This is a genomic window from Paenibacillus sp. HJGM_3 (assembly GCF_045062745.1).
Classification (GTDB): Bacteria; Bacillota; Bacilli; order Paenibacillales; family NBRC-103111; genus Paenibacillus_AA.
Map to the genome: position 1 here is coordinate 1 of NZ_JBJGED010000033.1, position 57,671 is coordinate 57,671.

At 56.4% G+C, this 57,671-nt stretch carries 56 protein-coding genes and 1 other RNA gene (1 of these 57 running past the window's edge); 19 read left to right on the forward strand and 38 right to left on the reverse strand.

Annotated elements, in window-relative coordinates:
- The 8 genes from ACI5FR_RS28000 to ACI5FR_RS28035 all read right to left on the reverse strand — a co-directional run.
- A partial coding sequence (locus tag ACI5FR_RS28000; protein WP_405460665.1) for a FecR domain-containing protein occupies positions 1–2,489 on the reverse strand: 2,489 nt, incomplete at its 3' end.
- 115 nt (positions 2,490–2,604) lie between these two features.
- Positions 2,605–4,215, reverse strand: a complete 1,611-nt coding sequence (locus ACI5FR_RS28005; RefSeq protein WP_405460668.1) for a stalk domain-containing protein — start codon at positions 4,213–4,215, stop codon at positions 2,605–2,607.
- 10 nt (positions 4,216–4,225) lie between these two features.
- On the reverse strand, positions 4,226–6,292 hold the full coding sequence (locus tag ACI5FR_RS28010) for a hypothetical protein (protein ID WP_405460670.1): 2,067 nt from the start codon (positions 6,290–6,292) through the stop codon (positions 4,226–4,228).
- Positions 6,292–8,760: a FecR domain-containing protein gene (locus ACI5FR_RS28015; protein ID WP_405460672.1), complete on the reverse strand. Its 2,469-nt coding sequence runs from the start codon at positions 8,758–8,760 to the stop codon at positions 6,292–6,294. Before ACI5FR_RS28015 ends, ACI5FR_RS28010 begins: the two co-directional genes overlap by 1 nt.
- 113 nt (positions 8,761–8,873) lie before the next feature.
- Positions 8,874–10,757, reverse strand: a complete 1,884-nt coding sequence (locus tag ACI5FR_RS28020; RefSeq protein WP_405460673.1) for a CHASE2 domain-containing protein — start codon at positions 10,755–10,757, stop codon at positions 8,874–8,876.
- A gap of 137 nt (positions 10,758–10,894) precedes the next feature.
- Complete coding sequence (locus ACI5FR_RS28025) at positions 10,895–11,131, reverse strand: ferredoxin (protein WP_405460675.1); 237 nt, start codon at positions 11,129–11,131, stop codon at positions 10,895–10,897.
- 120 nt (positions 11,132–11,251) lie between these two features.
- A complete protein-coding gene (mobB, locus tag ACI5FR_RS28030; RefSeq protein WP_405460677.1) occupies positions 11,252–11,830 on the reverse strand; it encodes a molybdopterin-guanine dinucleotide biosynthesis protein B in 579 nt (192 codons plus the stop codon).
- The gene (locus ACI5FR_RS28035) at positions 11,823–13,124 is read right to left on the reverse strand and encodes a DNA polymerase IV (RefSeq protein ID WP_405460679.1); all 1,302 of its coding nucleotides are present in this window, start codon (positions 13,122–13,124) and stop codon (positions 11,823–11,825) included. Before ACI5FR_RS28035 ends, mobB begins: the two co-directional genes overlap by 8 nt.
- Before the next feature lie 151 nt (positions 13,125–13,275).
- Here ACI5FR_RS28035 and cimA point away from each other — a divergent pair, with 151 nt between their 5' ends.
- Positions 13,276–14,892, forward strand: coding sequence for a citramalate synthase (gene cimA / locus ACI5FR_RS28040; protein ID WP_405460681.1), 1,617 nt, complete (start codon positions 13,276–13,278; stop codon positions 14,890–14,892).
- A gap of 69 nt (positions 14,893–14,961) precedes the next feature.
- Here cimA and ACI5FR_RS28045 read toward each other — a convergent pair whose 3' ends face one another.
- Positions 14,962–15,516 (reverse strand): TlpA family protein disulfide reductase, encoded by a 555-nt coding sequence (locus ACI5FR_RS28045; protein WP_405460683.1) that lies wholly within the window; start codon positions 15,514–15,516, stop codon positions 14,962–14,964.
- 194 nt (positions 15,517–15,710) lie between these two features.
- On the opposite strand from ACI5FR_RS28045, the gene ACI5FR_RS28050 reads away from it, so the two are divergent.
- Positions 15,711–17,021 carry an MFS transporter gene (locus ACI5FR_RS28050; RefSeq protein ID WP_405460685.1) on the forward strand — a complete coding sequence of 437 codons (1,311 nt, stop codon included), beginning with the start codon at positions 15,711–15,713 and terminating at the stop codon, positions 17,019–17,021.
- A 58-nt stretch (positions 17,022–17,079) separates the two neighbouring features.
- The gene (locus ACI5FR_RS28055) at positions 17,080–17,553 is read left to right on the forward strand and encodes a M67 family metallopeptidase (protein ID WP_405460686.1); all 474 of its coding nucleotides are present in this window, start codon (positions 17,080–17,082) and stop codon (positions 17,551–17,553) included.
- Here ACI5FR_RS28055 and ACI5FR_RS28060 read toward each other — a convergent pair.
- From ACI5FR_RS28060 to ACI5FR_RS28070, 3 genes are read right to left on the reverse strand one after another with little or no spacing between them, the layout of a single operon-like run.
- Entirely contained in the window at positions 17,516–18,244 is a 729-nt protein-coding gene (locus tag ACI5FR_RS28060) for an exonuclease domain-containing protein (protein ID WP_405460688.1), read from the reverse strand. The genes ACI5FR_RS28055 and ACI5FR_RS28060 overlap by 38 nt on opposite strands.
- A complete protein-coding gene (locus tag ACI5FR_RS28065; RefSeq protein ID WP_405460690.1) occupies positions 18,241–19,341 on the reverse strand; it encodes a DUF294 nucleotidyltransferase-like domain-containing protein in 1,101 nt (366 codons plus the stop codon). Before ACI5FR_RS28065 ends, ACI5FR_RS28060 begins: the two co-directional genes overlap by 4 nt.
- Positions 19,342–19,362: 21 nt before the next feature.
- Positions 19,363–20,748, reverse strand: coding sequence for an ammonium transporter (locus tag ACI5FR_RS28070; protein WP_405460691.1), 1,386 nt, complete (start codon positions 20,746–20,748; stop codon positions 19,363–19,365).
- A gap of 195 nt (positions 20,749–20,943) precedes the next feature.
- Here ACI5FR_RS28070 and ACI5FR_RS28075 point away from each other — a divergent pair, with 195 nt between their 5' ends.
- On the forward strand, positions 20,944–21,489 hold the full coding sequence (locus tag ACI5FR_RS28075) for a MerR family transcriptional regulator (protein WP_405460693.1): 546 nt from the start codon (positions 20,944–20,946) through the stop codon (positions 21,487–21,489).
- A gap of 26 nt (positions 21,490–21,515) precedes the next feature.
- Positions 21,516–22,202: a zinc metallopeptidase gene (locus ACI5FR_RS28080; protein ID WP_405460695.1), complete on the forward strand. Its 687-nt coding sequence runs from the start codon at positions 21,516–21,518 to the stop codon at positions 22,200–22,202.
- Positions 22,203–22,362: 160 nt separating this feature from the next.
- Here the strand turns inward: ACI5FR_RS28080 and gltC are convergent, their stop codons facing one another.
- A complete protein-coding gene (gene gltC / locus ACI5FR_RS28085; protein ID WP_405460697.1) occupies positions 22,363–23,256 on the reverse strand; it encodes a glutamate biosynthesis transcriptional regulator GltC in 894 nt (297 codons plus the stop codon).
- Positions 23,257–23,275: 19 nt separating this feature from the next.
- Complete coding sequence (locus ACI5FR_RS28090; protein WP_405460698.1) at positions 23,276–23,875, reverse strand: rhomboid family intramembrane serine protease; 600 nt, start codon at positions 23,873–23,875, stop codon at positions 23,276–23,278.
- A 175-nt stretch (positions 23,876–24,050) separates the two neighbouring features.
- Here ACI5FR_RS28090 and ACI5FR_RS28095 point away from each other — a divergent pair, with 175 nt between their 5' ends.
- Together ACI5FR_RS28095 and tpx are read left to right on the forward strand one after the other, a co-directional pair.
- Positions 24,051–24,530, forward strand: coding sequence for a WGxxGxxG family protein (locus ACI5FR_RS28095; protein WP_405460699.1), 480 nt, complete (start codon positions 24,051–24,053; stop codon positions 24,528–24,530).
- A 144-nt stretch (positions 24,531–24,674) separates the two neighbouring features.
- Positions 24,675–25,193, forward strand: coding sequence for a thiol peroxidase (gene tpx / locus ACI5FR_RS28100; RefSeq protein WP_405460700.1), 519 nt, complete (start codon positions 24,675–24,677; stop codon positions 25,191–25,193).
- A 66-nt stretch (positions 25,194–25,259) separates the two neighbouring features.
- On the opposite strand, the gene ACI5FR_RS28105 is transcribed toward tpx, so the two are convergent.
- The 10 genes from ACI5FR_RS28105 to cshA all read right to left on the reverse strand — a co-directional run bounded on the left by ACI5FR_RS28105 (position 25,260) and on the right by cshA (position 34,288).
- Positions 25,260–25,652: a DUF1499 domain-containing protein gene (locus ACI5FR_RS28105; protein WP_405460701.1), complete on the reverse strand. Its 393-nt coding sequence runs from the start codon at positions 25,650–25,652 to the stop codon at positions 25,260–25,262.
- Between the two features lie 112 nt (positions 25,653–25,764).
- Positions 25,765–26,694 (reverse strand): 1-phosphofructokinase, encoded by a 930-nt coding sequence (gene pfkB, locus ACI5FR_RS28110; protein ID WP_405460702.1) that lies wholly within the window; start codon positions 26,692–26,694, stop codon positions 25,765–25,767.
- A complete protein-coding gene (fba, locus tag ACI5FR_RS28115) occupies positions 26,691–27,560 on the reverse strand; it encodes a class II fructose-1,6-bisphosphate aldolase (protein WP_405460704.1) in 870 nt (289 codons plus the stop codon). The genes pfkB and fba overlap by 4 nt, the downstream gene beginning before the upstream one ends.
- Positions 27,561–27,675: 115 nt before the next feature.
- Positions 27,676–28,449, reverse strand: a complete 774-nt coding sequence (locus tag ACI5FR_RS28120; protein WP_405460705.1) for a DeoR/GlpR family DNA-binding transcription regulator — start codon at positions 28,447–28,449, stop codon at positions 27,676–27,678.
- A 289-nt stretch (positions 28,450–28,738) separates the two neighbouring features.
- A complete protein-coding gene (glpX, locus tag ACI5FR_RS28125; RefSeq protein ID WP_405460707.1) occupies positions 28,739–29,704 on the reverse strand; it encodes a class II fructose-bisphosphatase in 966 nt (321 codons plus the stop codon).
- 68 nt (positions 29,705–29,772) lie between these two features.
- Positions 29,773–30,543 (reverse strand): spore cortex-lytic enzyme, encoded by a 771-nt coding sequence (gene sleB / locus ACI5FR_RS28130; protein ID WP_405460709.1) that lies wholly within the window; start codon positions 30,541–30,543, stop codon positions 29,773–29,775.
- 131 nt (positions 30,544–30,674) lie between these two features.
- Positions 30,675–31,334 carry a fructose-6-phosphate aldolase gene (fsa, locus tag ACI5FR_RS28135; protein WP_405460711.1) on the reverse strand — a complete coding sequence of 220 codons (660 nt, stop codon included), beginning with the start codon at positions 31,332–31,334 and terminating at the stop codon, positions 30,675–30,677.
- 53 nt (positions 31,335–31,387) lie between these two features.
- Positions 31,388–31,572: non-coding RNA, 6S RNA (ssrS, locus tag ACI5FR_RS28140), on the reverse strand.
- 90 nt (positions 31,573–31,662) lie between these two features.
- Positions 31,663–32,532, reverse strand: coding sequence for a YesL family protein (locus ACI5FR_RS28145; protein ID WP_405460712.1), 870 nt, complete (start codon positions 32,530–32,532; stop codon positions 31,663–31,665).
- A 154-nt stretch (positions 32,533–32,686) separates the two neighbouring features.
- Positions 32,687–34,288, reverse strand: coding sequence for a degradosome RNA helicase CshA (cshA, locus tag ACI5FR_RS28150; protein WP_405460714.1), 1,602 nt, complete (start codon positions 34,286–34,288; stop codon positions 32,687–32,689).
- A gap of 417 nt (positions 34,289–34,705) precedes the next feature.
- On the opposite strand from cshA, the gene ACI5FR_RS28155 reads away from it, so the two are divergent.
- The 3 genes from ACI5FR_RS28155 (at position 34,706) to ACI5FR_RS28165 (ending at position 37,111) form a co-directional block, all read left to right on the forward strand.
- Positions 34,706–35,266, forward strand: a complete 561-nt coding sequence (locus ACI5FR_RS28155) for a DUF4178 domain-containing protein (protein WP_405460717.1) — start codon at positions 34,706–34,708, stop codon at positions 35,264–35,266.
- 52 nt (positions 35,267–35,318) lie between these two features.
- The gene (locus ACI5FR_RS28160; protein ID WP_405460719.1) at positions 35,319–36,158 is read left to right on the forward strand and encodes a DUF4247 domain-containing protein; all 840 of its coding nucleotides are present in this window, start codon (positions 35,319–35,321) and stop codon (positions 36,156–36,158) included.
- A gap of 113 nt (positions 36,159–36,271) precedes the next feature.
- Complete coding sequence (locus ACI5FR_RS28165; RefSeq protein ID WP_405460721.1) at positions 36,272–37,111, forward strand: YitT family protein; 840 nt, start codon at positions 36,272–36,274, stop codon at positions 37,109–37,111.
- Positions 37,112–37,494: 383 nt separating this feature from the next.
- Here ACI5FR_RS28165 and ACI5FR_RS28170 read toward each other — a convergent pair whose 3' ends face one another.
- The gene (locus tag ACI5FR_RS28170) at positions 37,495–38,664 is read right to left on the reverse strand and encodes an MFS transporter (protein WP_405460723.1); all 1,170 of its coding nucleotides are present in this window, start codon (positions 38,662–38,664) and stop codon (positions 37,495–37,497) included.
- A 200-nt stretch (positions 38,665–38,864) separates the two neighbouring features.
- Between ACI5FR_RS28170 and ACI5FR_RS28175 the strand changes: the two genes are divergently transcribed.
- Complete coding sequence (locus tag ACI5FR_RS28175) at positions 38,865–40,055, forward strand: putative glycoside hydrolase (protein WP_405460725.1); 1,191 nt, start codon at positions 38,865–38,867, stop codon at positions 40,053–40,055.
- A gap of 168 nt (positions 40,056–40,223) precedes the next feature.
- On the opposite strand, the gene ACI5FR_RS28180 is transcribed toward ACI5FR_RS28175, so the two are convergent.
- From ACI5FR_RS28180 to ACI5FR_RS28200, 5 genes are all read right to left on the reverse strand, one after another.
- Positions 40,224–40,769 carry an NADPH-dependent FMN reductase gene (locus tag ACI5FR_RS28180; protein WP_405460791.1) on the reverse strand — a complete coding sequence of 182 codons (546 nt, stop codon included), beginning with the start codon at positions 40,767–40,769 and terminating at the stop codon, positions 40,224–40,226.
- A 145-nt stretch (positions 40,770–40,914) separates the two neighbouring features.
- A complete protein-coding gene (locus tag ACI5FR_RS28185; protein ID WP_405460727.1) occupies positions 40,915–41,337 on the reverse strand; it encodes a hypothetical protein in 423 nt (140 codons plus the stop codon).
- 23 nt (positions 41,338–41,360) lie between these two features.
- A complete protein-coding gene (locus tag ACI5FR_RS28190; protein WP_405460730.1) occupies positions 41,361–42,389 on the reverse strand; it encodes an ABC transporter permease in 1,029 nt (342 codons plus the stop codon).
- Entirely contained in the window at positions 42,379–43,263 is an 885-nt protein-coding gene (locus ACI5FR_RS28195) for an ABC transporter ATP-binding protein (RefSeq protein ID WP_405460732.1), read from the reverse strand. Before ACI5FR_RS28195 ends, ACI5FR_RS28190 begins: the two co-directional genes overlap by 11 nt.
- Before the next feature lies 1 nt (position 43,264).
- A complete protein-coding gene (locus ACI5FR_RS28200) occupies positions 43,265–43,648 on the reverse strand; it encodes a GntR family transcriptional regulator (RefSeq protein ID WP_405460733.1) in 384 nt (127 codons plus the stop codon).
- 186 nt (positions 43,649–43,834) lie between these two features.
- On the opposite strand from ACI5FR_RS28200, the gene ACI5FR_RS28205 reads away from it, so the two are divergent.
- Positions 43,835–44,269 (forward strand): peroxiredoxin, encoded by a 435-nt coding sequence (locus tag ACI5FR_RS28205; RefSeq protein ID WP_405460735.1) that lies wholly within the window; start codon positions 43,835–43,837, stop codon positions 44,267–44,269.
- A gap of 104 nt (positions 44,270–44,373) precedes the next feature.
- Here the strand turns inward: ACI5FR_RS28205 and pfkA are convergent, their stop codons facing one another.
- The 3 genes from pfkA to ACI5FR_RS28220 all read right to left on the reverse strand — a co-directional run bounded on the left by pfkA (position 44,374) and on the right by ACI5FR_RS28220 (position 46,841).
- Positions 44,374–45,342, reverse strand: coding sequence for a 6-phosphofructokinase (gene pfkA / locus ACI5FR_RS28210; RefSeq protein ID WP_405460738.1), 969 nt, complete (start codon positions 45,340–45,342; stop codon positions 44,374–44,376).
- A 1-nt stretch (position 45,343) separates the two neighbouring features.
- Complete coding sequence (locus tag ACI5FR_RS28215) at positions 45,344–46,435, reverse strand: tetraprenyl-beta-curcumene synthase family protein (RefSeq protein WP_405460739.1); 1,092 nt, start codon at positions 46,433–46,435, stop codon at positions 45,344–45,346.
- Between the two features lie 91 nt (positions 46,436–46,526).
- Entirely contained in the window at positions 46,527–46,841 is a 315-nt protein-coding gene (locus tag ACI5FR_RS28220; protein WP_405460742.1) for a hypothetical protein, read from the reverse strand.
- A gap of 187 nt (positions 46,842–47,028) precedes the next feature.
- On the opposite strand from ACI5FR_RS28220, the gene ACI5FR_RS28225 reads away from it, so the two are divergent.
- The 4 genes from ACI5FR_RS28225 (at position 47,029) to ACI5FR_RS28240 (ending at position 51,432) form a co-directional block, all read left to right on the forward strand.
- Positions 47,029–48,369: an MATE family efflux transporter gene (locus ACI5FR_RS28225; RefSeq protein ID WP_405460745.1), complete on the forward strand. Its 1,341-nt coding sequence runs from the start codon at positions 47,029–47,031 to the stop codon at positions 48,367–48,369.
- 6 nt (positions 48,370–48,375) lie between these two features.
- Positions 48,376–49,590, forward strand: coding sequence for an MFS transporter (locus ACI5FR_RS28230; RefSeq protein WP_405460747.1), 1,215 nt, complete (start codon positions 48,376–48,378; stop codon positions 49,588–49,590).
- Between the two features lie 54 nt (positions 49,591–49,644).
- Entirely contained in the window at positions 49,645–50,142 is a 498-nt protein-coding gene (locus tag ACI5FR_RS28235) for a phage tail protein (protein ID WP_405460749.1), read from the forward strand.
- A gap of 117 nt (positions 50,143–50,259) precedes the next feature.
- The gene (locus ACI5FR_RS28240) at positions 50,260–51,432 is read left to right on the forward strand and encodes a hypothetical protein (RefSeq protein ID WP_405460751.1); all 1,173 of its coding nucleotides are present in this window, start codon (positions 50,260–50,262) and stop codon (positions 51,430–51,432) included.
- A 58-nt stretch (positions 51,433–51,490) separates the two neighbouring features.
- On the opposite strand, the gene ACI5FR_RS28245 is transcribed toward ACI5FR_RS28240, so the two are convergent.
- The gene (locus ACI5FR_RS28245; RefSeq protein ID WP_405460754.1) at positions 51,491–51,982 is read right to left on the reverse strand and encodes a hypothetical protein; all 492 of its coding nucleotides are present in this window, start codon (positions 51,980–51,982) and stop codon (positions 51,491–51,493) included.
- Between the two features lie 178 nt (positions 51,983–52,160).
- Between ACI5FR_RS28245 and ACI5FR_RS28250 the strand changes: the two genes are divergently transcribed.
- The 3 genes from ACI5FR_RS28250 to ACI5FR_RS28260 all read left to right on the forward strand — a co-directional run bounded on the left by ACI5FR_RS28250 (position 52,161) and on the right by ACI5FR_RS28260 (position 54,604).
- Positions 52,161–53,093 (forward strand): ABC transporter ATP-binding protein, encoded by a 933-nt coding sequence (locus ACI5FR_RS28250; RefSeq protein ID WP_405460756.1) that lies wholly within the window; start codon positions 52,161–52,163, stop codon positions 53,091–53,093.
- Positions 53,086–53,847, forward strand: coding sequence for an ABC transporter permease (locus ACI5FR_RS28255; RefSeq protein WP_405460758.1), 762 nt, complete (start codon positions 53,086–53,088; stop codon positions 53,845–53,847). The genes ACI5FR_RS28250 and ACI5FR_RS28255 overlap by 8 nt, the downstream gene beginning before the upstream one ends.
- 109 nt (positions 53,848–53,956) lie before the next feature.
- Positions 53,957–54,604, forward strand: coding sequence for a nitroreductase family protein (locus ACI5FR_RS28260; protein WP_405460760.1), 648 nt, complete (start codon positions 53,957–53,959; stop codon positions 54,602–54,604).
- An 83-nt stretch (positions 54,605–54,687) separates the two neighbouring features.
- Here ACI5FR_RS28260 and ACI5FR_RS28265 read toward each other — a convergent pair whose 3' ends face one another.
- From ACI5FR_RS28265 to ACI5FR_RS28280, 4 genes are all read right to left on the reverse strand, one after another.
- The gene (locus ACI5FR_RS28265; protein WP_405460762.1) at positions 54,688–55,188 is read right to left on the reverse strand and encodes a hypothetical protein; all 501 of its coding nucleotides are present in this window, start codon (positions 55,186–55,188) and stop codon (positions 54,688–54,690) included.
- 163 nt (positions 55,189–55,351) lie between these two features.
- Positions 55,352–55,528: a hypothetical protein gene (locus ACI5FR_RS28270; protein WP_405460763.1), complete on the reverse strand. Its 177-nt coding sequence runs from the start codon at positions 55,526–55,528 to the stop codon at positions 55,352–55,354.
- A gap of 2 nt (positions 55,529–55,530) precedes the next feature.
- Complete coding sequence (locus ACI5FR_RS28275) at positions 55,531–57,204, reverse strand: ribonuclease J (protein ID WP_405460765.1); 1,674 nt, start codon at positions 57,202–57,204, stop codon at positions 55,531–55,533.
- Between the two features lie 146 nt (positions 57,205–57,350).
- Positions 57,351–57,671: the final stretch of a class I SAM-dependent methyltransferase gene (locus tag ACI5FR_RS28280; RefSeq protein WP_405460767.1), read on the reverse strand. The gene runs 429 nt beyond the window's last position; only the last 321 of its 750 coding nucleotides appear in the window; the start codon falls outside the window, past its right edge; it ends in the stop codon at positions 57,351–57,353.

Consider the following 57,671-nt stretch of genomic DNA (forward strand, 5'->3'; position numbering starts at 1 on the left):
GGCGCACTCGTGTCCAGCTTCACTGTCACTTCCGCTGCTTCACTCACGTTCAACGCTGCGTCCGTCGCCGTCACGCGGTACACGTTGTCTCCCGCCACCGCATCGTCGATCGTCACCACCGACGGGATTGTGCCGATCGTTTCGCTATAGAACGGCGTGGCTTCGCTTCCCTTGTACACCTTCACCGTCGAGCCTGCTTCTGCGGTTATCGTCAGTTCCCGCTTCGTGCTCAATGCGTTCCAGTACGCCGGCGCCGTTACTTCCGGAGCGTTAGGGGCAGTCGTGTCCAGCTTCACTGTCACACTAGTCGCTTCACTCACGTTCAACGCTGCGTCCGTCGCCGTCACGCGATACACGTTGTCTCCCGCCACCGCATCGTCGATCGTCACCACCAACGGGATCGTGCCGATCGTTTCGCTATAGAACGGTATGGCTTCGCTTCCCTTGTACACCTTCACCGTCGAGCCTGCTTCTGCGGTTATCGTCAGTTCCCTCTTCGTGCTCAGCGCGTTCCAATACGCCGGTGCGTTTACACTTGGAGCCGCCGGCCCCACCGTATCCACCACCACACTAGCGCTAGCCGCCCCACTGACATTCCCAGCTGCATCCGTAGCAGTAGCACGGAACGTGTATGCCCCATCTCCACCCACAGTTACCGGCACTACCTCATAAGTAGCACTCGTCACCGTACTCGTGAAGAACGGCACAGACTGTTCATTCAAGAAAACCTGCAACTGCGAACCTAACTCCGCGGTCACCTGCAACTGTCTCAGGCTGCCCGCATTCCAATATGTCGGCAATGGCGCAATCGAAGGTGGCTGCGGTGCAGTCCGGTCTACCCGAATGGCCGGCACCGAAATGCGACTGCTGAGCGTTCCAGCAGTATTGATCGCATCGACCTGCAAGCTATATGGCCCTTCCGCCAAGGCAACCTCAAAAACAACTTCCCCACTTGATCCAACAACTTGCTCACCCAACTTCTGTGAAGAGTTCCAAAGTCGAATCGTATTCCCGACTATACCTCCGACACGAATTGTAACATTCGCCGCATTCGTAGTTAACGATGCAACCGGACTCTTCACCACCGGCGTACCTGGAGGCGGAACTTCCGGCTCCTCCGAACCCGATCCAGGCTGCTGCGTGCCAGTTCCGGGCTGTTGCGTTCCCGGTTGTTGGGTTCCGGGTTGCTGAGTTCCCGGCTGCTGCCCACCCTGCTGCTGTTGTTGCTGATCAGTCCTCTGCTTATCCGCTTCAAACCGGGCTTTCTCCGCCTCCCCAAGTCCCTGCTTATACGTTTCCTCCGTCTGTTGCTTTTGCTGCTGCTGGGCTTGACGGTTTGCCTCTTCCTGCTTCGCCTTCTCCGCCTCCAGTTGCGCCAGCAGAGCCGCATTCTGACGAGCGCGCTCTTCTTCCTGCAGCCGTGCTTCATCCTGCTTTTGTTTCCGCTCCGCCTCGAGCCGCGCCAGTTCGGCCTCCTTCGCCTTCAACACTTCCGGATCAGTCGCGATCGTTTTATCGAAAGGCTTCACATTAGCCAAATCAATCTTTTCACCAGTAAGGCTTTCATTGACTTTGGCGATCAACGTATCCATCTCTTTGGCGTCTACTTTGTTCGTATCCTTGGCCACTTTAGCGATATTCGCGACGAGGTTGGTCAGGTTTCCCCCGAATTGGGAAAGGGTGCCCGCATCCGACAAAGTCAACCCGGATTTAGGATCGACTTGCTTCGTTCCGGTTCCAACCTGCTCGATAAACGTTTGGTTCTCCTCCGCGATTTGTTGAATCGTCTCAATGAGCTGTACGATCATCGCCGGGTTTGCCCTACTCACGAATTCTTCAATGTTCAAAGGCGCAACCCCTACAGAGGGGTCAACACCGGCACCCGAATCAGGCAATGTGAACTGCTGCCCCGGATAAATGTTCGCTGATGCGGAGGCATCCTCGTTCTCATTTCCCGTCGAGGAAGCATTCAGAACCCCCGATGCCATAATGGCAAAAATTTGCCCCAGCTTGGTCTCGATGTATCCGTTGGAGCCCCGCACCCCCATGACGGCGGTCGGTGTTTCTACCTCGAATTCGTCTTCGGCATTAACGAGCTTCTTGACCTTGAACCACAGCGATCCGGCCCACACCTTCAACTTGGACTTCTTCCCACCGGCCGCTTCGACCAGACTGGAGATGTAGAGCTCCGTATTTTCGCCGATCGTCACTTCATCTTCCTGATCCACGATTTGTAGGGTGATACTGGAGCCCGCTTCGGTCTTGATATGATCCCCCTGGTTCAAGCTCATTTCCTCGAAAGCCCGATAGCTGTTCGATCCTCCGGCCTTCGTCACCATAACCGTCCCTTGGAGGGACACTACGATCGCAGCGCGACTGTCTTTGGCCTGAGCCGGATGCGTCCCCCAGAACGTCGTTCCGCCAAGACTGAAGCTCACGGCCAAAATTAGGGTTATGACGTAATACTTCCATCGTTCCGCTTTCCCCACTCGCCACCGGACCTCCTTTTGCCCAATTTTAGAAACCTCATTCTTGCCTGTCCTGCCCTCAAAAAAAGATGCCAGCACTTGTGCCGGCATCATCGAGTCGAATCGTGGGTGTAAATTATCGTAAAATTACGGTTTCGGTTGCTGCGTCCCATTGGACGTCCAAGCCGAGTTCTTCCGAGAAGAACCGAATCGGGACGTACGTGAGGTCCGCTTGAATATAAGGCGCCACATCGATCTCCTTGATCACAGCGGCTGTGTTCGGAACAATGCGTTTGATCTGCTGCTTGCCGATCGTTAATTCTACGCTGGTACTGCCTTTGGACAAAAGTACGGTGCGTTCGCCTGTTGTAGCATTTTCGTTAAACTTCACTTCAAAGCCCAACGCTTCCGTAATGGCGCGAACCGGAACCAGCACCCGCCCATTCACATTCTCAGGCTGGGACTCGAAGGTGACGCGCTTATCTCCATTGACGACCTTGATGACACCATCATCCGTTATGCCGTCCGGCAAGGAGTAGAACGACAGCTTCCGGATTTTATTGTTGTAAGCATCGGCGATCCAAACGCTGCCATCAGCCCCAACAGCGACGTCGGTCGGGTTTTGCAGACCCGCTTTGCGATCCGGTCCGTCCGCGAAACCGCTAAGCCCCTCGCGCTCACCGGCCAACGTGGACACGACCCCATCCTTCAGATAGCGAATCGAATGATTCAGACTATCCGCGATAAGTAAACCGCCCTCAGCGGTAAGCGCCAAGCCTTTCGGGTACTTGAAAGCCGCCTCACTGGCCTTGCCATCGATCAAATCTCCAGCTGCATACAACTCATTTTTTTCATACAACGCTGCGTTGCCGGCTGGAATGAGCCCGGCTACCGTGGAGACTTGCCCCGTCTTGAAATCGATATAGCGAATCAATTGGTTGCCGGTATCGCTCACGTACAAGTTGCCTTGCGCATCCAACACCAGACCGCCTGGCTCATTGAACTTAGCCGATTTCAAGGCACCGTCCGCGTAGTCCCCTGCGGGAACCACTTGACCCGGCACGATCTCCACCGCTCGCGTGGATAGAGCATTCAACGTGGACACCGTTCCATCGGCGGTAATTTTACGGATTGCATGGTTAAGCGTGTCCGCCACGTACAAGGTTCCGTCGGCCGCGACAGCCACATCTTGCGGTGAGTGGAAGGAAGCCTCCTTCCCTTTTCCATCCTTGCTCCCGAGTACACCGCTTCCTGCAAGCGTAGTGACATTGCCTGTAGTGTCAATTTTACGGATCGCATGGTTCTCGGAATCCGCGACATATACGGTACCTTGCGCATCCGCAGCCAAACCTTTCGGTTGCTGGAAAACGGAAGCCGCAACTTTGCCATCGACCAAGCCACCGATCGGATTATCGTAATTGTCTCTCTTGAAAGTAATTCCGGCATACGCGGACATCTGGTTGCCCGACAACTTACGGATCAGATGACTCTTCGAGTCTGCAACGAGCCAAGAACCGTCAGTCATAGGTAGCAGGCTCCATGGGCTCCTAAACGTAGCCGACGTTGCGTCGCCGTTCGCTTCTCCGTTGTCGCCCTTGCCCGCCACCGTAGAGACGCTGCCGAGAATTTGGTTGTTGCCTCCGATAACCGCTTGCTCGATCGGGACCGCCGCCCATGCTGCGGTCGCGCTGCCGAGGAGCAAGACGCTCGTTAGCAAAGCCGTGCTTAACATTCTTAAAGGTTTCATTGCGTTCTCCTTATCTAGGAATGATCATAAAGGGTTTGATCAGGGTCATTAAATAGTTGTAGTCGTTAGCGTCGCTAGTTCCATCTTGATTGAAGTCAAATTGGTTCGGCACAATCTTCTGCGAAAAACGCACCACATCGCCGATATTCAATGGAGTAAGATCCGATGGATTAGATCGGTTAAGCGTAGGGACAACATTCAGAATTACATTCTCATAATTTTCCTTCCGGAAATTTAATCCATCAATTTCCACGTTGTTGGTTTGAATGAATGGTACTGTATAATCTAATTCAAAAGTATTAGCAATTGTTTTGACCTTCCACTTCCCGTGACCGAAACCTCGGATGACAACATCCCCAGCTTCATTCGTCTGTAAATCATAATAATTGAATGGATTGTAATCATCTACCAAGACCACTGGTTGATTAGCATAAATAGAGGTTGTGGGTTGCCCTGTACTGTCATTTAAGATCGATACATGCAATTTGACCAATGGAATATCGGCTGTTGTTGAAAGCAATTTAACTATGCTCGAATCCAACAGATTAGCATTTACAATCTGCACGAAGTACGGTTTCTCATCATCCGAGGCAACATAGAATTTAGAACCAAAATCCATTTCTGAACCTATCGGGGTCGAGCCTTGATATAGTTGGAACTTCACCCCAGATGTTCCAATATTCTGTGCAATATCTCCTTGGCTAGTTCGTAGAGAAAGGTAGTACTCCGAATCGTACTCTTCGTCTGGCAAAGCCTCCAACACCTGTACATCTGCTCCCAAGATGAGCGTTGCATTATGCTGAAGGACTACCTGACTTCTGAGAAATTCAGAATCACGCACGAACCAGTAGTCACCAATGTTATAACTTAAAGAGTACGGATTAAAGGCATAGGAAAACGCAAAAGTTTTATTGCGGTCCAAGTTAAAATCAAGAGCATCTTCTTCGAACGAAACGGGTCCCGCTTTTATCGGAATTAACTTAAACTTCAAATCGGATACTTGAGAATTGACGGCCGAAAAATTAACTTGTGACATAGGCACACTGTTGTCAATCCGATTGGGGATCGGGTAAAACTCGGATGAAAATATCGTTGTCGGATTACCAAGTATATACTGATGCGTTGCCGTCTGTATCTCCACATATTCATAAAACGAGCCCATATCCCATTCTAGTTGCGGATCAATATAGTAGCTTATGTTTTGGTTGTATTCAATTATAGGATGTTTGATGTCATATTGATCATCTGACCAAAGAGCGCCAAAATGATGCCGAATCGACATGCTCTCTGGCGTTTCACCACTTAATCCAAAGCTTGAGGTGTAAAATGGCCACAAGTCAGAAATATTGATTTTCTCCCGAATCACTTGATCAAAAGGAAATTCAGACCAGTAACTACCGACCTTGGCAAGATAGTATTGCTTCACGTTAGTTATGGTTTTCTCTAGAACAGCCAAGAGATTCGAGCCAAAAAGTGAACTTACATCTTTCAAGATGAAATAATGTCCAGCTGTCGGACTAGCCCAAGTTTGGACTTCTCCATTAAGCTTTAAGGAGTTAAATGTCGCATTGGGATCATTTACATCAATTCGCACAAGCTTAATACTATCGGAAAAGAACCCGATAGGAATAATCTTCTGACTATCCCCATAATCCCCGATTACCAGAAATAATAAGTCTGTCGAGTTGACTGAAATATTCGTTAACCGCCCTAAACTTGTATTGGAATCAATGACTCCACTAGTCCTCAGGGTACCATTTCCATCGACAATTTTAATAGATTGACCATTAAAATTTGTGTCCTTTACTACAAACTCATACGCATCACCAGCACCGAGATTCGACAAATTAAGAGTTTGCTCGCGCTCGTACTCGTAATCGCTCAATTGGGTGCATACAGCATCTGGGGCGATAACGCTGTATACGGCAGCATATACAGAACTGGATACGGTCTGGCAGGAAGCGGGGGCAATAGAAGCCTCCGCTTTATTGTATGGAAGAGAGCCTACAAGATGAAACACGTTCAGTAGCAACGCTGCAATTAGAATACGTGATAGTAAGCTGATTTTATTAAGCATCAGGAGATCCCTCCGTTCTGGATGCTAAAATTAATGGAGGAATCCTCATAAATTGAGCCGGGATTCACAATCCTGCCATTCTTGTCGACTATCCTTAGGTTCAGGGTAATGGTTCCATTCTGTTCTTCTGGTACGTATGGAATGCTGGAGAATGTAAAGCGAACTAGCCTCTTTGTTCCCGAAATATCAATATTGTCTACAGCTGTCCGACCGTCTGAATAGTTGGAAATCAGATACAATAAAACATTCTTATGAATCTCAACATCATAAGCCTGTTCGAGCCTTGCTACACTTGAACTGGTATTAAAAATTTCATTACCCTGGTAGCCTGGATTTCCATAGATTCCAGAGGTTCCAGAGGTTTCATGGGTTCCATAGGTTCCATAGGTTCCATAGGTTCCAGACGAGTACCACGAATATATAGGAAGATCGTAATTAAGTCGTGCCTCGACCGCATAGAGGGAAGACTCACCTGTAAATTGACTCAGCTCAACATCAATATAAAATTGTTGGCCTGGTACAATGCTGAATTCGTTCGTTGATTTCGAAATCGTGCTTGGTGTAACGGTGAATGTAGCTTTAGCGGGACCACCGGTATCTGGGTTTACAACGGTAACCGTCACACTTATTTCTTGAGTGGATACATTGCCTGCTCCGTCCTGCAACTTCACATAGATCGTCTTCGGTCCGGTTCCACTAGTCAGCTGGTAATTGGTTACGGTTGGTGAGAAGTTTACAAATTCATCAAAGGAGCCGGAAACTTGGGACAAACTCATTTTCGTCGTATCACTGGACGCATCAATATTCAGTGTAACGACATTGGAGGTAACGGTATTACCGCCGCTAACAGAGATGGAACCGGTCGGCGCACTCGTATCCAACATTATCCCAGGCAAAATCGCTCGCTCGCTCTCAAGCCCATTCAACCTAGCAGTAAGCGACAACTGATTAATGCCTTCGCGCAGCTGGATTTGCAGCGAGCTCGAACCACTGCTTCCAATCGTTACACTTTCTCTAGCTTCCGATCCCGCCCATACTTGGACCGTTGCACCTACTTGTGCGCTAACGGTTAAGCTCAGCGTAGGTTTATTCGTGAGAGTCTGAATATTAGCCGTACTAAAAGTAGGTTTCGTCGGAGCTACCGGATCCGGCTCATTCCCGCTCCCCGTATCCCCGCCCGTATTCCCGTTGTTCCCCGTATTGCCCGGGTTGGTATTCGGATTCGGCGTAGGCGTCGAAGACGTGTTGTTCTGCTGCTGCTGTTCCTGCTTTTTCTTCTCGTCCTCCGCCTTCTGCTTGTTCTGCTCGAACTGCTGCTTCTGTGCGTCGCTCAGACTATTCTTGAATGCATCCTCAGCATTTTTCGCAGCTTCCTCTTTAGCCTTACGATTCGCCTGTTCAAATGCCTTTTGAGCGGCTTCCAGTAGCCTCAACAGTGCGACATTTTCCTTTTGTTTGTCTTCCAGCTCTTTAGCCGCCCGATCCCGTTCTTGCTGAGATTGGGACTGCTGCTGCTTAGCGGTTTCTTCCCGTTTCTTAGCCACTTCCGGGTCCATCCCGGCCGTCTTGTCGAACTTGGGCACGTTGTTCAGATCGATCTTTTGGCCGGTCGTAGACTGGTTGGCTTTATCGATCAAGGATTGCACCGTAGTCTTATCGAGTTTGTTCGTATCCGCGGCGGTCTTGGCGACGTTGGCCAAAAGGGCGGTCAGGTTGTTCCCGAACTTGCTGAGATCGGCAGGATTGCCTAGCTGCAAGCCCGATTTCGAATCGACTTGCTTCGACCCCGTGTTCACATCTTGTACGAACTGCTCGTTCTCTTCCCGAATCTCCTGAAGGGTCGTGAGGAACTTCTCAATCACGCCCGGAGAGGCATTTTGCACGAAGGACTCAATGTCCAAGCCCGACACGGCCTCGGAAGGATCGATATCCGAGCTGCCCGACAGGTTGATCTGCTGCCCCGGATAGATCGAGGCGGTGGAAGAAGTGCTGTCTTCGGACCCCGATTTTTTCTCGGTCGCCAAGACGCCGGAAGCCATCATCGCGAACAATTCGCCCAGCTTCGCTTGAATATACCCGTTGGAGCCGCGGACGCCCATGACGGCGGTCGAGGTTTCCAGCTCGAATTCGTCATCCGCGTTGACCAGTTTCTTCACCTTGAACCACACGGAGCCGGCCCACATCTTGAACTTCGACTTCTTGGCCCCGTCCGTCTCCATAAGGCTCGAGATATACAATTCCGTATCCGGCCCGACCGTAACTTCATCCTCTTGATCTACCACTCTCAATACGATGCTAGATCCGGATTCCGTCCGAATGTGGTCGCCCTGATTCAAGCTCATGTCGGCATAGGCCCGATATTCGTTCGAGCCGCCGGCCTTGGTGACCATGACGGTCCCCTCGACGCTGACGGCGATAGCCGCCCGGGTATCTTTGGCCGCGACGGTCCCGGCGAAGCCGCCGGTCATCAGGCTAAGCAGCATGGCCCAACAGACGACTTGCGCCAACCACTTGCGTGTCTTCCCAGTATTCATTCTCATTCCAGTTCTCTTTCTCCTCTCTGTCTAGCACTTCCTAATCTTTATTGCTTCGAGGCGGCGGCTTGCGCCATAGCCAACTCGCTGTGCACTTGATAGATTTTGACCGGCAATTCCTTGCCCTTCACCTTGATCTCGCCCATATCTTCAATCTCGAACAAGTGATGGATCCGCTCGTAGATGTTCTCGCTGATCAAGATTTGGCCCGGCTTCGCATTCGACTCCAAGCGTGCGGTGAGATTGACCGTATCGCCGATCGCGGTGTAGTCGAGACGCAGTCCCTCCGAACCGATATTGCCCACGACCGCAGGCCCGCAGTTGATGCCAACGCCGAAGCGGACGGTGAAGCCCAGCTTATCCATCAGCTTCTGCTCCAGCACGGCCGATTGCTTCTTCATCTCCAACGCGGCGCGTACGGCCATCTCGGCGTGGTTGTCGAACTTGATCGGAGCGCCGAAAATCGCCATGACCCCGTCGCCGATGAATTTGTCGAGCGTCCCGTTGAACTTGAACACCGCCCGCGTACACACGTCGAGGTATTCGTTCAGGAACGTGATCACTTGCTCCGGCTCCAGCTTCTCCGACAGCGTAGTAAAGCCGCGAATATCTACGAAGATGAGCGAGATGTCCATCCGCTCTCCGCCAAGCTTGACCTCTTCGCCGGATTGCAGCATTTGATCGACGACCGTCTTCGGCACGAACCGTCCGAAGATCCCGGTCACCCGGCTCCGTTCCTGCCGTTCGGCCAAGTAATGACTGATGATGGACCACACATACATGAGAATGATGGTCAAGAGCGGATAGAAGATGGGGATGAAAATGTGAAATCCCTCGTTGCATATGATGAACGCCGCGATATAGGCGACGAGGGTACCTGCGAATACGAAGATCGCGGGCCGGCCCTTGAAGCGTTGGAACAAATAGAGCGTCAGGAGCACGAGACCCAGCATAATCGCAATGCCGGCTGGCTCGCTTAATTCATTCCAGAATTTGTCCTCTAGGACGGACTGCAGCATGTTCGCGTGAATCTCGACCCCGAACATCTTGATAGAGGCGCTCATCGGAGTCAAATATTCGTCCTGCAGCCCTGTCGTGAACGGACCGATCAGGATAATATCGTTCTCGAACATTCGAACGTCGATCTTGTCATTCAGCACATCGCTGAACGAATATGTATCATAGCCGGTCTTCAAATCCTTCTCTTGCCGGGGTTTCGTGAAGTATTGCGTAAGTACTTGATTGCGCTCGTTGGTCGGGATCACCTTGTCGCCCCGGAGCCATTGCTGCTTGGCCGGGTCCCACTTGACTTGCTCGTTCGGGGGCAGCGTCAGATTGGCGAGCTTCACGCTGAATGCTTCGACCATGCCGCCGTTCTTCTCTGGGATGCCTACGATCAGGCGTCTCACACGGTCATCTCTGTCTTGGAATACATTGATGTGGGCGGTTTGACTCTTCGGAGCATTAATTGCGCTGGTGGGGAATTCGATCCGTTCGTATTCCAGCAGTCCGGCCGCCTTCTGTTGAGGGGGGAACATGAAGTTGACGGGCAGGATCACATTCTTGTACTTCGCCATAATCTCGGCGAGCGCTTGATCGTTCTTCGGGTCCTTGCTCGGCTCCGGGAACAACACGTCGACGCCGATCGCGGCGACCTTGCCGGTGGTCTCCAGCTTCTCGATCAGCTTGGCATAAATCGAGCGATCCCACGGATATTGGCCGATCGCCTCGAGCGATTTGGAATCGATCTTGATGATTTTGATCTGGGTATCCGGCTCCCGCTGCTCGGCTACCTTCCCGCTAAGGGCGTCCCTTAACGGATTTTCGACAAAATAAAACGAACCACCAGTCCCAGTGGTATATGAAAATACGGACAAAATGGCAATGACAATAGCCGCTATGACCGAAGATTTCCAGTTCTTCTTGCCCATTTTTCGCCTCCCTGTCGCATCCTAAACTTTATTTTATAGGGCTTGCCGGAATATGGCAATCATAGATTGTGTGATTTTTGACACAAAAAAACCCGACTCCGGTTTCCAGAGTCAGGTGTTCTTCCCTAGCGGGTGTATTATTTATTGAAAGGCGCGTCGCCAACCTTGATGGAGTCGGTAGGGCAACCGTCCGAAGCGTCTTGAAGGTCGTCGTACAGGTCTTCAGGAATTTCCGTGTTCCCGTGGTTGTCGTCTCCGTCAAAAATCACCTCAGCCAAACCTTCATCATCATAGTCATAAATGTCGGGGGCAGTTGCACCGCATGCGCCGCAGGCAATGCATGTATCTTTTTCTACCCAGGTGTATTTTGCCATTGTGGTTTTCCTCCTCAAATTTAGCCTCAGTATAGAATATAATACAAAACTATAGAAAGTTCAAACACTTTAGCAACTCGCGCCGCCTGTCCCCACTAGCTTATGAGAATTTCAGCCAGGTTATTCCAGCCTCCCGTCTAAGGGCGGTACAACGGCGGCGAGAACGAATCGAGCAACCTCGTCCGGATCGTTCACGTTCAAGGCCCGAATATGCGCAGGGATCCTGTACCTCACCGCTTCACTGCAAGCGACGGCGAGCAGTCCCGGCCCGAGCTCATCTAGCACGGCCAAGTCTTCCTCAAGGCGGGCTACGGCGATCTTGGGATGATCGCTCCCCTTGAACCCCTCCACAACCAGCAAATCGTATGGCTCGTCCTCCGCCTCCATCCGCTTCACCCAATCTTCCAGGGTGGGGGCGGATTTCCGATAGTAGATTACGAGGCCTCCTGCCGTGATCACGGTCACGGACGCTGCACCCGCTGCACGGTAGGCACACGAATCGGTTCCTTCCGCTTCCTTATAATGACCGTGTCCGTCGTGCTTGGCCACCGCCACCCGGAGCCCCTTCCGCTCCAACCGGGCGACCACCTCCGTCGCCAGTGTCGTCTTGCCGCTTCCCGAATAGCCGGCGAAGCCTATGATCGGCGGGTTCCTCCGTGATCCTCGTGATCCTCTTGATCCGCGGTTCTGCTCACTCATCGCCATCCTCCTCCCGCGGCAGCCGCAAATGATCCATCTGCAGCGAGGTTCCCCGCACTTTGTGGTTGCGAATTAATGTAGAAGGATCATCCCCGAGCATACCGGCCGTCAGAATGGCGCTCTCCCCATACTTGTCGCGGATCCGGTCCATCGCTTGATTGAGCTGCTCCTTGCGGGGCTGGGACTCGTAGTCGAACAGATCCAGCTGGATGACCGCCGTTTCCTTCGGCTGCAGGCTCTGAAGCGTTATGCCGAGCAGCCGTACCGGGCTGCCGGGCTTCCAATGCTTCCGGAATAACGCGCAGGCTGTCTTATGAATGTCGTCCGCGTTCTCCGTCGGATTGGACAGCGTCAGCGAGCGGGTAATCGTCTTCATGGACGGGTCGCGGATCGTGATCTGGACCGTACTCGACACCATATGCTGCCGCCTGAGCCGCCGGGCCACTTGATCGGCCACGTTCAGGAACACCCGCGACACGTCCGGGAACTCCGTTACGTTATGCGGCAGCGTCGTCGTGTGGCCGATCGATTTGCTCGGCTCGCGGTCCTCGAGCACCGGCGAATCGTCATTACCGTTCGCCGCCTGCTTCAGCCAAGCTCCCTGAACGCCGAACTCGCGGACGAGGAATGCTTCCTCCGCCGCGGCCAGCTCCCCGATCGTGCGGATATTCAGCTTGGCCAGCTTCTCCCCGGTCCGGCTCCCGATGCCGTACATGTACGCGCACGGCTTGTCCCACAGCAGCCGGGGCACATCCCGCTTGCGCAGCACGGTCAAGCCGTTCGGCTTCTTCATGTCGGACGCCATCTTGGCGAGCAGTTTATTGGGCGCGATGCCGATCGAGCAGGGCAGATGCAGCTCATCGCGAATGCGCGTCTGGATCTGGGACGCAATCTCGAGCGGCGAGCCGAATTGACCCGATCCGGTAATGTCCACGAAGCATTCGTCGATCGACATCGCCTGCATGAGCGGCGAATACGAATAAGCGATCTGCATGAACCGTCTCGAGAATTGTCGGTACAAGTCGAAATTCGGCTGCAGCAAGATGAGCTCCGGGATGAGCTGAAGCGCCTGTCGCACCTGCATCCCAGTCCTAACCCCTCGCCCCCTGGCGGCATAAGAACACGTGACGATGATCCCCTTGCGCAGCTCGACGCTGCCGGCTACGGCAATCGGCTTATCCTTATACAGCTCCGGCTCGACCGCCTCATGGACGGAGCAATAGAACGCGTTCATATCGATATGGAGAATGACGCGGCCATTCTTCGGATAATGTTCGCTTCGTGAATTGTTCATACTCTCAGCTTACCGCTCCGTTTCTGACAGGTCAAGGACGCTAGCGCCCAGCGTGGAAGCAGGCCGGAAGCCTCATGCGGCGATGAAAATCATGTCAACAAATCGAGTAAAAAATGTTATAATCAATGGATGAACAGAAGGAGGAAGTCCCATGTCCAGTCAAGTTAGCATATTCGACACCACCCTGCGGGACGGAACGCAAGGGGAAGGCATCAGTCTATCCGTGGAAGACAAGCTCAAAATCGCCCAGAAGCTCGACCAGTTGGGCGTTCATTATATTGAAGGCGGATGGCCGGGCAGCAACAGCAAGGACATCGAGTTTTTCCGGCGGGCCAAGGAACTGAAGCTGACGCAAGCCAAAATCTCCGCTTTCGGCAGCACACGCCGTAAGGACACGCGAGCGGAGGCCGACCCGAACCTGAACCGCCTCGTCGAAGCCGGGGTACCCGTAGCCTCCATTTTCGGCAAATCGTGGGACTTCCACGTCCATACCGCCATCCAGACGACGTTGGAAGAGAACCTGGCCATGATCTTCGACTCCGTTCAATACTTGAAGAGCAAAGGGATGGAAGTGATCTATCTCGGCGAGCATTTCTTCGACGGGTACAAGAACAATCCGGAGTACGCGCTGCAGACGATCCGCCACGCGGAAGCGGCGGGTGCCGACTGGATCGTGCTGTGCGACACGAACGGCGGCTCGCTGCCCGGCGAAGTCTCCGACATCGTAGCGACGGTATGCCGGACCGTGAAGGCACCGGTCGGCATCCACGCCCACAATGACTGCGAGCTCGGTGTAGCGAACAGCCTCGCCGCTGTTCAAGCGGGAGCCCGGCAAGTGCAGGGCACGCTGAACGGCTTGGGCGAGCGCTGCGGCAACGCCAATCTGTGCTCGGTCATCCCGAATCTTCAGCTGAAGCTGAATTACCGCTGCATCTCTGACGAGCAGCTGCAGCAGCTGACCCCGGTCGCGCGGTACGTAAGCGAGATCGCGAACGTCGTCATGCCGGTCAACCAACCGTTCGTGGGCGCGGCCGCTTTCGCCCACAAAGGCGGCATCCACGTGTCCGCGATCATGAAGCATCCGAAGACTTATGAGCACATTACGCCCGAGCTGGTCGGCAACAAACAGCGGGTGCTCGTGTCGGAGCTCGCCGGCCAAAGCAATCTGATGGTGAAGGCGCAGGAGCTGAACCTCGACCTGAGCAAGCAGCATACGCAGACGCGCGACATCATCGAGAAAATCAAGGAGCTCGAGCACCAGGGCTATTCGTTCGAAGGGGCGGACGCTTCGCTGGAGCTGCTGCTGCGCCGCGCGTTCCAGGACATCGAAGAAGCGTTCACCGTCGAGTCGTTCAAGCTCCTGGTCGAGAAGTCGGTCGGCAACGCGGTCGCTTCGGAAGCGATCGTGAAGCTGAAGGTGCACGGCGAGACCGTCTACACCGTCGCCGAGGGCAACGGTCCGGTCAATGCGCTCGACAATGCGCTGCGCAAAGCGCTCGTGCAATTTTACCCGGATATCAAGCAAATGCATTTGACCGACTACAAGGTTCGCGTGCTGGATGAGAAAGACGCTACCGCGGCCAAGGTGCGGGTGTTGATCGAGACGACCGACTTCCAGAACACATGGAGCACCGTCGGGGTGTCCGAGAACGTAGTCGAAGCGAGCTGGGAGGCCTTAGTCGACAGTATTCATTATGCGCTGATCGGTAAAATGCATGTGGAGACGGACGCCAAGCAAGAGCCGCAGCTCGGTATCGTGAACCACTAAATAGTCCCGGCAACTAAAAGAACCATCGACTTGGTACCTCGTAACGGTACCCGTCGATGGTTCTTTTTTCTATTTCTCCGCGTTTTTCTTCTGAATCAAATCCTTGATCCGCTTCTCCAATTCATCCGGATTGAGCAGGTTGAACACATCGGTAATGACCCCGTTCGAATTCACGAGGAACGTGGTCGGCAAGCCTTTGATCCGGTATATATCCGCCGCGGTCCCATCGGAATCGAGCAGCACGGGGAAGTCGAACTGATGAAACTTCACGAACGACTTGACGTTGTCCATCCGGTCCTGCTGCGTCACATTGATCGCGTAGACGTCCAAGTCCGCTTTATATTTGTCGGCCAGCCGCTTGATGTCGGGCGCCTCCACTTCGCATGGCCCGCACCAGGACGCCCAGAAGTTGACCAGCAGCACCTTATCCCGCGCCCCGCCCACCTCGTAGGACGATCCGTCCAGTCCGGTCAGCGAGAGGGTCGGCGCCAAATAATTCGGCTTTGGGGCGGTATCGGTCGGCAGCGCCGTTTCGCGATCGGCCGCGGCCCAATTTTGATACACCGCTATCCCGGCCAAGAGGACCACCAGTGCTAAAATAACCGCGTTTTTACGATTCCACATGCTTCGTTCATCCTTTACGCCATGGCTAAGTTGTCTGGGCTTCGCAGAGCGCCGTAGGCCCAAGTTACGGTCATGTAAGTTTAAGGGGTTTCTTTAAGTATGCCCGGTTTTCCTTCATTTTAGCACGCTCTTCCCTGCATGACCAACTTCTCCGGGGGAGAACCTAAAGTCAACTTACGCCCAGGAGGATCGAGATGGGAGCGACTACCAAATCAAGAAAGCTGAGGATCACGTTCGAAAGCGACATTAATGCGGACTTCGAAGCCGAGTCCGAGTCTGAGCAGTCAGGGAAGAAAGGCCAATCCGGCAAGCGTAAAGGCCAATGGCTGGAATTTATGGCGATCGCCACCATTCCGCTCGTGCTCGTATTGGGCAATTCGATGCTCGTCCCGATCTTGCCCGACATGCAGCAGGAGATGAGCATTTCCAGATTCCAAAGCAGCCTAGTCATTACCTTGTTCTCGTTCGCCGCGGGCGTGTTCATTCCGGTAATCGGGTATTTGTCGGATAAGTTCACGCGCAAAGCCATCATCATCCCTTCCCTCATTATATACGGCGCGGCAGGCATCCTGGCCGGCTTCGGGGCGGTGTGGAAATCGTACACGATTCTCATTATTGCCCGGGCAATTCAAGGCATGGCCGCAGCCGGCACGGCTCCCGTCGCCATGGCGCTCGTAGGGGATTTATACAATGGGGCCACAGAGAGCAAGGCGCTCGGACTGACCGAAGCGTCGAATGGAACGGGAAAAGTAGTTAGTCCGATTCTCGGCTCTTTGCTCGCCTTAATTGTCTGGTATGCGGCGTTTTTCGCTTTTCCCGTGTTCTGCGCCCTCTCCCTGGTCGCCGTCATTTGGTTGATCAAGGAACCGGAGAAGAAAAAAGAAGCTCCGATGCTGAAGGCGTACTTGAAATCGATCATGGACATCTTAAAGCAAAAAGGACGTTGGCTGATCACGTCCTTCTTCGCGGGCTCCCTTGGTTTGTTCATTTTGTTCGGCGTATTGTTTTATTTATCGAATATTCTGGAAAAAGCTCCTTACAACATCGACGGAGTGAAAAAAGGGTTTGTACTTGCTATTCCGCTGCTAGGCATGGTAGTCACCTCTTATACGACCGGGGCCGTCATCAAAAAAAACGGAGTGTTGATCCGATGGCTCATGCTGATCGGACTAATCCTAATGGTGGTGGCTCTGGCGTCCACGATTTTCTTTTTCCAAAAGCTGTACCTGTTCATCGGCCTGCTCACGATAAGCAGCATCGGCACGGGGCTTCTCCTGCCGTGCCTAAACACTTTGATCACCGGTGCGGTCGAAAAGGAGCAGCGCGGCATGATCACTTCCTTGTACAACTGCTTGCGGTTCTTGGGCGTAGCGGTCGGCCCTCCGCTCTTCGGATGGATGATGGAGAAGTCCGACCGGATCGTATTCATCTCCGTCTCGGCGCTGTCGCTCGTTACGCTCGGCCTCGTGTTCTTCCTGATTAAGCCGGATCGCCAGGTGAATTAATCCGAACGCTGCGCTATTATATAGGAAGAAATACAGTTAGCGAGGCGGGGATCCAAAAGTGATCGCAATCGATCCGAATACGGCGGCAGCTCTGTGGAGGTATTGCACCTCCCGGCAGCCGGAGGAAGCATGCGGGGCCTTGATCGGGGTTGAGCGAAAAGGGGAATTCATCGTTACTGGATTTTTTCCGATCGCGAACCGCTCTCCGCAACCGACCGCGAGCTTTCAGTTCGATGCCTCCGAATGGGCCGAGTTATACATGCGATACCGTGTCGTCCCCGGCGATCCAACCGAAGATAAACAGAGTACCGGGTTGATCGGGACTTTCCACTCGCATCCTGCGGGTCCGGCTGCTCCTTCTGCCGCAGACCTGGAATCGGCATCCATTATCCGCACCGAGCTCCCCGTGCATCTCATTCTTGCTCTACAGACACGCGACTGGTTCGCGTACCGTCTAACCAAAAACCATTCGTCCGCTCTGGGCGGCGAATGGTTCATTGGCTTAAATATTCGTATAAGTCCCCCAGCGTAAGCACCTCCCGCTCGATCACTTCCCGCAACAGCTTCCCCCAAAGCTTCGCGGTCATCACCGAGTCATGCAGGGCGTGGTGCCGGCTGGTCGTTTCGATCTCATAGCTCTCGAGCAAGGCATCCAGACTGTAGCTGCTCCGTTTCGGATGCATGCGCTTCGCAATAATCATACAATCGAGCAGGCGGTGGGACAAGTTCACCTTCGACGTCTTCCACAACGCGGAATTGAGAAAATGCTTGTCATGGCCGCTCCCGTGCACGACCAAGACCCGATGCTGTACAAACTCCAAAAATTGCCTCAAGACGGTAATCAACTCCGGCGCTTTCGACGCCTCTTCCATCGTAATTCCGGTCAACAGCTCGACTTCCTCTGGAATTTTCCGTTTCGTCTGGGTCAAGCTGTAGAACTGCTCGTCTTGCATCGTTTCGCCGCTGACGGAGACGGCCCCTATCGAGATAATCTCATCCCCGTTGTACGGCGAGAAGCCTGTCGTCTCCAAGTCGAAGACGACCGCCTCCAAGCTGTCCAATCGAACCTCGTACAAGCTGTTCTTACGTTGCTCCTTCATGAAAGAACGGATAAAAGCCATATGCTGGGCGTTCTGCGCGTCGAACATCGATGCCACGGCGGGCGTAATCCCGCCTTTCTTGTACAGGTGCCACATGCGCCCGACGGCGGACATGTCTTTCATCGCGTATCCCTCCGATCGTTCCGGCCATCCGTGAGCAACCGTTCCGTTCGTTTCCTGACGACCAGCTGCAGCTCTTGTCCGTCCCGAAGAGCTCGGCGCAGCCGTTGCTTCAGCTCCCGGCTCAGCTGCTCGGCCTGCAACATGCCGCGGGTCGAGAAGACGCCGTTCTCGCTCTGATACGGGGTCTGGGTCCTAAGCCACAGCGCGAACTGCATCGCTTCCTTCCATCGCCCGTACAGCTCCTTGTCGATAAACGCCAGCTCCAGTAACGCTTCCAGCCGCAGCAAGGAAGACGAGACGTGAATGTCCGCTTCGATCGCCAACTGCCGGATTCCGTTGATGAGCGGGATATAAGCGCCGTACTTGATGTCGAGGCCGCCCGCATCCGGTCCGTATCGTTCCGTAATCAGGTTGCCGAACGGCCCGAGCGACGGCTTGTGATGAAGCGTATTGCGCAGCATGTCGCCCATGCTCGCGGGGCGCTTGCGCACTTCATGGTGGAACGCATCCTTAAGCGCTTTTACAAGCGAATCGTCTCCATAAACACACCGCATATCCGCGGAGATCAGCAAATACCTCACGTGCTCCCACTGCGGGTCTTCGAACCATCCCTCCAGCATGTGTATCCACTCCCGAAGCGGCTTCCGCCACTGGGGATTCGTGCAGATCACGTTGCCCTCGCACGGGGGATAGCCGATCCCCTGCAGCGACCGGAACGCCTCTTCGGCCAGCAGGCTGAAGTACGAGTCGACCTTCTCCCGCTCTTCCTCATCGGGGTCGGCGTACACCAGGCCGTTATCTTGGTCGCTCCATTGCGTTTGCTCGGACCTCCCCCCGCTTCCGACCAGAACGAAGGCATAAGGAACGGGAGGAGAACCTCTCCCTTCCTCGCGCAGCTTGCGCTCGCTCAGAATTAAGGTTCTCCTGACAAATTGATCGTGCAGCCGATTCAATTGATCGTACCATTCGCCGATGAACAGAAGCGCGGGAGGGGCCGGGAACGTCGCTAACAGTTCTTCACGCAGACTGCGCAGATCGGGGATCGTCGCCGTCCGGTTGATGCGATCTTCCATGCGGGAACCATTGTACCCATCCATAAGCCCCTCCGGCAGCCTGGATTAGACGGAAACCGTCTCGTTGCCTGATTTCTTCAATTGCTCCGGATACCCGTACGAACCGTGTTCGCTGATATCCAAACCCATGATTTCTTCTTCTTCCGTAACGCGAAGGCCCATCGTGGCTTTCATAATGCTCAGGATCACGTAGGAGAGGACGAAGACGAAGACGAACGATACCCCCACGCCCATCGCCTGAATACCCAGCTGATGCAGACCGCCGCCATAGAACAACCCTTCCTTGCCGACCTTCACGATCTCAACCAAACGAGGCGCTGCGAAGAATCCTGTGGACAATGTTCCCCACACACCTGCAATCCCGTGCACAGAGAAGGCATAGACCGGATCGTCGATCCCGGCTCTCTCGAACCATTGAGCGGTGAAAAAGGTAAGCGTACCGGCTACAAGACCGATGATCACCGCGGCCCAAGGCTCTACGAATGCACACGATGCGGTGATGGCCACGAGAGCAGCCAGAACGCCGTTCAGCATGCTAGGAATGTCGGCTTTGCCGAAGTACATCCACGAGACGACCAAGGCCGCTACTCCGCCGGCTGCTGCGGCGAGGTTCGTGTTCAAGGCGATGAAGCCGAAGAAGCCGTCATTCACGGCAGACAAGGTGCTGCCCGGGTTGAATCCGAACCAACCGATCCACAGGATGATGACGCCGAGTACCGACAACACTTGGTTGTGGCCCGGGATCAGGTTGGGCTTACCATCTTTATTGTATTTGCCAAGACGCGGTTTCAGCAAGATCGTAGCGACCAGAGCGGCGGTAGCGCCCTGCAAGTGAACGACCGTGGAACCGGCGAAATCTTGCTTGCCGTGCTCGGCGAGCCAGCCGCCGCCCCACACCCAGTGAGCGACGAACGGATAGATGACGACCGTGAACAGCACCCCGAATACGAAGTAAACCGATAGTTTCGCTCTCTCGGCGAAACCGCCCCACGCGATGGCGAGCGCTACGCCGGCAAAAGCGAGCTGGAACAGGAACTTGATGCTGATCGGAACGACCGAGTAAGCGAGCGAACCGAATGAAGCGGCGGCTTGCTCTTCCGTACCATCGACGAAAAACCCGCTGAAGCCGATGAACTTGTTGCCATCCCCGAAGGCGAGGCCAAAACCGACCGCCCAGAAGGCAAGCGCCGCGATCCCGAACGTCAGGATCGTCTTACCGGCTACGTGCCCGGCATTTTTCATTCGGGTGGATCCTGCTTCCAGAAGGGCGAAGCCGGCTTGCATGAAAATGACGAGAATCGCGGCCAGCATAACCCACACAGCGTCGATAGCGTGGAACAGCTGCTCATTCGTCGGCGGCTCCCCTTCTGCGAAAGCCAGCGCGGGGAATGCTAAAACCAGTAAAGCTACCATCATAAGTACCCGTTTCATTCAATTACCCACCTTCATGTTAATTTTTATAACATTTAATGAAACCGATAGTGTCATTATAACTAGCGGATTTGGATTTGACAATATGGTTTTTATCGTTTTTCGTAAAAAACCGTACATTAACTCAAATAAATTACATGATTATTCGTGGATACAAGCTGTTTATGTCATTATTCATTACGTTAATCCCAAAAAATGGGCAATAGCGCTTGTCCACCGAAAAGCATAACGTTTGACTGTATGGTTTGCTTTGAGTATGATGAAGAAAGACACCGAAACCGGAATGAAGGAGGGCGCCCAAATGGGGTAACGACACTTTACAAAATCGGGGAATTGTCGCGAGTATCCGGCGTTAGTCCGCGGACCATCGATTACTACACGAAGCTCGGCCTGCTGTCGCCGGAACGCCGCTCGGACACCAATTATCGTTTGTACAGCGATGAAACCTTAGCTCGATTGAAACGTATAGAAGAGATGAAGAAACAAAAATATACCTTAGAAGAGATTAAGACGAGCCTCGAACAGTGGCAAAAGGTAAGCCGAAGCGAAGTTGTGACAGAAAAGCTGACATCCCTTCAAATCCGCTTGACCCAGCTCGAACGGGAAGTGAAGGAGCTAAGCCCGCTGCTGTCCCAGATGAAGCCCAAGCAGGCCAACAACCTGTTTAAGAATTTGGCTACTCAGAGCGCCGCATGTATTGAAGCTCTACTGATCCTTCTAGGGAAAGGTCCACTTATGTAGACATTGATTACTGGAGGGAATAAACCATGTTTTTTCATCCCATGGACTTTCTGATCTTCATCGCCTTCGGCGTCTCCATCTGGGCGCAGTTCCGCGTGAAGGGCACGTTCAACCGTTGGTCGCAGGTGCCTGTCGCATCCGGCATGACCGGCTACGACGCCGCCCGCCGAATGCTCGACAATAACGGCTTGTACGATATTCCGATCGAGCCGGTGCCTGGCGCCCTGAGCGACCACTACGATCCGATCAAGCGCGTCGTGCGCTTGTCCGAGCCGGTCTATTACGAGAGCTCCATCTCCGCCGTCTCGGTCGCCTGCCACGAGGTGGGCCACGCGATCCAACATCATCAGAGCTATCCGATGCTTGTAGCCCGCCATAAGATGTTCCCGGTCGTGAACTTCGCATCGGGTGTGGCGCCGCTGATGATCATCGCGGGCCTCATCTTCCAGCAGTTCAACTTCCTGCTCGGCCTCGGCATCGTCTTCTTCTCCGCCGCCGTGCTGTTCCAGCTCGTCACGCTGCCGGTCGAGTTCAACGCCAGCAGCCGCGCGCGCGATCTGATGGTCGCGGAGGGCTTCATCTCGAACGAAGAAGAACGCGGTGTGGCCAAAGTGTTGAACGCCGCCGCCCTGACGTACGTTGCCGCCGCCCTGATCTCGCTTCTGGAGCTGGTCAAGTACATCATGATCTTCAATCAGCGCTCGGACGATTAATCGTTCGAACGCTACTCAAAAAAGCTTTCTCCACTGCCCGCTTCGGGCACGAAGAGAAAGCTTTTTTCATTGGATCAGAATTTTTAATCCCTGGGCCCCGCCAAGGGAGGGGCTTCGCCGGGAATAAGCTCCGAAGGCCCACGTCACTTGGTGGGGTATCTTAACGCTGGTCCTTGAACAGGTCGAGCAGGAACCGCTGGAACATCTCCGCGACGAGGGGCAGCTTCTCCCCCTTGCGCCGCACGAGCCCGATCGTCCGGGTCACCTGCGGATGCGTCACCTTGACCTTCGCCGGCATGAGCGGGCTAATCTCGGTCAGCGCCATCTCGGGCAGCAGCCCGACCCCCATGCCGGCCGCGACCAAGCCGCGAATCGTATCGGTCTCTTCCCCTTCGAACCCGATCTGAGGGATGAAGCCCGCCTCCTTGCACGCTTCGAAGACGATTGACTTGAGCGAGTAGTTGTCGCTGAACATGACGAACGATTCGTCCTTCAGCTGCTCGAGCCGGATTGTCTCATGATGGGCAAGCGGATGATTGTTCGGCAATACCGCGTACATTTCCTCGGTCAGCAGCAGCTCCCCCGCTACCTGTTCGTGGATCTCCGGGAACGGCGAGATGAAGGCCAGGTCGACCTCGCCTCGCGTCACGTCCTGGATCAGGCTCGCGAACGTCCCCTGCTTGAGCCGAAATTTCACGTTCGGCCTCCCTTTGCGGAAATCCGCCACGACGGTCGGGATCAAACTGATCCCCAGCGTATGCGGGAACCCGATGCGTATCTCGCCCTTCTCGGGATCGAGAAATTCACGCATCTCCATAACCGCTTTATCCAGGCCGCTGAGCAGCTCTTCCAGCCGGGTCAAGAACAGCTTGCCTACAGGCGTCAACTGCAGATTGCGACCCTTCTGCACGAATAGCTGCATGCCGAGCTCCTCCTCCAGCTGATGGATTTGCCGGCTGACCGCCGACTGTGCGACATGAAGCTCCTCGGCCGCTTGCGTCACGTGCTGTTTTTTGGCCACCTTCACGAAATATTGCAGCTGCCTCAGTTCCACCGGTCCGTCTCCTTCAGGGTTATTGATTAGTCCGCGATTTATGGATCAATTGCCGGAACAGCAGCATCCCAGCCGCCAAGCCGCCCAGATGGGCGTACCAGTTCACGTTGGGCATCAGGAACGAATAGATGATGCCCACGACGAGGACGGCCTTAATCGTAACCGAGGACTGCTTGTCGATCGCCGACTTCCGAAACAGGGCAATGTACAGGTATGCGCCGAAGACGCCATAGATCGCGCCCGACGCGCCGGCCGACAGGTGAACGTCCCGTGTCAGCAGCTCGCTGACGAGATTGCCGGCAAGCCCGCTGCCCAAGTAAAACACCGCATAGCGCCACGCGCCCAGCAGCCGCTCCAAGGGCGGGGCGAACACGAAGATCGAGAAGCTGTTGAACAGCAAATGATTGAACCCGATGTGCAGGAAGATGGCGGCGAAATACCTCCAATACTCGCCCGAGTAGGGCGGCACATTCAGCATCGCGCCGAACCGGAGCAGCGTCTCCTCATCGGTCGAGCTCCCGAGCCATGTCATCAGCACGAACAGCACGACCTGGATGAGCAGGATCGCTGTCGTAACCGGATAGAGCCGGATGTATTGCCGAAAGCTTTCATAACGCAAAAAAAGGATGGCCTTCTCCCCCTCTAGCCCCAACTAGCCGTCCCATTCGAAATGGGATCTCCGCTATCTCTATCATACCTCAATCGAAGGAAATTTTCCTGCCCGGACGGATAACAACTCCTTCGTTGGCTCACCCTAAACATGCATAACCAATTTTCCGAATGGAGTTGAGCCCATGCTTCATCGATTGATCTCGGTCAGCGTTCTGTCGGTTGCGCTCTTCGCCGCACCTCTAGGCGCATACGCAGCCGCTTCTAACGAGCCTTCGGTTCCGGTCACGAACACCTCGCCGATCGGCACTCTGAACACCGACAATATGGGGGCGACCCAAATGTCGCATCCCGGCACGCCTGCGCCGTCGCCTATGGTAACGCCCGGCGTCACTCCGATGGTCACCCCCGGCGTCACACCCGCTCCGAACTACACGGGCACAGGGGTACTTCCCGGCTATGACGGAAGACGCGGCAATGGGTATTACGACATGACCGGCACCGGCATCAAAGGACCGGACGGGATGACGATCCACACGAACCAGTACCGGGCGCGGGCTGCCGGAACGACCAACCGCAACTGGGGCTGGCTCGGTCTGATCGGCTTGGTCGGACTCGCCGGCATGTTCGGACGGAACCGCAACGAGGAGCGCGATCGCGCCTAATGTTCCAGCAAGAACCGCTTCAGGAGCTGAAGCGGTTTTTTGTTGCGTTTTTTAGCCGGAGACGGATTGGACAAGCCTTCCGCCGTTGGATTATAATTAGTATTGGCAAAATCAGCATCTATTAAAAAGTAGGAGATGATCCGATTGGCACAAGAACGCACAGGAGTAGCAACATTTAAGGGCAATCCCATCACATTGCTAGGTCCGGAATTGAAGGTCGGGGACAAAGCTCCGAATTTCACCGTGAACAAAAACTTGCTGACGGAAGTTACGCTCGCCGACTACGCAGGGAAAGTGAAGCTGATCAGCGTCGTTCCTTCTCTGGATACGGGCGTTTGCGACGCGCAAACCCGCCGGTTTAACGAAGAGGCGGCTAAGCTGGGCGACAATGTCACCGTACTCACGATCAGCGTAGACTTGCCGTTCGCACAAGCCCGCTGGTGCGGCGCGGCCGGCATCGACAAGGTCGAGACGCTGTCCGACTACAAGGCGAAGTCGTTCGGTCTCGCTTACGGCGTTGTGATCAAGGAATTCCAACTGCTCATGCGGTCGATCTTCGTCCTCGACGCGAACGACACGATTCAATACGTGGAATACTTGCCGGAGATGACCGAGCACCCGAACTACGAAGCGGCAGTCCAAGCCGTTAAGAAGCTCGTTTAAGCCCCGTATAAAACAGAAACAGCGTTCAAGCCCTAGGCCTGGACGCTGTTGTCATTTCATCGCGCATTAACGATTGTCTATTTTGTGAGCGGCGAGCTTCGTATCGAACAGCCGGAACAGCTCCAAGATCGTCCGGTAATTGGAGCCCAAATCGCCGAGAGAACCCCTCGAGGCCGAGTAGATGTCGACCGCCGACTTAAGCGGGTTAATCGCGAACAAAGTCAAGGTGATGTCCTGCGTACGGCCGGTCATCGTCCGTTTCGTGACGACAATCTCCCCTACATTCTTCACCTCATGCAGGACGGTGTATTTCGGGAGCTTCTTCAGCAGGGTGACGATTTCTTCCCACAGCTGCTCTTTCGGAATTTTGTAATAGCGGGTTTTGAGCGCCGGATCTTTCGCTTTTTCGCCGGTCAACTCATGGCTGCGCATAAGTCCAATCAAGGTTCTTTTCAACAACGGTGTAAACCCCCTCAACGATCCACGCATCTTCTGCGATTGTCCTACATTCCATATTACCATGAAAACGCCCAACAAAAAAGCCAATCCTGACAGATTGGCGATAAGGAAACTAGATAATCGATTCGATGGAGACTTCGTTCAGAAACCGGCCGACATCTTCGGTCCGGACGTTACCGGCCTCCGGCATAAGCGCATTGGCCGTTCCTGACGCGGTAGCGAGCTTCAGCGCCTGCACGATCGAGTCCCCGCGATGCACGGCTACCGCCATGCCGGCTACGAACGAATCGCCGCAGCCTACAGTGTTGACAGCCTCGATGCGAGGAGCGCGGATTCGGTACAGCTGGCCGTCGCAGCCGGCGACCGAGCCCTCGGCGCCCAAGGAGACGACCACGCAGCGGATGCCGTCCCGCATCAGTTGATGGATGCTGCCGTACAGGTCGCTCTCCCGCTCCAGCTTCTTGCCGAGCAGCTTCTCGACCTCCTGCTCGTTCGGCTTGATCAGGAACGGCTTGGCGGCCAGCCCCTGCACGAGTGCGTCGCCGCTCGCGTCCAGGAAGGCGAGTGCCCCAGCCTCGTGAACGACGGCGACCAGCTCGGCGTAATAGGAGGCCGGCAAGCCCTTCGGCAGGCTGCCGGACAAGGTGACGATGCGCGAGCGTTCGGCCAGGCTCCGCAGCTTGCGCTTCATGGCCTCGGCGTGGGCGGCATTGATGTCCGGCCCCGGCTCAAGCAGCTCCGTGGACTGCCCGGCGGCGTCCACGATGTTCAGGCAGAGCCGCGATTCGCCTTCCACCGCGACGAAGTCGTTCGGGATGCCCTGCCGGGTCAGCTGCTCTTCGATGAAGCGGCCGTTGTGGCCTCCGACAAAGCCGGTCGCCGTGACCGGTCCTTCGAGCAGATGGGCGACACGGGCGACATTGACGCCTTTCCCTCCCGGGAAGCTGAACATCTTCGCGGCGCGGGACACTTGACCTAGACGGAAGTCGTCAACGTAATAGGTCTTGTCAATCGCCGCATTCAGCGTAACAGTCGTAATCATTTGCGGAACTCGCTCGCCTTTCCGATGCAGCCGCACAGGCGCATTTTCTCGATCGCCGCAGCCTTGAGCGCCTTCTTCGCAGGCACCATATACTTCCGAGGGTCGTTCTCGTCCGGATTCGCGGCGAACACTTCCTTGATCGCGTCGGAGAAGACGATGCGCAGCTCGGTCGCGACGTTCATCTTCGCCATCCCGAGGGAGACGGCGCGGCGCACTTGCTCCTCCGGAATGCCGGAACCGCCGTGCAGGACGAGCGGTACCTCTACCTTGTCGGCGATCCGCTTGATGCGGTCGAAGTCGATCTTTGGCTCGCCCTTATAGATCCCGTGCGCGGTGCCGATCGCCGGAGCGAGCGTCGGAACGCCCGTGAGCTCGATGAATGCGGCGCACTCGTCCGGGTCGGCCATGAGCGCTTCGTTGTCCGCTACGACGATATCGTCTTCGACGCCGCCGACCTTGCCGAGCTCCGCTTCCACATTGACGCCCGCGGCACGCGCGACTTCCACGACCTTGAGCGTCTGGCGCACATTCTCCTCGAACGGAGAGTGTGAAGCGTCGATCATGACCGACGTATAGCCCGCCCGGATGCAGCGGACGATCAGGTCGAACTCGGTACAATGATCGAGGTGAAGCGCGATCGGTACGCTCGAGAGGTTGGATGCTACCGTCGCGGCAGCCGCGATGTATTCCGGCCCGAGGTGCTTCACGGTTCCGACGGTCGATTGGATGATGAGCGGGGATTGCGTTTCCTCCGCCGCTTCGACGACCGCTTGAAGCATTTCCAGTGTGTGTACGTTAAACGCTCCGATGCAATACCCGTTGGCGCGGGCTGTTTGGAGCATAGGTGTGGATGATACAAGTGGCATGAATGATTCCTCCCGTTTCGTTACACTTTTGATAGTTTCGTTTCGTTTAGTTTCTTTTTCTATTGTAAAGGATGAACGAACCCGGTGACAAGCTGAATTTTCGCCACCGGTCGGGCTACGTAACGATGAGCTGAATGCCCAAGTCGCGGATTCGGTCGCAAATGTCTTTACCCAGCCCCCGATCCGTGATGACCGTATGGACGGCGTCGAGCGGCGCGACGTGCGAGAAGAATACTTTTCCGAACTTCGTGTGGTCGGCTACGACGATCACTTCCTTCGCAATCGACAGCATGCGCCGGTCCATACTCGCTTCAGCCAGATTGGGCGTCGTCAGCCCCTCCTCCAGGTCGAATCCGTCGACACCGAGGAACAGCTTGTCCACCCGGATGCTCTGCAGCGCTTCTTCCGCCAGCGGTCCGACCAGCGCGAACGACTTGCGCCGCAGCTTGCCGCCGATCAGGATGACGTCCAAGTCCGCATAATTGCCGATCTGGACCGCGATGTTGGCCGCATTCGTCACGATCTTGAGCCCCTTCTTGCCGACGAGCCGCTTTGCGATCAGCATGCTGGTCGTCCCCGGCGTGAGCATGACCGCATCCTCATCGCCGACCAGCTTGGCCGCCGCCTCGGCGATCCGCTCCTTTTCCTCGACGAGCGCTTCCGCCTTCTCGGAGAACGACTTCTCGTGCGCGACTTCGCTCACGTGGGCGTGCAGCGCCATCGCTCCGCCGTGCGTGCGCAGCAGCAGCTCCTTCTCCTCGAGCTTCTCCAGGTCGCGGCGCACGGTCACCTGCGAGACGCCCAGCGCTTCGCTCAGCTCGGCCACCGTGGCTTTGCCGGCTTGATTCACAACTTCCATGATGCGTACATAACGTTCTTCCGCGAACATAGGGGCCTCCCGAATCGATTCGATAGTTTTGGAACCTTCTGTTTACGATCATTTCCCTTCTTTTTTGATCATAATCAAAAATCGGATGTAATACCAGAAGTATTTTCACGGCAAGGTGCGGGGTTAATCGGTCTCGCCGACTAATTCAAGCGCTTCGTGACCGTCGCGGAGCGAGATAGTCGGTCACGCCGATTAATTCGTTGTCCTCCCGGACCTGTGCAGGGCGAATAACCGTACCAAAACACCAAAAACCCGGTCCATCCGGACCGGGTTCCCGCCAACCAACGTGCTACGCCTTCAAGATTTGCTTGTACGGCAAGTAATGCTGCGTCTGAATGTGCCGGATCGTGCGCGTCTTCGCCCGCATGACAAGCGAGTGCGTCTCCGCCCGCTCGCCGGGCAAGTAGCGGACACCCTGCAGGAAGCTGCCGGACGTCACGCCCGTCGCGGCGAAGATGACGTCGTCCTTCCCGACCATGTCGTCCATGGTCAGCACCTTGTACGGGTCGCTCAGCCCCATCGCTACACATCGCTGATACTCGACCGCGTTGCCGGGCATCAGGCGGCCCTGCAGCTCGCCGCCCAGGCACTTCAGCGCGGCCGCGGCCAAGACGCCCTCCGGCGCGCCGCCGGAGCCGACGAACAGGTCGATGCCGCTCTCCGCCATCGCCGGGGCGATCGCGCCGGCCACGTCGCCGTCGGTAAGGAACTTGATCCGCACCCCGACCCTGCGCAGCGTCTTCACGATCGTATCGTGTCGCTCCCGGTCGAGCATCATGACGGTCAGATCGCTGATGTTCTTCTTCTGCGCCTTCGCGGCGATCTGAAGCGTCTCCTCGAGCGGCGCGTTAATGTCCACCTTCCCGACGAGCGCGGGCCCGACCGCGAGCTTCTCCATGTACATATCCGGAGCGTGCAGCAGATTGCCCTTGCCCGCGATGGCGAGCACGGAGATGGCGTTGTCCAACCCGCGTGCCACGATGTTCGTGCCCTCGAGCGGATCGACCGCCACGTCGACCTCCGGTCCCTGCAGGCTGCCGACCTGTTCCCCGATATACAACATCGGCGCTTCATCCATCTCGCCTTCGCCGATGACGACCGTCCCCCGGATCGACACCGTATCGAACATGCGGCGCATCGCTGTCGTCGCCGCCTCATCCGCTTCATTCTTGCGGCCGCGGCCCATCCAATGCGCCGCCGACAACGCGGCCATCTCCGTCACACGTACAACTTCTAACGCCAGCTCCCTCTCCACGGCACGTCCCCCTCATTAGTACGTCTCTAATGAGAAGTATTGTATCATATATCCGCCGAAGCGCAAGCCTATTTGCAGAATATATGCTTGCCGATCTGCTTGATCTGCGGCCGGGTCCAGATCCAGGCCGAGGTGGCCGTCTCAGGATTGAAGTAATACAGCGCCTCTCCGCTCGGATCCCACCCGTTAATGGCGTCGCGAACCGCCTTCAGCGCCGTATCATTGGGCGTCAGCCAGATTTGGCCGTCCGCTACTGCGGTGAATGCCCCAGGCTGGAAAATGACGCCCGAGATGGTGTTCGGGAACGACGAGCTCTGCACCCGGTTCAGGATAACCGCTGCGACCGCCACCTGCCCGACGTAAGGCTCCCCGCGCGCTTCTCCATACACGGCCTGCGCCATAATCCGGATATCCTGATCGCTGATGCTGATGCCGCTCGGCAAGCTCGCGCCCCCCGACGGCGCCGCTGCACCGCCCCCGCCCCCACCGCCGCCGCCGGGGCCTGTCATGCCCGGAGCCCATGAGGTCGTCGCGTTGTATAATCGCAATTTTGTCTTAGGCCCGACAATGCCGTCCACCTTCATGCCGAAATTGAATTGAAAGTCTTTGACTGCCCGGAGCGTCTGCCAGCCGAAATCCCCGTCGATCGGCCCCCGGTAATAATCGAGATATTGAAGCCGCCCTTGCAGCTCGTACACGTCTCCGCCCGTAGCCCCGTAACGAATCTCCGTATTCCCGAACGAGTACGAAGCTCGAGGCAAATAAACGGCGACCGCGACAACCATGACGAAGAAGCTGATGACGATCCATCCTGTTTTCACACGTCTCTTTTTGTTCACGCCAAAAACCCTCCATAGCGACTAAGATAACTTGGTCCAGCATCTTAGTTAGTATGAAGGGAATCCAGGCAAACTATGCAAATCCATGCACTTACGCACTTACTATCTCGCCGCGGCGGCCGGCCGCGCGATTAGAACTTGCTCAGCTTCGCGCCCTCCCAGTCGGCCGTGAACTTCTCGATGCCCTGGTCGGTGAGCGGATGCTTGATCATCTGTTGGATGACCTTGTAAGGGACGGTGGCAATATGGGCGCCGGCCAGCGCCGCCTCGATCACATGAGCCGTATGACGGACACTGGCTGCGATGATTTCGCTCTTAATCCCATGAATCTGGAAAATGTCGCTGATCTCGCGGATCAGATTCATGCCCACTTGATTGATGTCGTCCAGCCGTCCGATGAACGGGGAGACGTAAGTCGCACCTGCTCTAGCCGCCAACAGAGCTTGAGTAGAGCTGAAAATCAACGTAACGTTCGTCTTGATGCCGTGGTCGGTCAAGCCGCGAGTCGCCTGCAGGCCGTCCGCGGTCATCGGAATTTTCACCACAATGTTCGGACTGATCGCCGCCAGCTTGCGGCCTTGTTCGATCATTTCCTCGGCCTGCAGCGAGATCACTTCCGCGCTGATCGGCAGCTCTTGACCCACGATCGAGATAATTTCCTTGAGCGTCTCGAAGAAATCTTTGCCTTCCTTCGCGATTAGCGACGGGTTGGTCGTCAGCCCGGACAAGATACCCAGCTTATGCGCCGCGCGAATTTCTTCTATGTTCGCTGTGTCGATGAACATTTTCATAGCTACGGGTCACCACCTGTATGTATTTCGCTGTAAACAGCGTTGTAGACAAAAGAAAACCCGCCTATGTCGTTCGATTCTCTTGTTTCAAACCCGCTCTCGCAGGTGGGTGTCCGCAACCGGCAGTCTGAAGTCCCTTTTCGAGGGCATGTCATCGGGACGGTAATAGTTGGACTCCCGAACAATGTTTCATTGGTTTAAAACATTCGGAAAATCGTGACGAACATCGCAGGAGTGTTCGCGATTCATTCAATTGTAGTTTTTATTATAGGGGTACCGCCGGCAAAAGTAAACCCGGGTTCTGTGGCAGTGATGGCAGAGGTTGCGCTTACTTGCGATCCGTCTCGCTCTCCTCCGATGGACGGCGTTCTACGGTCCCATCCGCATCTGAATCGGCCCGGAACTCCTCCGCACGGTGCTCATCGCCATGAGCCGCCTCCGCTTCCAGCCGCTCGGCTTCCTCCTGGGCCGCCTTCTCCTCCTGCTCCTTCTGCTCCCGCTCGGACCGTGTCTTGATTTTGTCGAAAATCCGGTGGAAGTAGAAGAACGAAACGGTGGCGAGCAAGCTTCCCATGAAGAACGGGATGAGGAACGTAAACTTGGTCGCACTGATGTAGATGATGGCGGCATTCGTCACAATGAGCAAAATCGTCGTAATCGGGTTCCCGATCGTGATCAGCACCGCATTCTTGAGCAGTTGGAAAAATTTCATGTGGAAATGAACCATCAGCGAGAAGAAATGGAACATCGCACACGTCAGGATTACGAGCAAAATAATGAAGAGCACCGACAGCAAGCTAAGCGTGCTGCTCTGCTTCAGGTAAAACGTATAGTTCACATAAAGGATCACATAAAACAGGATAAAGAAAATGCCGCCCAGCATGCTCTGGAGGTAATTCTCCTTGTAGCCGCGGAAGTACGTCTTGAACAGTGGCACATCCGCATCGCCGGTTACCCACTTGCGGGCGATCGTGAATGTCGCCGCGGTCGCGGGAAACAATGTAAACGGTGTCACGATCGCGATAAGCGTCAGCGACTGCATGCCGACATCGGGGTTCTCGGAGACGGCGATCAGCCCGGCCAGCACCAAGTAGAAGAACGGGAACGAACAGACGACCCAGAGCACGTTAATGACGGATAGCCGCATGATCCATTCCGATATTTTGTAAAACCCACCCATAATTCCACGAAATTCCAAACCGAAGTCCTCCTTCAACTGCATGTCCACTCTCATCATAACTTATCCGGTTCGGAAAATGCAAAACAATGTTGTGGCACGCCGTCGGATATGCGGTCCAGGCAACAAAAAAACCTGTGCAAAGACGTTGCTTTGCACAGGCTGGAAGAGCGGTTTAGGTGTTCACGAATTCCTTGGATCCGCTGGGACGCCGGCCTTCGCCACCGTCGCTGCGACGGCGGTCGCCGCCATCGCGATTGCGGTCGTAGCTGCTGCTCCGATAGCCGCTGCCGCCCCGGGAGGAGCCGCCGCCGCTGCCGCCGCGATAGCCTTCGCCGCCACGGTAGCCTTCGCCGCTGCGGCCATACCCGCCGCGACCGCCGCCTTGACCGTCGCGCACGTAGGAGCCCGACATTCTGCGGCCCGAGCTGCGCACGTCCGGACGGCGCTTCTTGGCACGGAGCGGATCCTCAGGCGTCAGCTCGATCTCGATGTCGCGCTTCTCGCCCGTCAAGAGCTTCATAGCGGCTGCCAAGAGCTGGACAGAGTCATACTGCTCCAGCAACTGAATGGCCATGCCCTTGAACTCGCCAAAGTTGTCAGCGCTGACCACTTCCAGGACGCGCTCCGCCGTTACGCGCTGCTTGCCTTCGATCGCTTCGGCCATGCTCGGCACCGGCTTGCGTGCGATTTTGTGGCGGGTCAGCTTCTCGATGAAGTGCAGATGATCCATCTCGCGGTGCGTCACGAACGTCCAGGCGCTGCCTTCGCGTCCGGCGCGGCCGGTACGGCCGATCCGGTGCACATAGCTCTCCGGGTCTTGCGGCAGGTCGAAGTTGATGACGTGGGTCACGCCCGATACGTCCAGGCCGCGTGCGGCCACGTCCGTCGCCACCAGCACATCGATGCTGCCGTCGCGGAACTTGCGCATCACATGGTCACGCTGGTTCTGCGACAAGTCGCCGTGCAGGCCTTCCGCCGAATAGCCGCGCTTCTGCAGCGCTTCGGACAGCTCGTCGACGCGGCGCTTCGTCCGGCCGAAGATAATGGCGAGCTCCGGGGACTCCATGTCCAGCAGGCGGCACAGCGCGTCGAACTTCTGCTTCTCATGCAGCTCGATATAGTATTGCGAAATGAGCGGAGCGCTCACTTGCTTCGGAATGACCGAGACGTGTTCCGGCTCACGCAGGAATTGCTTGGCGAGCTTCTTGATGTTCTCGGGCATCGTCGCCGAGAACAGCATCGTGTGGCGTTCTTCCGGCACGAGGCTCAGAATCGTCTGAATGTCCTCCATGAAACCCATGTCCAGCATCTCGTCGGCCTCGTCGAGGATGACGGTCGAGACGCTGTCCAGCTTGATCGTCTTGCGGTTGATGTGGTCAAGCAGACGCCCCGGGGTACCGATAATGATCTGCGGTCTCTTCTTCAGCGCGCGGATCTGTTTCACAATGTCTTGCCCGCCGTAGATCGGCAAAGAGCGGATGCCCTTGAACCGGCCGAGCTTGCCGATCTCTTCGGCGACCTGGATCGCCAATTCCCGCGTAGGGCACATAATCAATGCTACAATGCGGTCTTCCGTCACATCGATGCGGTTGATCACCGGGATGCCGAATGCGGCGGTCTTGCCTGTACCGGTCTGTGCTTGACCGATCAAATCCTTGCCTTCCAGGGCCAGCGGAATCGTCTTCTCCTGAATCGGGGTCGACTCCTCGAAACCCATTTCCGTAATGGCTCGTAATACCTTCGGGTCGAGATCAAAATCTGCAAAAGCTTTCAAATGGACTATACTCCTTTACTCTGAGGGCTTCTAATATCCCTTACCAAGTATTAAATTTACCCTTAAGATCGACTTTTATCGGTGACATTGGATTCTCCGAATTGTAACCTTTTTCCAATCGGCTCGCAGCCAAAGTCCGCTCAAGATCAGGAACACTGATCGTAACTCGCAAAAAAAAGCATTTTCCGCCTGGAAAATACTAGCCGAACTTAAGAATATCTTTGTTATTATAACACAGCTAGTTCGTACATTTCCAGTGCCGCGGCGCCTAACATGCAAAAACTGCCGTAAACCGTACTTGCCATTAAATTTTTGCAACGAAGCGGTCCGCAATCCCGTATAATAGAACAAGCGAATATCGATGCAACTCGATGATGTGGGTCTTCACAAGAAATGGACCATGAGGAGAGAAACACTATGTCTGTTTGGAAGCGAATCGGCTCGATCCTGAGAAGCCAGAACCAAAAACCGGATCCGTCCCCGGCATCCGCGGCGGATCCGTTGGAAGCCGCTACCGTCGGCGATATTTTAAGCGTGGACCTCGAGGAGTACGTCATTACGGGCAAAGTCATTTACTTCGACCGGGGCTATGCGCCGCACCGGTTCGCGTATTATTTGCGCAACGGGCGCAAAATCGATTGCCTGCTCGTCGAGAAAGGCCGCACGATGGACTGCTTCCTGTGCGAATTCATCGAGGGCGCGCTGGACGATCCGAGCAACGTGCCGACTACGCTTGTGCTGGATGGAGAGACGACGTACGAGCTCGAGTATGACCGCAAAGACGTGAGCCGGACCGAGGGCAATACTGATTTCCGGAGCGGCGACGAGGTGTTGTTTTGGCGTTATTTCGCCGACGAGACGCAGCACTTCTTCCTGCAGTGGCAGGACGGCAAGTTCGTCGCGATGCAGGGCAACCGCATTCCGACCGCTGAGATCAAGCGTCTTCAGTCCACCAACCAGACCGGTGCGCGTAAGTGATTTATTGTGTATCGGGTTCGGTTCCCCGAAATGAATTGGAGGTGAGCGTCAGATGAGAAGTTGGCGCCTTTGGCTGGCCTTCCTGCTGACGGCCGCCTTGCTGGCCGGCTGTACGAACGCGAGCAGCTATGTCCGGGATAATTACCCGCTAGTCGACGTGGACGGCAAGGGCAAGTCCGCGGCCAAGGTGTATCTGTCCGAGGGCAAGACGGTTCCCGAGACGGCTCACGCGATCGCCGACAAGGAAAAACCGCGGGAGCTCAGCAAAGATAGCACGGAGCAAATGTTCCTCGTCTACGACAACCGGATCATCAACGTGCAGAAAGACCCGGAGAACGACAAAAATTCCATTATCGAGATCGATTCGATCGAATACGCCCGGGATCATTACGATTCTTCATTCCTGCAAGGCTATCTGACCGCCGTCCTGATCGATACGATTTTCGGCAACAACTGGTCCAAGCAAGCTTCTTCACGGGGCAGCCCGACGTATCAAGGGTACGGCACGTCCGGCAAAGCCACGCAGCAAACGCAAGCCGGCAAGTCCGATACCACTAAACAGCCGAGTACGACGAGCGGGACCGGCAGCTTCACATCGAAGGGCAACACGGGCAGCTCGAGTTCTAGCGGCTCCAGCGGGTCGAGCACCGGCAAGGACACGGCCTCGAGCGGCAGCTCCAGCGCCTCCAGTACCGCGCCGTCGAGCTCGGGCTCGACCGGCAACTTCACGACGAAGCCGTCAACATCGTCGTCCTCCTCCTCTTCCTCGACGAAGAGCAGCAGCTCTTCCTCTACAGTGCGGAAGAACGACGGCTCTACGCCAAGCGTCAAATCGTCGAGCAAGCCGAGCACGTCTAAGAAAACCGGCGGGTTCTCTTCGAAGAGGCGATAGTATTGAGGGTTCCAGCCAGAATGCCGCAGACTTCCAAGTCTGCGGTTTTTTTCATGCCCGTCTTACATAACCGGGCTATCCCCTCAGCCATACTAAGGGTTGGAGGGATGCCCATGAACAGGCTGCTCAATGTCCGCACGTTGCTGAATCTGCTTGCGATCGCCATCGGGGCGCTCTTCATCGCCGCGGGGTTCAATCTGTTTCTAATCCCGCATCAGCTGCTAAGCGGAGGCGTTTCCGGGATCTCCATGATCGTGGGCTATTTCGCCAATTGGAATATCGGCTATTTGTACTTCCTCTTCAACCTCCCGATTTTGATCTGGGGCTGGATCGTCGTGGGCCGCCGGTTCATCCTATACAGCGTCTTCTCGGTCGTGCTTACCACCTGGTTCATGCAGCTGCTCCCGAGCGACAATTTCAATGAAGATCCCTTGCTCGGGGCCGTATTCGGCGGGGTGCTGATCGGCATCGGCAGCGGGATTTCCCTTCGCGCGGGCGGCTCCTCCGGCGGCTTTGACATCGTCGGGTTCATTCTGACAATGAACCGCAATTTTCAGCTAGGCACCGCCATCTTCCTGCTCAATTCCTCGGTCGTGTTCGCCCTCGGATATTTATTCAATTGGGATCTCGCCATGCGTTCGATGCTGTCCATTTTCATTACCGGCAAAGTGGTCGATACGATTCATATCCGCCAGCTCAAAATTACCGCCTTCATCATTACCCAATTCAAGGAGCAAATAATTGAACGGCTGCACCGTATGCCGCGCGGTGTGACGCTGGTGAAAACCGAGGGCGCGTTTACCCGCCAGCCGCAAGACATGCTGATGACCGTCACGACCCGGTACGAGCTGGCCGAGCTGCGCAAAATCGTGCGGGAGGTCGACCCGAAGGCGTGGGTGAATATCGTGGAAACCGTCGAAGTGATCGGGGAGTTTCGGCGCGCGAGAATGTGAATCGGATGAGAGATAAGTAAAAATAAGGCATGTCTCCCGGGAAAATCATCGGCAGCTTTGGTTGAAATATGCTATACTTAAAGTGTAATTTCATATAGTTCTGGTTTACCGCTTTGGCTCCAAATTTTGTATTTTCTAATCGCGAATTCAAATTCGAAGGATTGGAAGGTGACGAAGATGGAAACCGTTAAACTGTCCAGGATTGTATTGAAATTAACACCCGAGTTGTATCCATTTCTTCGCTCCAGCGAGTTGAATTCGGACATTGTGCTCCGCAACGGACTCGAATCCTTGGAGTCGCAGGATGTTATGGAAATCGTGCAGTACAGCATCTCTGAACATCAAAAAGACGCCTTCCTCCAATGAGGGCGTCTTTTCTTTGGTTATAGCCCGGCGCTCCGCCTGCTCCATACATACTGCGTGCCGTAGAGCAAGAGCGCTCCGACGAAGCAAATGACCGCGCTGCCGTAGTAGAGCGGCGTTCTCCCCCACAGCTCCATGACCCAGCCGCCTCCGAGCCCGCCCATGATCCCGGCCAGTCCCAGGAAGATGGAGGACAGAATCGCTTGTCCCGTCGAGCCGAATTCCTCGGGGACGAGCCGTACCAAGTAGGACACCGCCGCAATCCAGAACACGGCGAAGGTGATGGAATGCGCCGCCTGGAGGACGATCAGGACATCGGGATCGCTCACCGAACCGTACACAATCCAGCGAAGCGAGTACAGCAAGGCCGCGATCGCCATAACCGTCAGCTCATTGAACCGATACATATACCGGCCGAGCAAGGCGAATGTAGGAATTTCGCTGACCCCGGCGAAAAACCAAGCCATCCCGAGTCCCCGCTCCGTGGCGCCTAGGTCGGCCAGCAGCAACGTAATCATCACATCGTTCATCCGATGCGGAATCGACACGATCAGCACGAGGACGAGGAACCAGAGCAGCTTCCGGTTGCGGTACAGAATGGTCATATCCCGCAGCTGAACGGGCCGGGACGTCGCCTGAGCGGGCCGATCGCGGAATACGAGCATCAGGGCGATGGGCAAGATCCACCAGCCCCAAAACAAATAGCGGACGCTCTCGACCCCGCCGACCCACGTCAGCACATATCCGCTCGTGAACGCGACCGAGCAAAATCCGATCGAGCCCCACAGCCGGATCGATCCGTAGCTGCGCCCGGACCCTTGGGCCGTCTTGACGATCAGGTTGTCGAGTATCGGCACGGCCGGGTACATGAAAAAGTACAACAGCAGTACGAACAAAACGGCCGCCGGGAACGCATCCAGGGTGAAGAGTCCGACGCTGGATACGATCGTGAGCCCCCACAGCAGGAGAATGACCCCCTTCAGGGAGCGATACCGGTCGCTGATCAAGCCCCACACAGGCTGGGCGAACATAGCCATGAACGGTCCGATGTTCATCAGCCACCCGATCTGGATGGCGGAATACCCCCGAAGTCCGAAATACCCGGGAAGGTAAGGAAGCAATAGCGCCTGAACGGCGTAGTAGGCAAATACGATCCCTTTCAAAGTCACAATCCGGCTGTTGTCCGTCATCGGTTTTCTCCGCTCCAGGGGCCGCTTTTTCCTTTCTCGCAACCCCGCCCGCTTAATCCTACCGGATGTCGGTCCGCAATTCAACAAAATCCTACAAATTCCCCTTACCGCGTTTATCACCCTCAATTTATAATTATAGGACATCCCGAATATGCATATCGCGAGGGACTTATTTTACATTGGAAATCGGGTGAGGGCACATGGAACTATTGGTGGCGGCACTGCTGTCCCTATGGGGATCGATAGCCGGTTCGCAGCCGGACATGACGATGGAGCAAATGCTGCAAGCGTACGCGGACGGTGCCCGGGCGGCGCAACAAGCCGAGCTCGCGCAAAGCCAAGGTCAGGCGGCGGCCAGGGATACGTTCGTGAAGCAGGATCCGCAGAAGAACGAGGCGCCTCTCGTGAAGGGCCTCTACGTGACGGCGCATAGCGCAGCTGGCTCCCGGATGGAGACGCTGCTCAAGCTGTTGGACGACACCGAGCTGAACGCCGTCGTGATCGACGTGAAGGACGACTTCGGCTACATTACGTACCCGACCGGGAACCCCGAGCTGGAGGCGCTGGGGACGACGCAGAAAATCATACCGAATATGGCCGCCCTGATGGAGAAGCTCAAGAACCACGATGTATATCCGATCGCACGGATTGTCGTGTTCAAGGATTCGGTGCTCGCCAAGCAGCGGCCGGACCTGTCGTTTCTGAATCCGGACGGGACACTGTGGAACAACGGCAAAAGCCCGCCCGACAGCTTCATGAACCCTTACCGGACGGAAGTATGGGACTACAACATCGCCGTGGCGAAGGAAGCGGCCAAGGCGGGATTCAAGGAGATTCAGTTCGATTATGTACGGTTCCCGGAAGGCTTCGAGACGCGGGCCGACAAGCTGCAGTACACGCATGACGACCGGGCGCGCACCGATGTCGTGGCCGACTTCGTGAAGAAGGCTCATGAGCAGCTGTCTCCGCTCGGGGTGCGGGTATCGGTCGACATCTTCGGCTACGCCGCCTCCGTGCCCGCCGCCGAAGGCATCGGCCAGGACTTCGAGAAGATCTCGAAGTATGTGGACGTCATTGCGCCGATGGTCTACCCGAGTCATTATGGCCCCGGCTGGTTTGGTTCGAAGGTGCCGGATGCCGCCCCTTATGCGACGATTCATGGGGCGATGCACGACACGCTGGCCAAAATCGGGCCGCTCGAAGCGTTGAAACCGATCGTCCGCCCTTGGCTGCAGGATTTTACCGCCTCTTGGGTGCAGGGCTATATCAAATACGGCAAGCATGAAGTAGAGGAGCAGCTTCGGGCGCTCCATGACAGCGGGATCGAGGAGTTTTTGCTGTGGAATGCCGGGAACAGCTATACGCCTGGCGTGGATTATGGGATGAAGTAAATTGCAAGACTTGTCACTACTTAATTGCAAACGGTCCGTGAAGGGCTTTTCTTCCCTCATCCCGATTCATTGAAAACCCGGCGGTGCCCCCGTCCCTTGCAATGAGCAGGAGCAGGTCACCTCGGGTGCCTGCTCCAGTCATCATCATTTCGATTATTGTTTCCCACTTTATGTCGCAGACTTTCTCAGCTGAGCCGCCATCTGGACGAAGTACCGCAGCGTCTTGACCGCCCTCTCTTGGATCTTCGCATTAGCCGGAACGCCGTTCTCGTCGAAGACCCGGTTCTCGGCGCCGATGGAGATCCATTCCGGGCAGTTGATCCCGTGGACATTGCGCACGATCACTTGCAGCTGCTGCAGCGGACTGACGCCGACCGCCCCTCCCGATGAGCTGACCGAAAGGACCGCCTTGCTGTCGAAATGATCGAAGCCCAGGTGATCGAGCGCGTTCTTCAGCACCCCGGAGACGCTTCCATGGTAATCGGGTGTGGCCAAGACGACGGCATCCGCCTGCAGCACGGTTTGCTTCAAATATTGCAGATTCGCATCGTTCGGGTTTTTGTTGTCGGACGTATAGAATGGGAGCGTCAGCTCGTACAAGTCGAGCAGCGCCACAGTGCACCCGAGCGCCTCCAGCTCCCGCTTGAGATATTTGCACAGCTTCGTGCTCGTCGCCTCCCGGCGATTGCTGCCCGCGATCATTGCGATGTTCATCACGATTAGGCCACCTTTGCATTATAAAAGTATACTTTCTATACATTTTAGTTGGTAAACAATCGGCTTGCAACCCGGGCGTCCGTCCAACGAAAAACGCCCCAGCTCAACCGATGAGCCGGGGCGAATTCCGCATTGCATTTATTTATTGGAATAATGGATCCAGGACCGCCTTCTCTACTCTATATGCGCCCCCGGATCGAAACGGATGGATGATGTAAGCTTTTTCTTGGGCATAATATTCGCCAAAGTAAGATTGGGTCGAGCTATCTTTGAAATTGACACGGATCGTAAATGTAACCCGCTTTTCGTCTGCGTTTCTTACTATACTACTATTATTGTCGTCCACTCGTTGCATTGTGGTCAGCGCCTTCACGGCCGCCTGAATTTTGTCCGGGTCCTTATACGGGATATAGCGGCTGCTCTCTTCCGTATCGACAGCAACGGATAGAATATTCGATGGGGTCAGTTCAAGCCGACCCGGCAGTCCCACGTAGCTGAAGCCCATCAGTAAAACAATGATGAGCAGCATGACCAGCAGCTGGGTAGAAGCAAACAATCGTTTCATCGTACACCTCCTTGGCCGAAGCACTAGATTTTCCAGCGTACCCGCGTCAATCGGCGAATGAGAATCGTACTCAGCACCATCGAGACGAGGAGACCGATATAGTAGGAGATCAGCTCATTGCGGAAAATGCTGCTCAGGAACGCCGCTCCCAAGAGAGACGCGCACACCACGAAGCCGATCTTCAATACCGTCTCCCCGATCCGAAAAAGCATGAGCTTGCCGTTATTCTCCACTCGATTCCAAGCAAACGCCGCGTAACCGCCTACCGTAGAGACGAGGGCGTAGACCGCTGGAACGAGGATCGGGTAGGAATTCTCCCGCTCCATCTCCACGAACAAATATTTGATCAGGGAAATGTTCTCCATAAATTGGTTGAATGGGTTGTACCAGCCGTAGCTGTACACGTCAGACGAGTAGTACGTATAAGTCCACCTCTCGAGATTGTGCACGTCCAGGAATTGCTGCAGCAGCAGGGAGAATCCGATTGGCAATCCCGCCAGAATACCGGTGAAGATCGTCTGGGCGGCCATGCTGCCGCTGATCGCTCCGATGAAGAGGACCGTGCTGTATACCGCGATCAGGACGAATACCGTGTATACGAATTGGAACAGATGATATTGTAGGTTGAAAAATTCGCTTACCGGCGAATTCGCCATAATAATCATGTCCAATACCGAATTCAGCAGCATGGAGCCCACAATAAGAATGAGGCCGAACATCCACTTCGTCCAGAACAGCTGCTGCCTGGAATACGGCAGAGCGAACGTCATCTCCTGCACCCCGTTGCGCCGTTCCGCCCCTACCAGAAGCCCGCCGATCACGACCAGCAGAATGGCGAGCAGCACACGGGCTGTGCTCTCCATCACGCCGTTGCTGTAGGCGCCCGTGGCGTCGGTGATGTATTGAACTTGCATCCGGATGCGCTCCTCGTCGTCCAGATACCACGTATCCAGCCGCTGCAGGCCCACTGCGACGAAGTGGACGACCGGGAACAGCCAGACGAGCCATTTTACTTGCTTGTACTCCTTCCACCACAGCGCCTTACTCCACATGTGCGTGACCCCCCAGCTTCCATATGAACAGATCCTCCAGCTTGACGGGCAGCGATTCGTTAAGCAACGGGTCCGCTCCCTTCAGGATGTCCAAGGCGGCCGTCCCGTCCTGGGTCTGAATCAACACCGTGTATACCCGGCCGATATGGTCGAGCACGAACACGTCCGTCCTGTTCAGCCACGCTTCCGGCGCTTCGCTTTTAAAGACGATTTGCCGCTTGAGCACGGTCCCCATGGAGGTGTCGAGCGACATCGACTGTTCGATGGACCCGTCCTTCATCAGCAGCACCGTATCCGTGATCCGTTCCAGCTCGTCCAGGAGGTGGGAGGAAATGACCAGCGTCACGCCTTCCTCCGCCGCTTCCATAAGCAGCGTCAGCACTTGCTTCTTCGCGATCGGGTCGATCCCGTTCGTCGGCTCGTCCAGGAGGACCGCCTTGGCGCGCGTGGCGAGCCCCAGCGTGATGTTGAACAGCATCCGCATCCCTTTGGAGAACTGGCGCACGCGGCGGGTGAACGGCAAGCCGAAGCGCTCCATCGTTTCCTTGAAAAAACCCGGATCGAAGTCGGGATAGATGAGTCCATAGAACTTGGCGGCGTCTTGGGGCGTGTAACCATAGAACGCTTCGGGACTATCGGGCACGAAGACGATGCTGCGCTTCACCTCCGGCTCGTTATGTACGGACCTACCGTTATACTCTACCGTGCCTGCCTCCGGATCGAGGATGCCCGCCATCGTCTTGAGCAGCGTCGTTTTGCCGGCGCCGTTGCGACCGATCAGCCCGGCCACGCTGCCCGGCGTCAAGGCAAAATGTACGTTTTCCAACACGATCCGGTTCTCGATCGATTTTCTTACGCCATTAACCGTTAACATCTTATTCTCCTCCAAACCGTCTCCATTCCTCCTCCGTCCACGCGCTGAACTGCTCCCGGCTGATGCCGAGGTGCCTCGCTTCGACGACGACGTGACGCAGCTCCGCCTGCAGCTGCTCGATGCGCTCGCGCTCCATGCCCGGGGCCGCGGCCCGCTTCGCCACGAACGTGCCTTTGCCGCGGTGCGTGACGATGATCCCTTGCCGCTCGAGCTCTTGGAACGACTTGGCGACTGTGTTCGGGTTGACCAGCAGCTGGGCGGACAGCTCGCGGACGGACGGGATTTTGTCCCCCTCCTGCAGGACGCCCTTCGCGATGAGCTCCTTCATCTGCTGCACGATCTGCTCGTAGAGGGGCAATAAGCTTCTTTCGTTAATTTGGATCATGGTTCATGCGTTCAACTCCTTCTCGCGGAGTATGGTGTACTAGTTGAACTAGTACACATAGTACAACACATACACATGGGGAGTCAAGAGGTGCTTCCGAAAAGTAGCAACCTCCCCGCGCGACAAGGTATAATAGACGCATCCAGATACGCTACGTAAATTCCAACTAACCAAGGAGGGTTCGCCATGCTCGAAGTAGGTCAACCTGCCCCGCTATTCACTGCGGACAGCACGATGGGAACGATCCGGCTTAGCGACTACATCGGCAAGCAGCCGATTGTGCTCATCTTCTACCCAATGGACGATACGCCCGGTTGCACCGCGCAGCTGTGCGCCGTCCGCGACTCCAAGGCGCTCTACGCCCGGCACGACGCGGTCGTCTTCGGCGTGAACCAGGGCGGCCTCGAGTCGCACAAGGCATTCGCCGCCAAGCACGGGTACGACTTCCCGATCGTCTCGGATGCGGACCAATCAATCCGCAAGGCGTACGGCGTCGGCAAAATGCTCGGCTTGTTCCTGCAGCAGCGCATCGTGTACGTCATCGGACGCGACGGCAACATTGCCTTCGCCCGCAAAGGCACGCCTCCGACGGAGGACATTGTAGCGGCGATGAAACCTTAAAGGGTAGACGCCGCTCCAGCCGACACAAAAAAAGGCCGTCCCGCTCGGACAGCCCGCATTCGCATGCGGCTGCCCGGTCCGGACGGCCTTAGTGGTATAGAGTGCTATTGCGACAATCGCATGGAAAGCTCATACAGCTCGTGGTTGAATTCCTTCTTCGCATGCACGACAGTGTCGATGTCGGTCACGGTCAGCTCGCCCTTGATCACGCCGCAGGCTTTGCCGGAGTCGCCCTCCATCAGCTTCCGTACGGCGAAGTCGCCCAACCGGCTCGCGAGAATGCGGTCGTTGTGCGTAGGCGTCCCGCCGCGTTGAATGTGCCCGAGCACCGTGACGCGCGGTTCGATGCCTTGGGTTTCCTTGATATGGTCGGCCACGCCTTGCGCGCTGCCGTAGCCTTCCGCGACGACCACGATGCTGTGCCGCTTCCCGGTGTTGAAGTTGTCCTTCATCCGGTTGCCGACATCGTCCAGGCTGAACGGAACCTCGGGCACGAGGATCGTCTCGGCCCCGCTCGCGAGTCCGGCATACAGCGCGATGTCGCCGCAGTGGCGGCCCATCACTTCGACGACCGAAGAACGCTCGTGCGAGCTCATCGTGTCCCGCAGCTTGTTAATTGCGTCGACGACGATGCTGACGGCCGTGTCGAAGCCGATCGTGTAATCCGTGAACGGGATGTCGTTGTCGATCGTTCCGGGCAGCCCCATCGTCTTGATCCCCAGCTTGCTCAGCTTATTCGCGCCTTGGTACGAGCCGTCGCCCCCGATGACGACCAGCCCGTCGATCCCGCGGCGGCGAAGGTTGTCGGCCCCGGCCTGCTGGCCTTCGGGCGTAATAAACTCTTTGCAGCGCGCGGTTTGAAGAATCGTCCCCCCACGCTGGATAATATCCCCCACGCTGCGAAGATCCATTTGCCGAATATCGTCATTGATGAGTCCCGCGTACCCGCGCTGCACCGCATACACTTCCAGCCCGTGGAACAGGGCGCTGCGAACGACCGCGCGAACGGCCGCATTCATACCTTGCGAATCCCCGCCGCTCGTCAGAACGGCAATTGATTTTACGGATGACATATCATGATCCACCTTTCTTGCGTATCCACATACTATTCGCCCAGAAGAACAGCCGGGTCATCGGACTGCCCTTCATGAGCCGCTTCGTCATCTCCCGGACCTCGGGCTGCCCGTTCACCTTCGGATCGGACAAGTAGAGAGCCAGCAAGCCTTCGATAATCATGCGGTGGAACGAAGCGTGGCGCAGGGAAGCGATGTCCGCCCTCGCCCGCTCCGCGATCCAGGCCAACCGGTTCACCGTCAGCTCCGCATCCTCGTAATAATGGCAAAAATTCAAATCCCCGCCTATCAAATCTTCCTCTTGATCGATTAAATAATCGAGCAGGATGTGCAGCCCGCACACATAAGGAAAATAAGCCTGCATGATCACATCCGCCTGCTCCGGGTCGAGCTGTTCGTCCGAGGCGGCCAGGAACAAATAAAACACCCCGAGCGTCGAACCCGTCGCCGCGGCGAATTCATTCCATTGCAGCTCCGGGTACGAGTCCCGGTAGCGTTCCCACCACCCGAGCAGCTCCGACTCTCGCAGATCGAGGCGAATATGCTTGTACACCTGCAAATCGCAATATAGCCCGACCAGCCGCTCGACGCGTCCTTGCACATGCGCATACCCGGGCAGCCGGCCGATGCACGATTGACACGTCCGCACGAGCTCGTGCAAATACCCTCCGTCCTCCCGCTCCGCACGGAACGCATAATAGTCCTTGAGCGGCGCCGAAGGATCGACGGCATCGAGCATCGACTGATGCAGGCGGCGAAAATCGGCCGCATCGAGCGAGGTGCTCCGGTCGCACAAATTGTCCAAATAATCGCTGATCGTCTGAAACGCAACAATCAGAGGAAGCAGCACATGGCGCATCGGGAGATTGGCCGCCGCATAGACCGCGCCGCCCTGACAATGGAACGCCTTGTGCGTCATGCTGGCGATCGCTTGCTTGCGCAGCTCCGGATCGGGCATCCGGTCGGCAACCGCCCGCCACGACGCGAGCTCGGCCTGCACCTCCGGAAGCACGTACCGGTACACGCGGTGCATCAGAACGACCGGATTGCGGGGAACTTGGGCTGAGCTGAACCTAGATCTCGTCACTTTCATTGTTCCTCCATACCAGTACGAGGATAAGATATAGGTTCTATTATAGTATAAAAGCCCTCAAAGCCCCAAATAGACCAAATCGCCGATCCGATCACGAATGCATGCGGGAAGAAAACTCCTGGTTGACCCGATACCAAATGTGCAAGTCCGTAATGCAGCTGGCCAGCTCTGCAATTTCCCGATTCAGCGCGCATGACAGCGGGAAATCGTCCTCCACGTTCAACTGAAGCTGCTTGCGGATAATGACTTGCTCGAGGGACATGATCCGGTCCGGAATGCGGCCGCGGATTTGCTCCCAATAAACGAGCATCTCCGCTCGCTCCGCCTCGCTGTACTGCCCCCACTCCCGATCCAATTCGGGCAGTTCAATGCCCAGCCGATCATTGTATTGAAACACGTTTCTCATCTGTTCTTACCCCTTTATATACCCGAGAATAACTGTACCATGCGTGCAAGCGTCCCGCCAAGTAAAAAATGTTAGCAGACCCAGGCATCCTTGGCCGACAATTCCCGCCATTTTATTGCCAGATCGGAGCGGCGGATTTATACTAATCTGTATTAGCTTTTTAGGGTGTCTGGGGGAGTACGTTAACATGATCGAATCCGAGAGCAAGCAGCTGACCATGAGGCAGCTTTTTGCTTTTTTTATCCCGCTCGGCTTGTCGGCCAGTCTCGTCACGATCTCGCACGTCATCATCAACAGCACGCTCGCCCGCTCCGCGCATCCGGAGACGATCATCGCCAGCTACGCCATCGGCCTCAGCATGCTCGGCATTATCGAGCGGCCGGCAATTCTGCTGCGCCAGACGTGCTCGGCGCTCGTGCGCGACCGCATCTCGTTCCGGGCGATGAGCGTCATCGCCGTTTACATGATTCTCGCCATGGCCGCAGGAGGGCTCATCCTCTCTTACACCCCGGTCGGCCGGTGGATTTTCCTGCACGCCTTCGGTGCGGACGAAGCCTTATTGAGTCGCATCCTGAACGTGTATCGCGTGCTGATGTTCGTCTCGATCTTCTCCGCCATTCGCTGCCTGTACCACGGCATCATCATCAGCAACATGCGGACCAAATGGCTGACGATCGGGATGATCGTCCGATTGGCCGCCATGTACGCGCTGTCGCTGTTCTTCATCCAGACCGATCGGGTGACGAGCGGGCAAGTCGGGGCCATCATCTTCCTCGTCGGCATGATGATCGAAGCCGGGGTCAGCGTCTGGGAAGGCCGGAAGGTCGCCCGTTCGCTGCCGGAGAAGCTGAAGGATCACCCGGTGGAGAAGCCGAAGCAAATTTTTCAGTTTTACCGGCCGCTGCTGTTCTCCTCCCTGATCGTCATTTTAGTCGGCCCTTCCATTAATGCGCTGCTGGGCAAAACGTCCGACTTCGAGCTGGCCGTCGCCTCGTTCGCCATTGCCGCCAGCCTGGCGCAGCTCGTGCACAGCTTCTTTTCCTATATGCACCAGATCGTGCTGAATTTTTATCGCCGGGACAAAAGAATCGTGCTGCGGTTCGCTACCCTGCTCAGTTTGATTCCGCCGCTCCTGATCGGCATTTTGGGCTACACGCCCGTCGGGCCGTGGTTCATGGAGCATGTCATGGGCGTGAACGAACGGTTAATGACGGCCAGTCTGTATGCGCTCCGTATTTTTATGTTGTACGAGCTCGTCTTTCCTTGGCTCGACTTTTGCAACGGCATCGTACTCCTGCGCGGGGAGACGCGAATCATGCTGTTCTCCCAGACGGCGAACATCGTCGTGACCTTGACTACGCTAATCGCGTGCATTGTGCTCGCTCCGGAATGGAACGGGATGATCGGCTCCCTGTCGCAATCGCTCGGACTAGTGGCCGAGATCGGGGTCGTCCTGTTCGTACTGCGTGCCGCATCGAGAAAAGCCGAACGCAACCTGGCGACCGGCCTTACTTCGCATAAAGGATGATTGATCATGTCTTCTACACCCGTATCAAACCGTAAATCTTTGCCGGCTGCCGCCGCGGGCGAACATCGTCTCCCTACAATCCGCGATGAAGCGATCCTGCGTATGTTCTCGTTCGCCTTCTACTTGACCATGGCGCTGACGGTGTCCTTCTTCCCGCTCTACTTCAACTATAAGGGCTACAGCAAAATCCAGATCGGCGCCCTGTACTCCATCGGTCCGTTGGTCGGGATCTTCGCCAACTTGTTCTGGGGGCTGCTCAGCGACAAGTACCAGACGATCAAAAAATGGCTCATCGTTATGCTGGCCGGACAGCTGATCGTTATGCTGCTGTTGATCAACATCGATACGCTGGCGCTCCTGTATACGCTGATGACGTTCTTCTACTTTTTTCAAACGCCGATCAACCCCTTGAACGACAGCCTGATCATGCTTACGATCAAGGATTCGCGCAAAAGCTATGCCTCCTTCCGCGTCTGGGGCTCGCTCGGCTTCGCGTTCTCAGCGCTTGTGTTCGGCATGCTGCTGAAGCAGATCGGCATCCAATATACGATGACGCTGACGATGGGGACGATCACCCTCTCACTCGTACTCGCAGCACTGCTGCGCGACCGGACGGGCAGCAGCTCCGGCAAGATCCAATTCGCCGGCTTCGGCCAAGTGATCGGCTCCCGGCGCTTTCTCTGGTTCCTCGTCATGATCTTCATCCTGTCGATCGCACACCGGATGAATGACGGCTTCCTTGCCTTGTACTTGCGCGAGCTGGGAGCGAGCGATTCGATCGTCGGCTGGGCGTGGACCGCTTCCGCGCTTAGCGAGATCCCGGTGTTCTTCTTCCTGAGCAAGCACGGGCACAAGTACAAGGAGCTCCCGCTGCTCATGATAGCCGGCCTCGTCTACACCGTGCGCTTCACGCTCGTCAGCTTCGTGACCCAGCCGGAATGGATCATCCCGCTGCAGCTGATGCACAGCTTCTCCTTCGGCATCTTCCTGTTCACCGCGCTCCGGTACATGATGCAGCTCATCCCGGACCGGTTCCGGGCGACCGGACAAGCGATCTACGCCGTCGTCTGGTCGTGTATGGCCGGTCTCGCGAGCGGGATCATCGGCGGCTGGATCTTCGACGCTTGGGGGCCTCATGTGATGTACCGAGTGGCGGCGTGCTGCGCCCTCATCGCCAGTGTCTGTTTCTTCCTCACCTACTTCCGCTCGCGCGATCAGTAGCAACAGTTCCGTCCAGGGCGCATATACTGCTCACAAAAACAGGAGGGATCAGCCGTGCCGGATCCTTATATTGGCGAGATTCGTATATTCGGCTTTAATTTCGCCCCTGACGGTTGGGCGCTCTGCGATGGTCAACTGCTGCCGATCAGCTCGAATACCGCCTTATTCTCGTTGCTGGGAACGCAATACGGCGGGAACGGGACGACGCACTTCGCCTTGCCCGATCTGCGGGGACGCGTCCCGATCGGTCAGGGGGGCGGCTTCGTCGTCGGCCAGTCCGGGGGCGAGCCGACCCATACCCTCAGCGTACCCGAACTGCCTAGCCATTCACATGACGCGATGGGCAGCACGGACGGTGCCAACAGCGCCCTGCCGGTCAACCGGACATGGGCGCTCGCCAATAACCTTGCCTATCACGAAACCGTTAACGCTCCGATGAATCCCGCCGCGATCGCTTCGGTCGGCGGCAACCAGCCGCACAACAATATGCAGCCTTTCCTGACCTTGAATTTCTGCATCGCGTTGGAGGGCTCATTCCCGCCCCGACCCTAGTTCATGTAGCGCCGGAACAAGCGGAAAACAGGCGCCTCCCCTAGTCACTTGACCAAGTCTAGTCCCCCTCCGCCGCATACACTGAGACAAATGACGGATAAGGGGGGCTTGAGTGTTGTGCCCAGCTGCACACGAAAACGCGTAGTCCGTAAAAAGGTTAAACTCCATAAATGCCGCAGCCCGAGAACGGTCCGAAAGCTGCGATGCAAATGGATTTGCCGGAAAGGCAAACTGAAAAAGCTCCATGGCCGCCGCCTTCGCTCTATCTGCTGCATTCGGGGCCCGCGGGGCCTGCGGGGACGCAGAGGGCGGATCGGCGCAGCCGGACCGCAGGGCCCGGCCGGCCCTGCGGGACCGCAAGGTGCTTCCGGGACACAGGCCGCTTACGGGAACGGCTCGGCCGGCGAGCTGATCGTCCCGGCCGGACAGGTGCTGGATCTAAGTACACCTAGCGGGGCGGCAACTCTACCGGCCGGCTCTAACCTGCAGTTCTCCAGAATTGAAATCGCCGGCACGTTGATTCTTCCTAGCGGACTCGTGCTCCAATCCACAGGTCCGGTCGTCGTCACTGGATCCATCGTGATCCTGCCGGGCGCCCAAGACTCCGGGAAGGGCACCCCGAATCCCGGCGTCTCGCTTGCGGATGCCGGGCCCTATAACGGGGGCATCGGGCTCAGCCCCCTGCAATCGACCCGGATTCTCTCTTCCGCCGTTGCGGGCGGGGCGGGGAGCCGGGTGCTTCTAGGCGGAGGCGGTGAAGGCGGAGGAGGACTGACGCTGCTGGCCCAAGGCCCGATCCAAATCGCCAGCGGAGCCGTGGTGTCCGCCGCTGGCCGCGACGGGACGAATCCGCAGACGCCCGGCAGGGGCATTGTCGGAAGCGGCGGCGGGGCGGGCGGGACCCTCGTGATCGCGTCGAAACAGGCGATGACGATCGCGGGTACGCTCGATGCAAGCGGCGGGGACGGTGCCGATGGCTGGGATGGCAACGGAGGAGACGGCGAAGGCGGCGGCGGAGGAGGAGGAGGGGGCATCATTTATCTCCTCTCTTCCAGTCCTCCGGCCGTTACCGGAACGCTGCAAGTTAACGGCGGTCAAGGCGGAGCCAACGCTTCAGGCGTTACCGGCCTCATCACGATCGGCGGAGGCGGCGGCGCGAATGGCGGGAACGGCGGCAATGGCGGCGGCACTCCCGTAACGGGGCAACCCCCTGTTGCCGCCGGGCCGGGGCAAGCCGGCCAAGTGCTGCAAACCGTCACACCGGAACCCGAAGCATTATTCCTCTTCTAGTGCAACCTCATCTCCAAATAAAACGGCCAACGTCTGCACGTTGGCCGTCTTTGCTTCCTTATGGCTTCACATCTACGATCAGCTTGTCGAACGGTTTGTCGTTCAAGAACACTTCCAGCTTCCACAGTCCCGGAGAGGATAAGCCGAACCGGCCTCCGCTCTGAGCCGTCGCTCCGGCGTCATTCGAACCTTTCGTAATCGGCCATTCATACAGCTGTACGGTCTGTCCGCTGTCCTTATGCGTGGCGGTCAGCTTGTACTTGCCGGTCATGTCCGATTCGCGCCCCCAGAAATACAAATAATAGAGGCCGCCGCGGTTCGCCTTGAACAGCGTGTCGGTCGGATTCGAGACTTTGACGATCCCGAACTTGCCCTCATGTCCGTAAAGGGTCATCCTTCCGATCTGGAACGAGTCCGTCACCTTCCACAGGTCGGGCTTGTTGGCCTGCAGGTAAATGGATAAACCGAAAATAAATACCGCAATGATCCCTAGGGATTGCCAAGTTTCCCTTTTAGACGTCTTCACTGCCGTCTGCACTGTCGTCTCCACGACCGATCACGACCTTAGCCCAGTGTCCATTTCACCATAAACATACCATATTTTAGATTCCGCGAAAACGGGGAAAATAAGGAGATGGCAGGAATTTCATCACCCCGAATCGAATCGTATAGACGACCCCTTCCCAGGGGGTTCGCACAACCGTGCAGATTGTATCAGGAGGTTCGCTATGTCGCAAGAAATCGTAGTCCAATTGCGCAACGTTACGAAGCGGATTGGCAGCAAGACGATCGTCGATCACTTAACTTTCGATGTTCCGAGGGGCGAAGTGTTCGGCTTTCTAGGACCCAACGGCGCCGGGAAAACGACCACGATCCGCATGATGGTCGGCCTCATCTCCATGACGGAAGGCCAGGTGCTCGTGAACGGCATCGACGTGAGCCGCAATTTCGAGCAGGCGATGAAGCACATCGGGGCCATCGTCGAAAACCCGGAGCTGTACAAATTTCTGACCGGTTACCAAAATCTTATACACTTCGCTCGGATGATGCCGGGGATTACGAAGGAGCGGATCGACGAAGTGGTCCGGCTGGTCAAGCTCGAGAACCGGATCCACGACAAGGTGAAGACGTACTCCCTCGGGATGCGGCAGCGTCTCGGCGTCGCGCAAGCGATTCTGCACCGGCCGGACGTGCTGATCCTGGACGAGCCTACGAACGGCCTCGATCCGGAGGGGATCCGCGAGCTACGCGACTACTTGCGCCAGCTCGCCCGCACCGAAGGGACGGCCATCATCGTCTCCAGCCATCTGCTGTCGGAGATGGAGCTGATGTGCGACCGCGTGGCCATTATCCAGAACGGCAAGCTTGTCAACGTCCAGGCGATGCGCGAAATGGTGCAGCAGCAGACCGACGAAGCCCGACTCGTCGTCTTCGAGGTAGACGAGCCTCAGCGGGCCATCCATCTGCTCACCGATACGGTCACCGTTGGAGAAGCCGCCGTCACGCAGGAAGGCGTCACGTTGTACTTGCAGCGGGAGCAGATCCCAAACGCGATCCAGCAGCTCGTACAGGGCAATGTGCGCATTTACTCGGTGAAAGCCGCCTCCATGACGCTGGAGGACAAATTCCTGGAGCTGACAAGGGGGGGCCAAATTGTCTAATCTGTTCGCGCTCATTCAGAATGAGAACATGAAGATTTACCGCCGACCGCGCAACTGGATCATGATGGGGATGCTGCTCGTCATCGCCCTTGTCGTCGCGATCATCATGAAGACGGTCGGGGACGGCGAGAGCAGCATGGTCGAATTCATGAACATCGGCAAAAACTTCACCATGTTCGTGTTCATCTTCTCCGTAGTCGTCACCGCCGAGATCGTAGCCGGGGAGTTCACCTGGGGGACGATCAAGCTGCTGCTCATTCGACCGGCGACCCGCTCCAAAATTTTGCTGTCCAAATACATTGCCGCACTTCTGTACTTGCTGCTGCTGCTCGTCGTGAACTACATCGCGACGGCAATCGTCGGGCTGATTTTCTTCGGGAACGGCGATGCCGGCAACCTTACGATGCTGAGCGTCCTCCAAGCGTACGGCTATACCATGATCGACCTGTTCATGAACTTGACGTTCGCCTTCATGATCTCGTCCGTATTCCGTAGCAGCGTACTGGCTATCGCGCTGACGTTCATCCTGACGTTTCTCTCCGGTACGGTCATGCAGGTGCTCGTACAGCTGAAATACAGCTGGGCCAAGTACATCCTGTTCGCCAACACCGATCTGTCGCAGTATGCGGCCGGGCACAAGCCGATGCTCGAGGGCATGACACTGCCGTTCTCGCTTACGATGCTCGCCGTGTACTACATCGTCTTCGTCGCGTTGTCCTGGACGGTATTCAGCAAGCGGGACGTGGCCGGCTAGGCGCGAGGTGTACAAGGCTTCGCGATTCCGCTATAATGGAGGTTGTGTTTTAGGACCTGGTCACAACATCCATGGCAGATCACTTCATTGAAAGAGGCGGAACCAAGCGATGCATTACGAGGATTTCAAACATATTGTGCTGGAGCGCAGAAGCGTTCGCAAATTTACCGACGAGCCGGTCAGCGCGGAAGACATCCGGGAGCTCATCGACTGCGCGCGGTATGCGCCCAGTGATACGAACTCCCAGACGTGGGAATTCGTCGCGGTGATGAATAAAGAGAAAATCAAGGAGATCGAGGCGATCACGTGGGAGGAGCTGCACAAACGTGCGGCGGCGGCGGAGGAACGTGGACTCAGCAAGGAAGCCCGGCTGCTGACGAAGTCGTTCGGCCCTTACGCGACCGCTTTCTCCGACGCTCCCGTCCTGATCGTGTGCCTCGCGACCCCGTACAATTCCAAGTTCCGGGAGCGCATCTTCGACCCGATCGCCCTCGTGGACGACGCGGTTTGGGCCGAGGAAGGGATCAAGAGCAGCTGCCTCGCGTCGCAGAACTTGATGCTGGCGGCCCACGCCCGCGGCCTCGCGACTTGCCCGATGACCGGGCCGGTGCTGCTCGCCGCCGATCGGCTGCGCGAGTACCTGGGCATCGACGCGACCCGCGAGATCAACATGGTCATCTCGCTCGGCCACCCGTCCGAGCGCCCGGGCCGCTTGCCTCGCAAGGAAGTCGAGGAGATTCTGACGATTATCGAGTGAATGCCGTACCACGGCAATCGTAAGACCAAAAAGGGACTGCCCTTAAACGGCAGTCCCTTTTTGGCGTTTCATTCTTCCTCGAATCAGTATTGCTTCTTACGCCCTACTAGCATGAGCGCGCCTACAACCAGGATCGCGATGGCGACGATCGGTTGTCCGGACATTTGGTCCAAGAACGCTCCGGCCGAGAAAACAAGGAAAAAGATCAATGAGAGCACGATCAAAATATTGATTGGAATCAACAACCACCGGTTGCGGTCGCCGAACCAGTAAAACTCGAGCAGCCCGATCGCCACGGCGGCGAGAAAGCCCGGCCACATGTAGAACCAGCTGTCGAACAGCATCGCGACTTGGCATACGAAACCTGCCGTCAGCAAAATACCGCCGGGGATAAGCATACCGACGCCCTTGCGCCCCACCATGAAAAAATACATCCAGTGGAAGAACAGCCCGACCGGAATGACGAACAAGCTCGGCCAGAAATAAGCGAATATCGACCCCGGCCCGTACGACCCATCCTGATTCAGGAACATGTAGGCGCCCAGGAACATCAGGACGACGCCCAATATCATGCGAATCTTCATACTGCACCTCCTTTTCCATCCATCATGAGCATCCGCCAAGAGCATCCGCCCTGCGGCAACGCCCGTTTCCATGGCTTGATCATACCATAGCGGCGCGGCGGAAGTCCTCCTTCCGCGGATTGCCCTTGACCTGGACCAAAGTCCAGTCTTCTTTCTCCTCCCGTTAGCCCCGGGACACCCATCGGGCCGCATAAGCCAGACCTTTGATCTGGAACGCGCGGCCGATGGAGTGCCCGGCGAACGGATCGGTGAGCCTCCCCTTCTCCGCGGTGCCCAGCCGGTTGTAGGCGGCAATTAGCGACCAAATCGTACCATATGTTGAAAGGAGGCGGCAATACAAACTTACACCTGAATGAGAATGGGGACGATCATCGGTCTCCTCTTCGTCTGCCCGTACAGGAACTGGCCCAGCGATTCCTTAATCATCTGCTTCAGCATCCCGCTCTGATTGGAGCCCGACTCCAGCCATTGGTGGAACGCCCTCAACGCCAGTCGGTTCGCTTCCTCCATCAGTCCCTCCGATTCGCGTACGTATACGAACCCCCTAGAGATCAGATCCGGTCCGGACAGCAGCTTGGTCTCGGCCTTGCTAAGCGTAATGACGACGATCAGGATGCCGTCCTCCGACAGATGCTTGCGGTCCCGCAGGACGATATTGCCGACATCGCCGATACCGAGTCCGTCCACGAGGGTGTTGCCCGTCGGAATTTTGCGCGTCTGCCAGGCTCGCCCGTTGTGGAGATCGACCACGTCGCCATTGCCCATAATGAAAATGTTGTCCTTCCGTACCCCGACCGCTTCCGCCAATTGAGTATGCAGCGAGAGCATCCGGTACTCCCCGTGAATCGGAATGAAATAGCGGGGCTTCATCAGCGTCAGCATCAGCTTCAGCTCCTCCTGGCTGCCGTGGCCGGAGACGTGCATGCCGGTCATTGAGCCGGAGCCGTAGATGACCTTGGCCCGCATCTGGAACAGCAGGTCGACGATGCGCGCGACATTGCGCTCGTTGCCCGGGATCGGCGTGGCGGCGATGATGACCGTGTCGCCCGGCTCGACCGCCACTTGCCGGTGGCTCCCATTCGCCAGACGGGCGAGAGCCGCCATCGGCTCGCCCTGGCTGCCCGTGCACAGCACGGCGACGGATTCCGGCGCATAACGGTGCACGTCGCTTGCCTCGATCAGCATCCCTTCGGGGACGGTCAAATACCCGAGCTCGGCGGCGATCGACACGACGTTCACCATGCTGCGCCCGAGCAGCGCGAGCTTGCGGTTCGTCTTGATCGCGGCGTCGATCACCTGCTGGAGCCGGTGCACGTTCGAGGCGAACGTGCAGACGAACAGCTTCCCGTCCGCCTTGCGGAACGCTTCCTCGAGATGCTCGCCGACCATGCGCTCGGATGGGGTGAAGCCCGGTCGCTCGGCGTTCGTGCTCTCGGACAGCAAGACGAGCACGCCGTTTCGGCCGATATCCGCCATGCGATGTACGTCGGGATACTGCTCGTTCACGGGGGACATGTCGAATTTGAAGTCGCCCGTATGTACGACCGTTCCTTCCGGCGTATCGAACACGACTCCCAGGCAATCCGGGATGCTGTGGTTCGTGCGGAAAAAGCTGAGGGTGAGAGACCCGAGGTCCAGACTAGAGTCCGCATTGATCTCGTACAGCTCGGTGCTCCTCAGCAAGCCGTGCTCGCGCAGCTTCGACTCGATCAGCCCGAGCGTGAGGCGGGTCGCATAGACCGGCATGTTTAGCTGCTTCAGAATATAGGGGATCCCGCCGATATGATCCTCGTGGCCATGCGTCACGATCATGCCCCGGACTTGATCCGCGTGTTCGAGCAAGTAGGTAATGTCTGGGACGATCAGGTCAACCCCGAGCAGGTTCTCGTCCGGGAACTTCGAGCCGCAGTCCACGACGACGATGTCGTCCGCATATTGAATGACGTACATGTTCTTCCCGATCTCGCTAATGCCGCCTAGGGCGAAGATGGATAGCTGTTGTTTCGTTGGCTTCATGCGCAGCACGCTCCTTATGCAACTGTCAATTCATGGTTTCCCCTGGGAGCGGACAGTTTATGCACGAGAAAGTGCCTGAGAATATGTCGAAAAGCAAAAGGAGTTAGCCGGCTTTAATCCGACTAACTCCGTAAAGACGTTCCTAGCTATTCCTGTTCAATCTCGCGCGGCAGATGCCGCATGACGAGCATTTCGCTCGAACCCGGGATGAACGGCAAGTGCGACCGCTCCAGCCGGCATTCAATTCCCCTCCGCTCGAGCGTCTGCATCAGCTCATCGAGCTGAGGGTATCGCTCCCATCGGAGCGAGAGCAGCGGATATACCCGGGCTTCTCCATCCTGGCGGCACACGCGCATCAGCTCGAGCAAGGCCGCTTCGTGGAAGGCGGCATCGAACTGCTCCTGGTACAGGAACAGGAAGTGACTGCACAACACTAGCGAAAATTCGCCGTCTGCGAACGGCAGATG

Bases quoted from the DNA above. Each gene is read 5' to 3' on its own strand.
- ACI5FR_RS28220 (WP_405460742.1), bottom strand. From the start codon at position 46,841: ATGAGAAACGTGTTTCAATACAATGATCGGCTGGGCATTGAACTGCCC.
- fsa (WP_405460711.1), bottom strand. From the start codon at position 31,334: ATGAAAATGTTCATCGACACAGCGAACATAGAAGAAATTCGCGCGGCG.
- pfkA (WP_405460738.1), bottom strand. From the start codon at position 45,342: ATGTCATCCGTAAAATCAATTGCCGTTCTGACGAGCGGCGGGGATTCG.
- ACI5FR_RS28065 (WP_405460690.1), bottom strand. From the start codon at position 19,341: ATGGATGGGTACAATGGTTCCCGCATGGAAGATCGCATCAACCGGACG.
- ACI5FR_RS28190 (WP_405460730.1), bottom strand. From the start codon at position 42,389: ATGTGGAGTAAGGCGCTGTGGTGGAAGGAGTACAAGCAAGTAAAATGG.
- ACI5FR_RS28020 (WP_405460673.1), bottom strand. From the start codon at position 10,757: ATGGGCAAGAAGAACTGGAAATCTTCGGTCATAGCGGCTATTGTCATT.
- ACI5FR_RS28015 (WP_405460672.1), bottom strand. From the start codon at position 8,760: ATGACCGGCGGCTTCGCCGGGACCGTCGCGGCCAAAGATACCCGGGCG.
- ACI5FR_RS28275 (WP_405460765.1), bottom strand. From the start codon at position 57,204: ATGAAGCCAACGAAACAACAGCTATCCATCTTCGCCCTAGGCGGCATT.
- ACI5FR_RS28230 (WP_405460747.1), top strand. From the start codon at position 48,376: ATGTCTTCTACACCCGTATCAAACCGTAAATCTTTGCCGGCTGCCGCC.
- ACI5FR_RS28180 (WP_405460791.1), bottom strand. From the start codon at position 40,769: ATGAACATCGCAATGATCGCGGGCAGCAATCGCCGGGAGGCGACGAGC.
- ACI5FR_RS28010 (WP_405460670.1), bottom strand. From the start codon at position 6,292: ATGCTTAATAAAATCAGCTTACTATCACGTATTCTAATTGCAGCGTTG.
- ACI5FR_RS28215 (WP_405460739.1), bottom strand. From the start codon at position 46,435: ATGAAAGTGACGAGATCTAGGTTCAGCTCAGCCCAAGTTCCCCGCAAT.
- ACI5FR_RS28250 (WP_405460756.1), top strand. From the start codon at position 52,161: ATGTCGCAAGAAATCGTAGTCCAATTGCGCAACGTTACGAAGCGGATT.
- ACI5FR_RS28265 (WP_405460762.1), bottom strand. From the start codon at position 55,188: ATGAAGATTCGCATGATATTGGGCGTCGTCCTGATGTTCCTGGGCGCC.
- ACI5FR_RS28155 (WP_405460717.1), top strand. From the start codon at position 34,706: ATGTCTGTTTGGAAGCGAATCGGCTCGATCCTGAGAAGCCAGAACCAA.
- ACI5FR_RS28035 (WP_405460679.1), bottom strand. From the start codon at position 13,124: ATGAACAATTCACGAAGCGAACATTATCCGAAGAATGGCCGCGTCATT.
- ACI5FR_RS28225 (WP_405460745.1), top strand. From the start codon at position 47,029: ATGATCGAATCCGAGAGCAAGCAGCTGACCATGAGGCAGCTTTTTGCT.
- ACI5FR_RS28070 (WP_405460691.1), bottom strand. From the start codon at position 20,748: ATGAAACGGGTACTTATGATGGTAGCTTTACTGGTTTTAGCATTCCCC.
- pfkB (WP_405460702.1), bottom strand. From the start codon at position 26,694: ATGATTACGACTGTTACGCTGAATGCGGCGATTGACAAGACCTATTAC.
- cimA (WP_405460681.1), top strand. From the start codon at position 13,276: ATGTCCAGTCAAGTTAGCATATTCGACACCACCCTGCGGGACGGAACG.
- ACI5FR_RS28025 (WP_405460675.1), bottom strand. From the start codon at position 11,131: ATGGCAAAATACACCTGGGTAGAAAAAGATACATGCATTGCCTGCGGC.
- ACI5FR_RS28200 (WP_405460733.1), bottom strand. From the start codon at position 43,648: ATGATCCAAATTAACGAAAGAAGCTTATTGCCCCTCTACGAGCAGATC.
- ACI5FR_RS28170 (WP_405460723.1), bottom strand. From the start codon at position 38,664: ATGACGGACAACAGCCGGATTGTGACTTTGAAAGGGATCGTATTTGCC.
- ACI5FR_RS28160 (WP_405460719.1), top strand. From the start codon at position 35,319: ATGAGAAGTTGGCGCCTTTGGCTGGCCTTCCTGCTGACGGCCGCCTTG.
- fba (WP_405460704.1), bottom strand. From the start codon at position 27,560: ATGCCACTTGTATCATCCACACCTATGCTCCAAACAGCCCGCGCCAAC.
- ACI5FR_RS28045 (WP_405460683.1), bottom strand. From the start codon at position 15,516: ATGTGGAATCGTAAAAACGCGGTTATTTTAGCACTGGTGGTCCTCTTG.
- ACI5FR_RS28260 (WP_405460760.1), top strand. From the start codon at position 53,957: ATGCATTACGAGGATTTCAAACATATTGTGCTGGAGCGCAGAAGCGTT.
- ACI5FR_RS28095 (WP_405460699.1), top strand. From the start codon at position 24,051: ATGCTTCATCGATTGATCTCGGTCAGCGTTCTGTCGGTTGCGCTCTTC.
- ACI5FR_RS28075 (WP_405460693.1), top strand. From the start codon at position 20,944: ATGGGCAATAGCGCTTGTCCACCGAAAAGCATAACGTTTGACTGTATG.
- ACI5FR_RS28205 (WP_405460735.1), top strand. From the start codon at position 43,835: ATGCTCGAAGTAGGTCAACCTGCCCCGCTATTCACTGCGGACAGCACG.
- ACI5FR_RS28005 (WP_405460668.1), bottom strand. From the start codon at position 4,215: ATGAAACCTTTAAGAATGTTAAGCACGGCTTTGCTAACGAGCGTCTTG.
- ACI5FR_RS28120 (WP_405460705.1), bottom strand. From the start codon at position 28,449: ATGTTCGCGGAAGAACGTTATGTACGCATCATGGAAGTTGTGAATCAA.
- ACI5FR_RS28195 (WP_405460732.1), bottom strand. From the start codon at position 43,263: ATGTTAACGGTTAATGGCGTAAGAAAATCGATCGAGAACCGGATCGTG.
- ACI5FR_RS28185 (WP_405460727.1), bottom strand. From the start codon at position 41,337: ATGAAACGATTGTTTGCTTCTACCCAGCTGCTGGTCATGCTGCTCATC.
- ACI5FR_RS28050 (WP_405460685.1), top strand. From the start codon at position 15,711: ATGGGAGCGACTACCAAATCAAGAAAGCTGAGGATCACGTTCGAAAGC.
- ACI5FR_RS28060 (WP_405460688.1), bottom strand. From the start codon at position 18,244: ATGAAAGACATGTCCGCCGTCGGGCGCATGTGGCACCTGTACAAGAAA.
- mobB (WP_405460677.1), bottom strand. From the start codon at position 11,830: ATGAGTGAGCAGAACCGCGGATCAAGAGGATCACGAGGATCACGGAGG.
- ACI5FR_RS28165 (WP_405460721.1), top strand. From the start codon at position 36,272: ATGAACAGGCTGCTCAATGTCCGCACGTTGCTGAATCTGCTTGCGATC.
- ACI5FR_RS28175 (WP_405460725.1), top strand. From the start codon at position 38,865: ATGGAACTATTGGTGGCGGCACTGCTGTCCCTATGGGGATCGATAGCC.
- ACI5FR_RS28080 (WP_405460695.1), top strand. From the start codon at position 21,516: ATGTTTTTTCATCCCATGGACTTTCTGATCTTCATCGCCTTCGGCGTC.